This window comes from Streptomyces ovatisporus (genome assembly GCF_042653885.1).
GTDB lineage: Bacteria > Actinomycetota > Actinomycetes > Streptomycetales > Streptomycetaceae > Streptomyces > Streptomyces ovatisporus.
On the sequence record NZ_JBHSFH010000014.1, the window covers coordinates 1 to 55,527 of the forward strand.

At 70.8% G+C, this 55,527-nt stretch carries 53 protein-coding genes and 2 pseudogenes (1 of these 55 only partly in view); 25 read left to right on the top strand and 30 right to left on the bottom strand.

Annotated features, from left to right (window positions below; translation table 11 throughout):
* Positions 1–65 precede the first annotated feature (65 nt).
* Positions 66–515 (top strand): 2-phosphosulfolactate phosphatase, encoded by a 450-nt coding sequence (locus ACFPA8_RS23370; protein WP_386451753.1) that lies wholly within the window; start codon positions 66–68, stop codon positions 513–515.
* Between the two features lie 161 nt (positions 516–676).
* Positions 677–1,099: a hypothetical protein gene (locus ACFPA8_RS23375; RefSeq protein WP_386451535.1), complete on the top strand. Its 423-nt coding sequence runs from the start codon at positions 677–679 to the stop codon at positions 1,097–1,099.
* A gap of 51 nt (positions 1,100–1,150) precedes the next feature.
* Here the strand turns inward: ACFPA8_RS23375 and ACFPA8_RS23380 are convergent, their stop codons facing one another.
* On the bottom strand, positions 1,151–4,915 hold the full coding sequence (locus tag ACFPA8_RS23380) for an nSTAND1 domain-containing NTPase (protein WP_386451537.1): 3,765 nt from the start codon (positions 4,913–4,915) through the stop codon (positions 1,151–1,153).
* Between the two features lie 486 nt (positions 4,916–5,401).
* On the opposite strand from ACFPA8_RS23380, the gene ACFPA8_RS23385 reads away from it, so the two are divergent.
* Entirely contained in the window at positions 5,402–6,139 is a 738-nt protein-coding gene (locus tag ACFPA8_RS23385; protein ID WP_386451538.1) for a hypothetical protein, read from the top strand.
* 319 nt (positions 6,140–6,458) lie between these two features.
* Here the strand turns inward: ACFPA8_RS23385 and ACFPA8_RS23390 are convergent, their stop codons facing one another.
* From ACFPA8_RS23390 to ACFPA8_RS23440, 11 genes and pseudogenes are all read right to left on the bottom strand, one after another.
* The gene (locus ACFPA8_RS23390) at positions 6,459–6,638 is read right to left on the bottom strand and encodes a hypothetical protein (RefSeq protein ID WP_386451540.1); all 180 of its coding nucleotides are present in this window, start codon (positions 6,636–6,638) and stop codon (positions 6,459–6,461) included.
* Between the two features lie 749 nt (positions 6,639–7,387).
* Positions 7,388–8,773, bottom strand: coding sequence for a hypothetical protein (locus tag ACFPA8_RS23395; RefSeq protein ID WP_386451542.1), 1,386 nt, complete (start codon positions 8,771–8,773; stop codon positions 7,388–7,390).
* A 348-nt stretch (positions 8,774–9,121) separates the two neighbouring features.
* On the bottom strand, positions 9,122–9,325 hold the full coding sequence (locus ACFPA8_RS23400; RefSeq protein WP_386451544.1) for a hypothetical protein: 204 nt from the start codon (positions 9,323–9,325) through the stop codon (positions 9,122–9,124).
* The gene (locus tag ACFPA8_RS23405) at positions 9,295–10,356 is read right to left on the bottom strand and encodes an ATP-grasp domain-containing protein (protein ID WP_386451546.1); all 1,062 of its coding nucleotides are present in this window, start codon (positions 10,354–10,356) and stop codon (positions 9,295–9,297) included. Before ACFPA8_RS23405 ends, ACFPA8_RS23400 begins: the two co-directional genes overlap by 31 nt.
* Before the next feature lie 250 nt (positions 10,357–10,606).
* Positions 10,607–11,809 carry a DUF1266 domain-containing protein gene (locus ACFPA8_RS23410; protein ID WP_386451548.1) on the bottom strand — a complete coding sequence of 401 codons (1,203 nt, stop codon included), beginning with the start codon at positions 11,807–11,809 and terminating at the stop codon, positions 10,607–10,609.
* A 104-nt stretch (positions 11,810–11,913) separates the two neighbouring features.
* Complete coding sequence (locus tag ACFPA8_RS23415) at positions 11,914–12,255, bottom strand: YciI family protein (RefSeq protein ID WP_386451549.1); 342 nt, start codon at positions 12,253–12,255, stop codon at positions 11,914–11,916.
* Between the two features lie 381 nt (positions 12,256–12,636).
* On the bottom strand, positions 12,637–13,341 hold the full coding sequence (locus ACFPA8_RS23420; RefSeq protein WP_386451551.1) for a GPP34 family phosphoprotein: 705 nt from the start codon (positions 13,339–13,341) through the stop codon (positions 12,637–12,639).
* A gap of 181 nt (positions 13,342–13,522) precedes the next feature.
* On the bottom strand, positions 13,523–14,518 hold the full coding sequence (locus tag ACFPA8_RS23425) for an aldo/keto reductase (protein WP_386451552.1): 996 nt from the start codon (positions 14,516–14,518) through the stop codon (positions 13,523–13,525).
* 209 nt (positions 14,519–14,727) lie between these two features.
* Positions 14,728–15,771: a hypothetical protein gene (locus ACFPA8_RS23430; RefSeq protein WP_386451554.1), complete on the bottom strand. Its 1,044-nt coding sequence runs from the start codon at positions 15,769–15,771 to the stop codon at positions 14,728–14,730.
* A gap of 371 nt (positions 15,772–16,142) precedes the next feature.
* A pseudogene (locus ACFPA8_RS23435) lies at positions 16,143–16,645 on the bottom strand (ABC transporter permease); the annotation flags it as partial.
* 156 nt (positions 16,646–16,801) lie between these two features.
* Complete coding sequence (locus tag ACFPA8_RS23440; RefSeq protein WP_386451556.1) at positions 16,802–17,338, bottom strand: Dps family protein; 537 nt, start codon at positions 17,336–17,338, stop codon at positions 16,802–16,804.
* 232 nt (positions 17,339–17,570) lie between these two features.
* Between ACFPA8_RS23440 and ACFPA8_RS23445 the strand changes: the two genes are divergently transcribed.
* Positions 17,571–18,311, top strand: a complete 741-nt coding sequence (locus ACFPA8_RS23445; protein ID WP_386451558.1) for a class I SAM-dependent methyltransferase — start codon at positions 17,571–17,573, stop codon at positions 18,309–18,311.
* Positions 18,312–18,349: 38 nt separating this feature from the next.
* On the opposite strand, the gene ACFPA8_RS23450 is transcribed toward ACFPA8_RS23445, so the two are convergent.
* On the bottom strand, positions 18,350–19,507 hold the full coding sequence (locus ACFPA8_RS23450) for a polyprenyl synthetase family protein (protein WP_386451560.1): 1,158 nt from the start codon (positions 19,505–19,507) through the stop codon (positions 18,350–18,352).
* A 435-nt stretch (positions 19,508–19,942) separates the two neighbouring features.
* Here ACFPA8_RS23450 and ACFPA8_RS23455 point away from each other — a divergent pair, with 435 nt between their 5' ends.
* Positions 19,943–20,302, top strand: coding sequence for a DUF3140 domain-containing protein (locus ACFPA8_RS23455; RefSeq protein WP_386451561.1), 360 nt, complete (start codon positions 19,943–19,945; stop codon positions 20,300–20,302).
* Positions 20,303–20,361: 59 nt separating this feature from the next.
* On the top strand, positions 20,362–21,897 hold the full coding sequence (locus ACFPA8_RS23460) for an ATP-dependent DNA ligase (RefSeq protein ID WP_386451563.1): 1,536 nt from the start codon (positions 20,362–20,364) through the stop codon (positions 21,895–21,897).
* A gap of 83 nt (positions 21,898–21,980) precedes the next feature.
* Here ACFPA8_RS23460 and ACFPA8_RS23465 read toward each other — a convergent pair whose 3' ends face one another.
* Both ACFPA8_RS23465 and ACFPA8_RS23470 read right to left on the bottom strand, forming a co-directional pair.
* Positions 21,981–23,030 carry a phosphatidylinositol-specific phospholipase C domain-containing protein gene (locus ACFPA8_RS23465; RefSeq protein WP_386451565.1) on the bottom strand — a complete coding sequence of 350 codons (1,050 nt, stop codon included), beginning with the start codon at positions 23,028–23,030 and terminating at the stop codon, positions 21,981–21,983.
* Between the two features lie 182 nt (positions 23,031–23,212).
* Positions 23,213–23,479 (bottom strand): GlsB/YeaQ/YmgE family stress response membrane protein, encoded by a 267-nt coding sequence (locus ACFPA8_RS23470; RefSeq protein WP_386451567.1) that lies wholly within the window; start codon positions 23,477–23,479, stop codon positions 23,213–23,215.
* A 210-nt stretch (positions 23,480–23,689) separates the two neighbouring features.
* Between ACFPA8_RS23470 and ACFPA8_RS23475 the strand changes: the two genes are divergently transcribed.
* Both ACFPA8_RS23475 and ACFPA8_RS23480 read left to right on the top strand, forming a co-directional pair.
* Complete coding sequence (locus ACFPA8_RS23475; protein WP_386451569.1) at positions 23,690–24,367, top strand: alpha-ketoglutarate-dependent dioxygenase AlkB family protein; 678 nt, start codon at positions 23,690–23,692, stop codon at positions 24,365–24,367.
* A gap of 77 nt (positions 24,368–24,444) precedes the next feature.
* Positions 24,445–24,675: a DUF6480 family protein gene (locus ACFPA8_RS23480; protein ID WP_386451571.1), complete on the top strand. Its 231-nt coding sequence runs from the start codon at positions 24,445–24,447 to the stop codon at positions 24,673–24,675.
* Between the two features lie 667 nt (positions 24,676–25,342).
* Here ACFPA8_RS23480 and gndA read toward each other — a convergent pair.
* The 4 genes from gndA to ACFPA8_RS23500 form a co-directional block, all read right to left on the bottom strand.
* Positions 25,343–26,785: an NADP-dependent phosphogluconate dehydrogenase gene (gndA, locus tag ACFPA8_RS23485; RefSeq protein ID WP_386451573.1), complete on the bottom strand. Its 1,443-nt coding sequence runs from the start codon at positions 26,783–26,785 to the stop codon at positions 25,343–25,345.
* A 67-nt stretch (positions 26,786–26,852) separates the two neighbouring features.
* On the bottom strand, positions 26,853–27,440 hold the full coding sequence (locus ACFPA8_RS23490; protein WP_386451575.1) for a pyridoxamine 5'-phosphate oxidase family protein: 588 nt from the start codon (positions 27,438–27,440) through the stop codon (positions 26,853–26,855).
* Between the two features lie 104 nt (positions 27,441–27,544).
* Entirely contained in the window at positions 27,545–28,345 is an 801-nt protein-coding gene (locus ACFPA8_RS23495; RefSeq protein WP_386451577.1) for a DUF427 domain-containing protein, read from the bottom strand.
* 131 nt (positions 28,346–28,476) lie between these two features.
* Positions 28,477–29,706 (bottom strand): acyl-CoA dehydrogenase family protein, encoded by a 1,230-nt coding sequence (locus ACFPA8_RS23500; RefSeq protein ID WP_386451579.1) that lies wholly within the window; start codon positions 29,704–29,706, stop codon positions 28,477–28,479.
* Between the two features lie 153 nt (positions 29,707–29,859).
* Here ACFPA8_RS23500 and ACFPA8_RS23505 point away from each other — a divergent pair, with 153 nt between their 5' ends.
* The 6 genes from ACFPA8_RS23505 to ACFPA8_RS23530 all read left to right on the top strand — a co-directional run bounded on the left by ACFPA8_RS23505 (position 29,860) and on the right by ACFPA8_RS23530 (position 34,907).
* The gene (locus ACFPA8_RS23505; protein ID WP_386451581.1) at positions 29,860–30,504 is read left to right on the top strand and encodes a TetR/AcrR family transcriptional regulator; all 645 of its coding nucleotides are present in this window, start codon (positions 29,860–29,862) and stop codon (positions 30,502–30,504) included.
* A 162-nt stretch (positions 30,505–30,666) separates the two neighbouring features.
* A complete protein-coding gene (locus ACFPA8_RS23510) occupies positions 30,667–31,905 on the top strand; it encodes a Mur ligase family protein (RefSeq protein WP_386451583.1) in 1,239 nt (412 codons plus the stop codon).
* 26 nt (positions 31,906–31,931) lie between these two features.
* Positions 31,932–32,660 (top strand): type 1 glutamine amidotransferase, encoded by a 729-nt coding sequence (locus tag ACFPA8_RS23515; RefSeq protein ID WP_386451584.1) that lies wholly within the window; start codon positions 31,932–31,934, stop codon positions 32,658–32,660.
* A 140-nt stretch (positions 32,661–32,800) separates the two neighbouring features.
* Positions 32,801–33,754, top strand: a complete 954-nt coding sequence (locus tag ACFPA8_RS23520; protein WP_386451586.1) for a cytochrome c oxidase assembly protein — start codon at positions 32,801–32,803, stop codon at positions 33,752–33,754.
* Positions 33,755–33,865: 111 nt separating this feature from the next.
* Positions 33,866–34,054: a hypothetical protein gene (locus ACFPA8_RS23525; protein ID WP_386451587.1), complete on the top strand. Its 189-nt coding sequence runs from the start codon at positions 33,866–33,868 to the stop codon at positions 34,052–34,054.
* Between the two features lie 112 nt (positions 34,055–34,166).
* On the top strand, positions 34,167–34,907 hold the full coding sequence (locus ACFPA8_RS23530) for a lysophospholipid acyltransferase family protein (RefSeq protein ID WP_386451589.1): 741 nt from the start codon (positions 34,167–34,169) through the stop codon (positions 34,905–34,907).
* A 345-nt stretch (positions 34,908–35,252) separates the two neighbouring features.
* Here ACFPA8_RS23530 and ACFPA8_RS23535 read toward each other — a convergent pair whose 3' ends face one another.
* The 7 genes from ACFPA8_RS23535 to ACFPA8_RS23565 form a co-directional block, all read right to left on the bottom strand.
* On the bottom strand, positions 35,253–36,890 hold the full coding sequence (locus tag ACFPA8_RS23535; protein ID WP_386451590.1) for an alpha/beta hydrolase: 1,638 nt from the start codon (positions 36,888–36,890) through the stop codon (positions 35,253–35,255).
* 119 nt (positions 36,891–37,009) lie between these two features.
* On the bottom strand, positions 37,010–37,921 hold the full coding sequence (locus ACFPA8_RS23540) for an urease accessory protein UreD (RefSeq protein WP_386451592.1): 912 nt from the start codon (positions 37,919–37,921) through the stop codon (positions 37,010–37,012).
* The gene (gene ureG, locus ACFPA8_RS23545; protein WP_386451593.1) at positions 37,879–38,598 is read right to left on the bottom strand and encodes an urease accessory protein UreG; all 720 of its coding nucleotides are present in this window, start codon (positions 38,596–38,598) and stop codon (positions 37,879–37,881) included. The genes ACFPA8_RS23540 and ureG overlap by 43 nt, the downstream gene beginning before the upstream one ends.
* A 27-nt stretch (positions 38,599–38,625) precedes the next feature.
* Positions 38,626–39,294 (bottom strand): urease accessory protein UreF, encoded by a 669-nt coding sequence (locus ACFPA8_RS23550; RefSeq protein WP_386451595.1) that lies wholly within the window; start codon positions 39,292–39,294, stop codon positions 38,626–38,628.
* Positions 39,295–39,366: 72 nt separating this feature from the next.
* Complete coding sequence (locus tag ACFPA8_RS23555) at positions 39,367–41,088, bottom strand: urease subunit alpha (protein ID WP_386451597.1); 1,722 nt, start codon at positions 41,086–41,088, stop codon at positions 39,367–39,369.
* A complete protein-coding gene (locus ACFPA8_RS23560; protein ID WP_386451599.1) occupies positions 41,081–41,392 on the bottom strand; it encodes an urease subunit beta in 312 nt (103 codons plus the stop codon). The genes ACFPA8_RS23555 and ACFPA8_RS23560 overlap by 8 nt, the downstream gene beginning before the upstream one ends.
* A gap of 70 nt (positions 41,393–41,462) precedes the next feature.
* Positions 41,463–41,765 (bottom strand): urease subunit gamma, encoded by a 303-nt coding sequence (locus ACFPA8_RS23565; protein ID WP_386451601.1) that lies wholly within the window; start codon positions 41,763–41,765, stop codon positions 41,463–41,465.
* A gap of 402 nt (positions 41,766–42,167) precedes the next feature.
* On the opposite strand from ACFPA8_RS23565, the gene ACFPA8_RS23570 reads away from it, so the two are divergent.
* Positions 42,168–43,118 carry a M28 family metallopeptidase gene (locus ACFPA8_RS23570; protein ID WP_386451603.1) on the top strand — a complete coding sequence of 317 codons (951 nt, stop codon included), beginning with the start codon at positions 42,168–42,170 and terminating at the stop codon, positions 43,116–43,118.
* A 51-nt stretch (positions 43,119–43,169) separates the two neighbouring features.
* On the opposite strand, the gene ACFPA8_RS23575 is transcribed toward ACFPA8_RS23570, so the two are convergent.
* Positions 43,170–43,475, bottom strand: a complete 306-nt coding sequence (locus tag ACFPA8_RS23575) for a type II toxin-antitoxin system Phd/YefM family antitoxin (RefSeq protein WP_386451605.1) — start codon at positions 43,473–43,475, stop codon at positions 43,170–43,172.
* A gap of 70 nt (positions 43,476–43,545) precedes the next feature.
* Here ACFPA8_RS23575 and ACFPA8_RS23580 point away from each other — a divergent pair, with 70 nt between their 5' ends.
* Positions 43,546–44,184 (top strand): ATP-dependent Clp protease proteolytic subunit, encoded by a 639-nt coding sequence (locus ACFPA8_RS23580; protein ID WP_386451607.1) that lies wholly within the window; start codon positions 43,546–43,548, stop codon positions 44,182–44,184.
* A 5-nt stretch (positions 44,185–44,189) separates the two neighbouring features.
* Positions 44,190–44,516, top strand: coding sequence for a hypothetical protein (locus tag ACFPA8_RS23585; protein ID WP_386451609.1), 327 nt, complete (start codon positions 44,190–44,192; stop codon positions 44,514–44,516).
* An 88-nt stretch (positions 44,517–44,604) separates the two neighbouring features.
* On the opposite strand, the gene ACFPA8_RS23590 is transcribed toward ACFPA8_RS23585, so the two are convergent.
* The gene (locus ACFPA8_RS23590; protein WP_386451610.1) at positions 44,605–45,813 is read right to left on the bottom strand and encodes an 8-amino-7-oxononanoate synthase; all 1,209 of its coding nucleotides are present in this window, start codon (positions 45,811–45,813) and stop codon (positions 44,605–44,607) included.
* 198 nt (positions 45,814–46,011) lie between these two features.
* On the opposite strand from ACFPA8_RS23590, the gene bioB reads away from it, so the two are divergent.
* The 4 genes and pseudogenes from bioB (at position 46,012) to ACFPA8_RS23610 (ending at position 50,001) form a co-directional block, all read left to right on the top strand.
* Positions 46,012–47,076 carry a biotin synthase BioB gene (gene bioB, locus ACFPA8_RS23595; protein ID WP_386451612.1) on the top strand — a complete coding sequence of 355 codons (1,065 nt, stop codon included), beginning with the start codon at positions 46,012–46,014 and terminating at the stop codon, positions 47,074–47,076.
* Positions 47,077–47,112: 36 nt separating this feature from the next.
* Entirely contained in the window at positions 47,113–48,405 is a 1,293-nt protein-coding gene (locus ACFPA8_RS23600) for an adenosylmethionine--8-amino-7-oxononanoate transaminase (RefSeq protein ID WP_386451613.1), read from the top strand.
* Positions 48,406–48,410: 5 nt separating this feature from the next.
* Positions 48,411–49,103 (top strand): annotated as a pseudogene (gene bioD, locus ACFPA8_RS23605) (dethiobiotin synthase); the annotation flags it as partial.
* A gap of 229 nt (positions 49,104–49,332) precedes the next feature.
* Complete coding sequence (locus ACFPA8_RS23610; RefSeq protein ID WP_386451615.1) at positions 49,333–50,001, top strand: class I SAM-dependent methyltransferase; 669 nt, start codon at positions 49,333–49,335, stop codon at positions 49,999–50,001.
* Between the two features lie 81 nt (positions 50,002–50,082).
* Here the strand turns inward: ACFPA8_RS23610 and ACFPA8_RS23615 are convergent, their stop codons facing one another.
* Together ACFPA8_RS23615 and ACFPA8_RS23620 are read right to left on the bottom strand one after the other, a co-directional pair.
* Positions 50,083–50,454, bottom strand: coding sequence for a fic family toxin-antitoxin system, toxin component (locus ACFPA8_RS23615; protein WP_386451616.1), 372 nt, complete (start codon positions 50,452–50,454; stop codon positions 50,083–50,085).
* The gene (locus tag ACFPA8_RS23620) at positions 50,451–50,705 is read right to left on the bottom strand and encodes a toxin-antitoxin system HicB family antitoxin (RefSeq protein WP_386451618.1); all 255 of its coding nucleotides are present in this window, start codon (positions 50,703–50,705) and stop codon (positions 50,451–50,453) included. The genes ACFPA8_RS23615 and ACFPA8_RS23620 overlap by 4 nt, the downstream gene beginning before the upstream one ends.
* Before the next feature lie 453 nt (positions 50,706–51,158).
* Between ACFPA8_RS23620 and ACFPA8_RS23625 the strand changes: the two genes are divergently transcribed.
* From ACFPA8_RS23625 to purB, 4 genes are all read left to right on the top strand, one after another.
* Positions 51,159–52,505 carry a hemolysin family protein gene (locus tag ACFPA8_RS23625; RefSeq protein WP_386451619.1) on the top strand — a complete coding sequence of 449 codons (1,347 nt, stop codon included), beginning with the start codon at positions 51,159–51,161 and terminating at the stop codon, positions 52,503–52,505.
* Entirely contained in the window at positions 52,502–53,530 is a 1,029-nt protein-coding gene (locus ACFPA8_RS23630) for a hemolysin family protein (RefSeq protein ID WP_386451621.1), read from the top strand. The genes ACFPA8_RS23625 and ACFPA8_RS23630 overlap by 4 nt, the downstream gene beginning before the upstream one ends.
* Before the next feature lie 142 nt (positions 53,531–53,672).
* Positions 53,673–54,395 carry an SGNH/GDSL hydrolase family protein gene (locus ACFPA8_RS23635; RefSeq protein WP_386451755.1) on the top strand — a complete coding sequence of 241 codons (723 nt, stop codon included), beginning with the start codon at positions 53,673–53,675 and terminating at the stop codon, positions 54,393–54,395.
* 318 nt (positions 54,396–54,713) lie between these two features.
* A protein-coding gene (gene purB / locus ACFPA8_RS23640) for an adenylosuccinate lyase (protein WP_386451623.1) crosses the window boundary here: on the top strand, positions 54,714–55,527 show its 5' portion. It continues 617 nt past the right edge of the window; 814 of the gene's 1,431 nt are visible here — the first part of the coding sequence; its start codon is at positions 54,714–54,716; its stop codon lies off the right edge, out of view.

Sequence of the window (55,527 nt, forward strand, 5' to 3'; positions counted from 1 at the left end):
GCTGGGCGTAACGATGTATCTCCCACGAACAGCGACCCAGACCACCCTGCACGCCATCGCCACGCCTGGTTCTTCCCTCACCCAACGGCTCCACCATCGCTGCCTCTGCCGGCAACTCGCGGATAGCCGCAGGTTCTCTGCTCAATGCATCGGCTGTTGGTCACTGGCTCGCCTGCCACGGCTATGGGACGGCCGAACGGCCCGTCGCGCTCATCGCGTCAGGCGAGCGCTGGGCCGACGGTGGCCTGCGGCCTGCGCTGGAAGACCTTCTCGGTGCAGGCGCCATCGCCACCGTGCTCCGCGAGCAGGTCGGGGACACGCTCTCTCCCGAAGCCACCGCGGCTGCGATCGCATTCCAGGCAACGCCGGATGTCAAAGCAGCAGTCACCGCCTGTTCCTCCGGGCGAGAACTCATCGCGGGCGGATTCGCTCAGGACGTCGCCATCGCCTCCGAACTGAACCTCTGCACCACGGTTCCGTTACTCGTAGACGGAGCGTTCACCGCCGCAGGCTGACGGCGACGCGTGCCTCAGGCACCGAATGGAAGCTTGACGATAGCCACGAGTGACATCAATTCCCGCCGAGATTGATCATGAGCCCACGCTCTCAGTGACTCCCAGACTCACGTCGAAACGGCATCCACGGAAAATGACACAGCCACCGCCTGACCGCGGCAGTGCCGATGTACGTGCTGGAGGACATCTCCGAACAGATGAAGCTCGCCGAAGAGTCCTTCGCACCGTTCCGGCAGTTACCGGAGGAGGAGCGCGTGTGCGGGCCGGCCTTCGCCAGCAGCTCGGACCTCGGCGGCGCAGACGCGGACGTCATCGCCGGAGGACTACTAATCGACTGCAAGGCCACCACCCGCCCCCCAGTCGCTCCACCGGGCCGCGCGGTACAGCAGCTCGCTGGGTATCTCCTGCTCGACTACGACGACACCTACGGCATCGACCGGGTCGCCCTGTACCTCTCCCGCCAAGGCGCCCTGGTGCAGTGGACCGTGCCGGAATCCCTCACCGTTATGGGGGCTACAGCGCCACTGCCTCGACTGCGTGACCTGCTCCGAGAACACCTGCGAGGCACGCAAAGAGGGCTATGACATCGCGCCCTGAGCCGGCGGCCGCGAGCGCATGGACCGCGCCGTCCGCGTTCAAGAGGCCCCCGCCCCGCAGGTGTGTCTGTATGGCGCGCCAGGTACGAAGCGCTGCCATTCCTCAAAGGTGAGGTCGCGTCCGACCGTGGCGCAGACACGCTCAGAGGCGTGCCCGGGGTCGGTGCTCCAGAGCTGGGCGGTGTGATCGTCGCTCCCGGTGATCAGCGTGCGCCCATCGGGACTGAGGGCGAGTGTGCTCACGAGCTGCTTGTGACCGGTCAGTGTGGCCCACACGCCGCGTCGGTTGACGTCCCATAGCTCGGCCGCGTTTCCGGCGCCCGCGACCGCGAGCATGCTGCCGTCGCGGTTGAACGCCACGTCCAGCGAGGGTCCGGTCTTCCCGGCGAGAACCGTCTGGGCGGTGCGCCCGCGCACATCCCAGAGGAGCACCCGCTGGTCCTGTCCCGCAGTTGCCAGCAGACGACCGTCCGGGCTGAAGTCGAGGTCGGCGACAGGTCCGCGGTGCTGGCGGAGGACAGCGACCTGCTTGTGCTCGGAGACACTCCACAGCAGGGAGGAGTCGGCGTGGGCGGAAGCCAGCAGACGACCGTCCGGGCTGAAGGCCACGGCGTTGCCGCGAGTGCCGCTGTCGTATGTGGCGAGGCGCCTGCCACGCCGTCCGTCCCACAGCATGATCTTGCCGTCCGCGCCGACGGTCGCGACCTGGCGGCCGTCGGGGCTGAAGTCGACGCCCATGACGCGGTCGGTGTGGCCGGTGAGCCTCGTGGGAGCCTCGTCGCTGTCGACGTCCCACAGCGTGAGCGTGTGGTCTTTGGCGCCGGGCCGGTCACCGGTGCCGGTGGCCGCGGCGATCGTCTCACCGTCCGGGCTGAAGTCGATATCGTTCACCGGCCCGTTGCCCTTGGCGAGCCTCGCCTTGGGGACGCGTCGCCTCACGTCCCACACCACGATCTTCCGGTCGGCACCGGCAGTGGCGGCTGACCGTCCGTCCGGGCTGAAGTCCACGTCCATCAGACGGTCTTCGTGGGCGGAGAGGGGGATGCGCGCCGGGTCCCACAGGACGGCTTTTCCGTCCTCGCCGCCCGTGGCGAGGACGGTGCCGCGCAGGTGGAAGGCTATCGTGTAGATGTTGGTGGAGTGGCCGGTGAGAGTGGCTTTGACGGCGCGGCGCTGCGGGTCCCAGAGGATGACCGTGGCGTCGTGTCCGGCCGTGGCCAGAGTGTTTCCGTCGGGACTGAACGCCAGCGTCCGTACTTTCCCCGCGTGCTCGGTGAGGACTGCCGTGCTCTTGCGGTCGCGTACGTCCCACAGGCGTACGGTGTGGTCCTTCGCCGCGGTGGCCAGCGTACGGCCGTCGGGGCTGAATTCGACCGCGTCAGTGCTCCCGGAGTGGCCGCTCATCGCGGCCAGTTGCTTGCCGGTGTCGACCGACCACAGCCGCACCACACCGTCCTGGCCGACCGAGGCGACGGTCTGGCCGTCGGGGCTGAAGGCCACCGCGTTCACTCCGTGCGTGCTGGTACTTGAGCTGCCGCTTGAGGTGTCTCCGGGCACCTTCAGTGTGGTCCCCTCCGCTGGGTGTTCGAGGTTCCACAGCCGCACGGTGCCGTCTGCGGATCCGCTGGCGATCATGCGGTCGTCCGGGCTGAATACCACGCTGCGGACCGGGCCTGTGTGCCCGCCGAACGTGGTTGTCACATGGCGCTTCGCCTTGTCCCAGAGCACTACGCGCGTGTCATCCCCGCCCGTTACCAGCGATCGCCCGTCCTGGCTGAAGGCAACGCCCCGCAGCCAGGTGTCGTGCCCGTGCAGTACGGCGAGCCGTTTGCGCCGGGTCGAGTCCCATAGCCGCAGGGTCCTGTCGCGGCTCACTGTGGCGAGGGTGCCGTCGCGGCTGAAGGCTGCTTCGGACACCGCGTCGGAGTGCGCGTCGAGTTCGGTGCGGTAGTACTGATGCGCCGACATGGTCAACAGGGCGCCGCGTGCTTCGGGGGTCGGCGCGACGCGCCGGGCCTCCACCGCCAGCAGCATCGCGGTGTCCGGCTGAGAATCCGCCAACTCCAATGCTTGGGCGGCGAGTTGACGCGACAGCGTCTGTTCTCGTGCCGCCAGCGCCTCTTGCCGCTGCTGCACTGCGACGATGCCCGCGCCGGCCACCAGTAATAACAGCACGGCGAGAATGACAGTCAGACGGCGCAGTCGGCGTGAGCTGCGCGCGGCAGTGCGCTGTTCCTCGTCACGGGCGGCGAGCCCGGCGTCGAGAAACTCGGCCTCGATCAGCGTGAGTTCGCTACGGCGACCGGCCGCGACGAAGTGCTCTTCCGCCGCGGCGAGCCGGGCGCCCCGGTACAGCGCTCCCGGGTCCCGGTCCAAGGCTGTCCACTCGGCTGCGGCGTCCGTCAGGCGGCGGTGCAGCCGCAAGCGTTCGCGGTCCTCTTCGATCCAGTCCCGCAGCCGGGGCCAGGAGGTGATGAGTGCCTCGTGGGCGACCTCGACCGTCTCGCCGTCCACCGTGACCAGACGTGCACGCACGAGGCGCTCCAGCGCTGCGGCGGCGTCGCTGTTCTCCACCCGCCCAGCGCCCGCCCCTCCCAGGGTTTCTAACTCTGCGCGGTCGACTGAACGGCGTGTGTCCTCGGCGCCCTCCCCTGGTGTGATGAGGCGCAGCAGAATGCGGCGCACGTACGCCGCCTGGCGGGACGGCAGTTCGCCGTACGCCTCCTCCGCCGTGCGGGCGACCGCACCCCGCACGCCGCCGGCACCCTCATATCCGGCGACACTCAGCGTCCTGCCCTCACGGCGGCGCCACGTCTCTAGCAGCGCGTGCGACAGCAGCGGCAACGCGCCCGGCTCACCGGCGACCTCGTCCACGATCCGGGCTGTGAGGGCACGTTCGACGATCAGCCCCCGGGCCGCGGCGGGCTTAACGATCACTTCGCGCAACTCGGCGGACGTCATCGGCCCCACCATGAGGTGCGCCTGGCGCAACACTTCGGCGAGCGAGGGGTGTTCGGCGCAGCGTCCGTAGAAGTCGGCGCGGATCGCGGCGACGACACGCAGTCGGCTGCCCGGCTCGCGGGCGGTGAGCAGCGTGTCGATGAAGGCCGCTCGCTCGTGGGCGTCGTGGCAGAGGGTGAAGACCTCTTCTAACTGGTCCACCAAGACCCAGGTTTCTCCGGGCTCATCCCTCCCTTCCGGCGTCTCTCCGTCCGCTTCCTTTGGTCTCAGCAGCGGGCCGTAACGCATCGGATGCGCGCCCGGGGTGAAGATGCGGATCGCCGCCAGCCGCTCGCGGGGCTCCGTCGCCGCACGCAACTCGGGTATCAGACCGGCCCGTAACAGCGATGACTTGCCGCAACCCGAAGCCCCGACCAGTGTGACGAACCGGCTGGCGCGGGCGAACCGGAGCACATCTCCAACGAGTCCGCCGCGGCCGAAGAACCGTTCCGCGTCGCCGGGTTCGAAGCGGGCCAGCCCTTGATACGGCGAGTCAGCATCCTCGTCCTTCGCTGACTGCTGACGTGCGGCCAGCTCCCGCGCCTCGTCGGCCGCAGCGATCCAGCGGCTCTCCCACTCCTCGCGCTTCCCGCCGCACGCCTCGACGTACGCCAGCGCCATCGCCAGCGACGGCAGCCTCTCCCCGTCCACGGCGCGGGACAGCCCCGTCGCCGAGTACGGCACCCGTTGCGCCATCCACCGGTAGGTGGGATTGCCCGCCTCGCGACGCAGTTCGCGCATCTCCTGCGCGAACTGCTGGATGGGCCCCGCATCCGGGTCAAGCGGCTTCTCAGGTCGCCCCACAGGGATCCCCCATCCCTCGACTGGTCACCCACCACGCTATCGGCCGCCGTCCAGCAGCGTGCAAAGAACCGCTCGGCCGAATGAATTGATGAGGACGGCGGAGACGGGCTGCTCATCAACTACGTGGCGGCTTCACTCCTGAGCTGTGCCCGAACAACAGGCCAAAGCGGGGCACCCATCCGAGAAAGCGAGATACACAGTGAAACCAGGAACGACGCGCACTGCCCGGTCACGGGCGGGGGGGCGTAGCGCTCGCCGCAGCGACGATGGCGCCCACTCCGTCGCTGGCAACAGCCGCCACTCCATGGATCTCCACATCCTCCGACGGGCAACGTGCGGGCCATTTCTGGGTGAGTGGACCGGAGTCAAGCGTTCAGCACAATCAGCAACCTCTCCCACCTGTCCGCTTATGACCCATTTAACAGAGTTTGAAACTTTGGCTGCCCTAGCACCACACTGCCATTTGCATTCGACCCCAGGGGGATCATGAAAGCCCGCAAGACGCTCATTGCTTTGTGCGTCATTTCTTCGTTCGCCGCAGGCGGAACAACAATTGCTGGTGCGGAGCCCAACCCTGGCGCCAGCCCTCGCACAGAACAAACCAGTTCTACTGGTACGACTAATCGCACCCCTGACAGTCAGGCAAGCAACGATCCGGTCATCGCCACATACAAGGGTAGGAAGATCAATCTTTCCCTCACTTGGGGCCACGCAACGGTCTGCTCCGAGTACCCTGACCTGTCAGTGAAGTGCTTCGACAACGACAGTCAAGCACGGGCGGACTTGGCAGCCTACAAGAAGCACCATCCGAGTGCGTTCCCAGCCGTTCCTAAACACCCTGCTGGCATTCGTCCGAAGGCCGCCGGCATCGGCAATCACGCGGGCGCCAAATCGCAGACTGCGACTGCTCCCGACTCCTGCGCGTACGGTTGGGTGTGCATCTATCAGCACGACACCTGGAACGAGAACAACGACGGCCGCAAGCTGCAATGGTCCGCGGAGGGAAAGAAGACTCTCGGCAAATACGGATTCCGCGATGAAACCTCATCAACGTGCAACAACAATGAGATAGGAGGAATGGATCTAATCGACTACAGGAACAACCTGCCCGATCCGCGAGTTCCTACGCAACTAAGAACGTGCATCGAAGACCTAGAGGACGTTGACTACCCTGGTTGGGGTACCGGGTCGTGGGGCGACCGCGCTGACGCGGTCGAGTTCTGATTTCCGCCGCACCATGCAACGTCCACGGAACTCTCCAGCCAGAGAGCAGACACGTGGTCTCCAGCGCTACTGCGGACTTCTCGCACGGGGTGCGGCAGTTCGCCGACTTGCTGGCGGGGCGGGCACATCCACCGCACGGGGGAGGCCTGCCGCTGGCGGCGAGGCGATCGATATCGCACGGACAAGACCTGACCATCGCCACGGGCTGACGGGATGACAGGAGGGGGTCTCCGCAGCCCGAACGGGGGGGGGAGCGAGCGGCCCTCGCTGACCAACAACTGGTCAGCGAGGGCCGTCTCGATGAGAAGCGGGACGAATCTCAGGTGCAGGCGCTGAGCCGGCCGCCCTCCACGGCGAAGACGAACAAGGCCCAGCCGTCAGCCGCGAACGCGAGCAGGCTCTCCGGCGAGGCTGCCTCGCCTGCGGGCGACGGGACGCCGCTGCCGCGTATCACGCGGATAGACGGAGGCGAGCCGGCGTGGGCCCGCGTGTACCCCATGCGCATCCTGGCCTCCCGGACGCGAGGAGTTCGAGGGAGATTGTGACAGTTCCCGCTCCGACGCCTCCAGGGCCGCTTTCCTGCCCGCTCCCGGGCGGGATGCGCGGCTGCAGCGCTACAGGCGCGGGACCCGTACGTCCCGTCGTTCAACCGGGGCGTGAAGCCCCGCCTCCTCCCATCTCGCGCCGAATAGCGCTACCAGGTGTGCGGTCGGTAGCTACCGGGATGGGACCCCGCCAACCTGCTTCACCACAGCGTCGACGGTCACCCGCACGGGATCGGTGGCCACTCGCTGCGATAGCTGCCGCTTCGCGGGCGTTCGTCCTCCGTCGCTGGCCGGGAGAGTCCGAGCTTCTCGCTAAGGCCGTCGAGGTGGGCGGCCTGGGACAGCCTGCCAGTCGCTCTCCCCGGTCGGCGGATCGCGTCTGGGCATGGTCGGCTGCTACGGCGTCCTTCCCCGAACACGCCCGGCAAGCTGCCTTCGCGGGAGCCGCCATGTATCTCTGCCTCAGCGCGTTCGCGACGGGAGTCAGGCGAAAGGCCCACAGCTACCTCGCGGCCCGAGTCCTGGAGAACACCGTCTACACGGCCTTCGTCAACCCGCTCGGCCGAGCCCCCGCACCGCGACGGCGAGCTCCCCGCGACGGCGGCACGGCGGTCTACGGCCCGGACGGCAGACAGCACCGCCCTCGAGCATTCCGCGAAGGGACGCGAGACCTGACCGCCGTGAACCTCGGCTCCCCGCGGGGTCAGGTTCCCGCCGGGAACTCGCCTTCAGTGATGAACCATTCGCGGTTGATCGGCGGGAAGTCGATGTGCTTCGACGGGCGGTTGCCGATGATCACGAACGGCAGCTGCGCGAACAGCGAGCTCTCGAGGGTCAGTCCCCCGTACAGCTTCCACTGGCCGCTGCCTTGGGCGTCCGGTTCGTCGGTGTACTCGCCTGTCGCCCGCAGGTACGGTCCGATGAAGGCGACGACGCCCACAGTGTCGTAGAGGCTGACGTTCGCCTCGGGACCGACCGTCGTGCGCAGTTCGCCCTTGCCGGAGACGTCGACCTTGCCGCCCGGAAGCGTCTCGCCGTCCGCGTGGCTCTCCGGCTCCCAGCCCGACGCCTCCGAGTACCGCGTGCCCACCTTCACCGATCCGGCCGCGTCCTGGTCGACGTCGACCTGTACTTGGCCGTTCGCCTTCACCTTCGCCACCAAGCTCAGCTTCACCGTGACGACGACCGGCACCGGGCCGACCATGATCACGGGATGGGCCGTCGCCTCGGCCAGTGGGAGACGCCGGTCGACGTCGGCTTCGACGGTGCCCTTCACGCGCCAACTGGCCTTGTAGTCCGCGCCGATGCCGACGGACGCGGTGACGTCGGCCGGGTCGTCCGACCCGTTCCCGTCGTAGGAGAAGTCGACCTCGGGTGAGACCTCCAGGGAGCCGTCCAGCACGGAACCGGGGGTCTGCCCCTCATCGGGGGCGGGGAGCTCGGTGCCGAAGTCGAAACGCAGGTCGCTGCTTCTGGTGCCCGCGCCGAGCGATTCCTTGTCCGGCCCGGTCGTTCCCCGTGAGCTCTTCGCCCCGCTCCTTGCCACCTCGAGCCCCTGCACCTGCGGGTCGATCTTCCAGGCCGAGGACGAGACGGGGACCTTGCCGTCGGCCTTCGCCCCGCCGAGAACCTCCCCCAAGTTGGCGCGGGACGTGCGAAGTTCGGCCATGCCGCTCGCCTGGGACCGCACCTGCCTGACCTTGACGAGTGCACCCTCGGGTGCCGCCTTCGTGGGCGGACTGGCGATCACGTCACCCTTGCGGACGTCGATGCCTTCGGTGCTACCGCCCCGGTCCTTCTGGCTGAGAACGGCCCGGCCGGCCTCGGCGTCGTAGGAGGAGAGCGTGACGTCCGCGTCCTTGAGGGTGTTCGGCCCGCGACGGTCCGAGGGACGGCTGATCCTCGCGGAGTCGGACCGGGCTCGCTTGACGGTGAGTTCGGAGCCCGGGTCTCGGCTGCCGTCCGCGGAGGCGCCGCCGGGGCCGGCGGCCTCAGGGGTACCGAACGCGCTCGGAACCGCAATGCCAGCCGCCAGCAGGCCGGATATGCAGATCACGGAGAACCAGGCGCGGCCAGTAACACGCTTCACGTGGAACCTCTTCGCTCGCGCGGGCACACGGCCCGTGGGGGTGGGGGGCGCCACAAGCTACTCCTCGGTTACCCGGGTTCCAAGCGCGCGGCGAATACCTGTCACGATCCGAGCATTTGCGCGCCAACCTGGCCTGCCAACCGGGCCTGTTCCGGTGCCATGTGCACCTGCTGCCGGGATGGGCGCCGTTCGGGAAGGTGAAGGTCTCCCCCGCTGCGACGATCTTGTGGAAGAAGGGCCAGATGGCGGGCCAATCCTCGGTACCGGGAACCCGCCCGGCGTCCGCCGGAAGGCCGGTCCTGGCCTTCCGGCGGGCTCCCGTGACGGCACGACTCGTATGCGGAGACGTCAGACCGTGCCCGGCTCGGGGGATGTGACGCGGAAGAGGAAGGACAGGACGGCGGCGTTCTCCCGGACGCGGGCGAGGGCCTGCTCGGCGTCCGGTGCCGACGCGCGGGCTCGTGCGATACGGGCGAAGGAACCCTGGCCCGAGAGCTCCTCCCCCGGCGCCAGCAGCACGGTCACGCCCGCGTCAAGGTCGTCGGCCTCCACGCCGTCCGCGAGTCAACGTGGGTTCCCGACGCCTCAGGGGCCGTATACCAGATCGCCTCACAGCGCGGTTCGGCGTCCGCCTCCAGGACGGCGCGGATGTCCGGGAGGACCTTCTCGCCGAAGGCCCGCCGGGTCCGGAAGTCGATCATGTCGACGCCCACCGCGTCCTTGACCGGGTTGAAGATCTCGTCGCCGCCCACGCGCAGGTGGGTCTCGATGACCCGCGGCCCGTCGGCGGTCAGTACGACCTCGGTATGCGTGGGGCCGAACTCCACGCCCAGGGCGTCCAGGACGCGCCGTGCGTGGCCCTCGATCGCCTCCTCGACGTCCGCGTCCAGGGGCGTCGGCAGGACGTGGCCCGGCTCCACCATGTTGACGGGGTCCGAGTACTTGCGCGTGACGGCGAGGACGACGTGCCCGGCCGCCTCGGAGAACGCCTCGACGCTGAACTGCGGCCCCTCGTGGTACTGCTCCGCCAGCACCCCGAGCCGGGCGATGCCCGGGAAGTCTCCCGCACCGGTGCGGTAGGCGGCTGCCGCTTCCTTCGGCGAGCGGACGACAGTGACACCGGAACTCGCGGTGCCCGCCGGGGGCTTGACGATGAACGGGTACCCCGCCTCCTCGCCGATCGCCAGCAGGTCCGCCTCGTTGAACGCGCGTCCCGCCTTCGTGTCGTCCACTCCCGCCTCGCGCAGCCGCTCGCGCATGGCGTGCTTGTCCTGCACGAGACGTACGGTCTCCGGGCTGTGGGTGGCGACGCCGAGCGCCTCGCCGACGGCCGCCGCACGGTCCTGGTCGTGCTCCCAGAACGTGGTGATCCGGGTCACCGGCTCCAGCGCGTGAACGGCCCGCGCCAAGGCGACGACCTCCTCGACGGGGGTGTCCTGACGCACCGCCAGCACCCGCTGGTAGTCACCGCACTCGGTGATGCGGGCCAGGTACTCGGGCCGGCAGATCACCGAGATCCGCACCAACTCGTCGAGGGCGCGCAGCCGCGCGGCGTACTCCAGCCGCGGGCCGATCGCGAACATCAGGTAGTGGTCCGGCTGCGCTTCGGGTCCAGGTCTGCCGTGGGAGGGCCTTTCGTCGGGTCGGGAGGACGGGGACGGGTGCGGGCCATGAGGCGGAGAGCCGCTGTCGCGGGCGGGCGGAGCGAAGGACTTGACCGTGGCGGTCCGGAAGTGCGGGACGGCGTCCGGCACTTCCGCGACGTCGCGGAGATCCGGAAGAGAGGCCTTAGGGCACGTCGTTCGGGCCGGCTCACCCTCCCCAGCCGCTCCGCTACCTCCAGGGGAGGGTGAGCCAGGGACTCTCCGGATGCGACTCCAGCACCCGGTACGCGTCCAGCATCTCCGTGTACCAGTTGCCGAAGCGCTCCTCGTCGAAGTGGAGGCAGCGGCCGAGAACGTATCCGGACGCGAAGTCCTTCCAGGAGTGGTAAGTGACCTGGCTGACGCGGGAGGTTCGGATCACCGCCTGCTCCGCCTCCGCGATGTCGCAGAAGCGGGTGCTGACACCCCAGCGGGCCATGCTGGCGGCGCGTCCGTAGTCCCAAGCCAGGACGGAGCGGACCTGGTCGTCGGCCCCGAGGACGCCGTCGGCGCGGAACCGGGCCTCGTAGCGGGTGATACGGCCGATGAGCTGCTTCACGCCTGCGATCTCGGCCTCCGAAGCCCCTTCCCCTGACTCGGCGGCGACGGCCCGCAGTTGACGCTCGGCGGCGTCCCGCCAGAGCGCCACGTCGACCTGGCCTCCGAACTGCCGGGCAAGGGACCTGCGGACGTCCAGCACGAACTCCCAGGCACCGCTGACGCCTCGGCCGTTGAGGAGGTTTTCCTGGGTCTTCTGCCAGCTCTGCCGGTCCGTCACCCCCCACCCGTCCTCCAGGGTCTGCCGCTCCGCGAAGTAGCCTCCTCCGTGGTAGCCCATCGCGTTCCACAGTGAACCGTTGAGGACGCTCATCAGCGCGCCGCAGCCGAGGCCGTGGGCGACCGGCCCCTGAAGCACGCCGCCCACCCTGAGTGTGCGCAGCTTTCCCAGGTTCCCGTTCGGTCCCTTGCCCCGGCCGGCGTGCCATTTCCACAGAGCGGGATTCGGCGGGAAGTACGCCTCCAGCGGAGTGCCGGGATTGACGGCCAGCCATTCGGTGTTGTCCTCCCACAACTTGGCGACCGCGTCCAGGGAGAGGAGGATGAAGACGGGGTCGGGTGACGGGGCGGGCAACACGCCCTCGGTCACGACGACTTCGCACCACTGCCCGACGACGGGGCTCCAGAAGGGCTGAGCAGGAGGGCCGCCGTCCAGCCCGTCGGCCTGGAGCCGGGACATCGACATGAACAGTTCGCTTTCGGCGAGCACATCGAAGTAGGCGGCCCAGTCGCCGCGCATCTTCGCCTCGTACAGCCGCTGCTCCTGCTCTGTCGGTGCCTGCCAAGCCCCTGAGTTGGGCGGGGCGACCGCCGCCTGCCCGTTCCACGTCTCCATGTGCTCAGACCTTACAAACGCCGCCGGGCCGGTCTGCTCGCCGGTCCGGCGGCGGAGGATTCAAGCGGCCACCCGGGCTGCCTCGCAGCCCCGGGCGCCCACCGTCAGGCCGTCGGGTCGGGCATGAACTCGCGGACCTGCTGAGGACAGCGGCAGGCCCGGGCGATCCTGGCGGCCCACTTCACCGCGTCGTCGCGGGAGGCCACGTCGACGACCGCCAATCCGCCGAGGTGCCCCGTGCCGTCCCCCTTCGGGCCGTCGCTCACCGAACCGTCGGTGCCCACCACGCTCGCCTCCCCGTGGTCCTTCAGCCCGCCGCCGAACACCCACACGCCGGCGTCCCTGGCTTCCTGCTCCACCGCGTGCGCGGCCTTCGCCACTTCGAGCAGCTCCCCTTCGGGGAGGGTCATCGCCGCCTCGTCGAACGAGATCAGGTACTGCGTCATCTCTTCACTCCTTGTCCCGGCTGCTCCCCCGTCGGCCACTTCCCGCCTGCGCCCCGGAGACCTGGCTCCGCGTCCGGCAGGGCTGTCCGCAAGCCTCGCGGCCGGGGCCAAAGGGACGCTAAACGACGCCGCTTGCGCCGCCCGGGCTCCGCCGCGCCAGCAAATGCCGTCCGTGTCCGTGAGTGGAGTGTTGCGCGTCCTCTTCGCTCCGGCACGGCCGGTTGCACGCGGGAAGCTCCGGCACGGCCGGTCGCACGCGGGAAGAAGGGCGCCTGGGCAGACTTGCCAATGACGCACGGACAGTTCGTCAACCTCGCGGTCGCGCCGGGGTCATCGACACACCAGCACCCCGGCTCTCACCGACGGGCGCCTTCCCCGCTCTCACAAGTAGCGCTTGCCCGAACGGTCTTCCCGGAGCGGGATCAGGGCGGTGAGAGCCGAACTGGCATGGCGCAGATCTTCGGGGACGGACTCCGCTGATCCCGCGCCGCGGCGGCGATACGGCGTCGTGCGGAGGCCCGTCGGGATACGCAGAGTTCTGTGCAGCCCGACGGCTCTGATCAGATCGCACAGGAACAACCCGTGTGCGTCGACGTCACGGTGACCGGACCCGATCGCCCGGATGTCCGTGATCAGGGCGTCACGGACCGCCTGGTCCGGCAAGCAGCGCTCTCCCGTGAGGCAACGGGAGCGCCGACGGAGCACGCCCCGGTCCGTGAGCACTCTCCTGTGCGCCCGGAAGGCTTCACGGCGCCTCCGGAGCCACTGCTGGACGTTGACGCGCCCCTCTTCGGAGACCGGGGAGCGGGACAGGCCGGCCAGCACCTCGTCGGCCCACGGCAATCCGGTGGCGGTGGTGTCGAGCAGTTCGATCGAGGCACGGTGCGTCAGTTGGGCCCTGAGACCGAGCACGGTGGAGTTCCACGGCCGCACGAGGATCTTGCGCCGCACCGCGAGTTCGCCGAGTTCGGCCGCCGCGCAGCCGACGGCGGCCCGGCGGGGGCCGTGGATCTTCCCCGAGGGGAGGTGCGACAGCAGAACGAACTCCTCGGGAAGGGACAAGAGTTGAGGCTGTGTCGCGGCCATGGCCCTCCTCGGTAGACCCGTCCACTCTAGGTGGACGGTGAACAGGCACCGCCCGTATCAGTCACGGCGAACCGGCGGCTGCTGTCGTGATGCGGTCACCGCTTGTCGAGCTGCGATGTCTCGCCATGGGATCGATGACGTTCCGGTGCTTCCCCTCGACGAGCCGGTACGGGCGGGCGGTTCAGTGGCCGAGGCGGGCCAGCGCCTGAGCGGGGTAGCGTCCGCCGGTCACGGCCTGCGGTGGCACCGCCTCGCGCAGGAGAGCAACCTGAGCCGGAGTGAGCGTCACGTCCGCCGCTTCGCAGTTCTCCTCCAGGTACCGCCGGCGCTTGGTCCCCGGAATGGGAACGATGTCCTCGCCTTGGGCGAGGAGCCAGGACAGGGCTGCCTGGGCGGGCGTGCAGCCGATTTGTTCGGCGACGTCCCGCACGGCTTCCACCAGCGCGAGGTTGGCGTCGATGTTCTCCTCGGCGAAGCGCGGCCACCTTCGGCGGTTGTCCTCTTCGGACAGAGCCTCGCGGGAGTGCAGCATGCCCCCGAGCATGCCTCGGCCGAGCGGTGAGTACGCCACGACGGCGACACCGAGTTCGCGGCAGGTGGCGAGCATCTCGCCCTCCACCACGTCCCTGGTGAAGAGCGAGTACTCGAGCTGGATCGCGGTGATCGGGTGCACGGCATGCGCCCGGCGCAGGGTCTGGGGGCTGACCTCGGAGAGTCCGAGGAAGCGGACCTTTCCGGCGTCGACGAGCGCCGCCATGGCACCCACGGTCTCCTCGACGGGTACGGCCGGGTCACGGCGGTGCATGTAGTACAGGTCGATGTGTTCCGTCCCGAGCCTGGCCAGCGAGGCGTCGCAGGCCTCCGGTACGTACTCGGCAGAGGTGTCGACCTCGTCCACCCTCCCCGTCGTGGCGCCCCGCTTCAGTGCGAACTTGGTGGAGAGGAAGACGGCGTCGCGGTCTCGACGGCTCAGCCAGCGGCCGATGAGCTCCTCGTTCGCGCCGAGGCCGTAGACGTCCGCCGTGTCGAGGAGGTTGACGCCCAGCTCGGCGGCCCGGTCGAGGGTGGCGAGACTCTCCTGCTCGTCAGCAGGACCGTAGGCGATGGACATCCCCATGCAGCCGAGTCCCACAGCGGATACCTGCACGGCGGGATCGCCGAACGGACGGAACTTCATCGCTTGTCCCCCTCTGGTCAGTGCAACCCCCTAACCATGGACGCGGGTTCGGCATTCCCTGCCGTGAAGGCAGAGAGCGGGGCCCGTCTCCCAGGTCCCGCTCTCTGTCGTCGTGGTGGCAGGCGCGCGCGCCCGCACTCAAGGGCTCAACGCGCCTGCGGTGCGGCCGACTTGCTCACGCGCTCACCGCCGCCTTCCTCCCCGCAGGATCAGCGGAGGGCCTTGGTGTCGGTGGCCGGAGGCAGCTTCGCGGCGGGCGGAACGGTACGGCCCGCGGGGTCCGAGCAGCCGGCGATGGTGCCCTGGGGCACGCAGTTGTCCGGCCTGTTGCGGACGACTCGGCTGTCGGTGAGCGTGACCTGGCCGTCGGCCTCGTTGATGATGCCGCCGCCGGTGGTGATGGCCGTGTTGCGGGTGACGAGGCTCCGGACCAGCGTCGCCGTGCTGCCGTTGTTCGACATGCCCCCGCCGGACACGGCGATGTTGTCCCGCACCTCGGTCGACTTCAGGCGCAGGGTGGCGCCGAGCGTCTGGCGGATGCCGCCGCCCTCGAGTGCGGTGTTACCCCTGACCGACACGTGGTGCAGGTACGCGGTCCCTGAGATGTTCTCCAGGCCGCCGCCGTTGTTGAGGGCGCGGTTGTCGCGGAGCGACCCGCCGGTCATCTTCATCGTGCCCTCGCCCGTGTTGAAGACCCCGGCTCCCCAGGCGTCCGTGGTGTTGCGCTCGACGGTGCTGCGGTCGAGGTTGAGCTTGCCGCCGGTGTTGTAGAGGCCCCCGCCCATCTCGGCGTGGTTGCCCCTGACCGTCGTGCGGTTCAGGTTCAGGGTGCCGTCCTCGTTGGCGACGCCTCCGCCGTTGTCGTCGGCGAGCGAACCGCCGCTGATCCTGAGGGAGTTCAGGGTCAGCGTGCCGCCGGAGACCACGTGGAGGACGCGGAAGTCCTGGGTGGCGTTCGGGGCGCGCCGGATCGTGGTGTCGCGGCCGGTCAGCGCCACGTTCCCGGTGATCTCCGGGAGGCCGTCGTCCGCGTTGTCGGGGGCGGTCAGGGTGTAGGTGCAGCGGGAGGCGAGGGTGATCCGGCCGCCGCTGGTGTTCGCCTGATTGATAGCGGCCTTCAGCGCGGGGATGTCGTTGCAGGGGACGCGGGTGGTCGGCGACTGCGCGAACGCCTGTCCGGCGGGCAGGAGGGTCAGGCACAGGCCGAGGCCCGTGACTGCGGTGAGAGTGGTGCGTCTGAGCGTGTCAGTCATGCGGCTTCCCTTGGCTGTGGGGTGTGCACGGGTACGCGGGTCACGCGATGCGGCAGCACCCGGTCCACGGGCAGCCTTCGACCTGAGCGCCGCTGATCACCACTCAGAGATATGCGAAGTGCGCATTGCGCGCATGTCGGGATCGGCCGTTCAGCGCCCGGGCGTTACTCCACGTCCGTCGTGTGCTGTCCCGTCGCGTGCCGTCCCGTCATGTTCCGCAGCGCCGCCGAAACATGCCGGCGCGCCGTCCCGGAGACCGGGACGGCGCGAGGCGGCTCCGCGGCAGACGGGGGCTGCTCCGGGAAGCGTGAGCCGGGCCGGCCGCGGTCCCGTCCGTTCGCCCCGTCCCTTCGCCCGGTCCGCTCGTCCCGTCAGCCGGACGCGGCGAGCCGGGCCTTGCGGCGGCGGCCCAGCCAGGTCTGCACGACCACGACCACCACGAGGAACGCGCCGCTGGCGACCTGCTGGTACGCGGAGTCGAGCGAGCCGATCTGGTTGATGATGTTCTGAATGACCTTCAGCAGCAGCACCCCGACGAGGGAGCCGCTCACGTAGCCCAGCCCGCCCGTCAGCAGCGTGCCGCCGATGACGACGGCGGAGATCGCCTCCAGTTCCATCCCTGGCCCAGGATGGTCACCCCGGAGGCCAGCCATGCGGCGTTGAGCGCCCCGGCCAGTCCGGCGAGCAGACCGGACATCGCGTACTCCGTCACCATGCGGCTCACCGAGGTGCCCATGAGCGAGGCAGCGTCCTCGTTGCCGCCGACCGCGTAGACCTGCTGGCCGAAACGCGTACGGCGCAGGAGGAGACCGCCGAGCAGGAACAGGGCGAGCGTGATCCACACCGGTGCTCCGATGCCGAGCAGTTTGCCGCGCCGTGCGGGAGACGCCCACCTCGTCCGCCACCGTCTGCAGCGTCGCCCGTGATGTACGGGGCTCCATAGCCGGCTCGCCCGCCCTCTGTATCGATCAAGTCTGTATCGATACAGCCCGACAGCTGTTCCCCAGCGGACCGGTACGCCGGCCCGGACTCAGGGCTGCCTGCGCGCCTGCTCGTTGGCGCGCGAGGCGGCGTCCCGCTCGGAGCTCGCGCTGCTCGTGCTCAGCGCGCCGCCCGCACTCTCCAGATGCGCACGCACGAACCACTGGAAGAGCTCCAGACCGCGCAGTTGCTCGATGAGCATGTCCTGGGTGACCGGGTCGCTCTCGTCGGTGGCTCTGGCCGCCGCACGGTGGTCCTCGATGACGCCCGTGTAGACCAGGTCCAGGGCACCGAGATGGTCGATGGCCTCGGCGCGACCGATCGTGTAGTCGCCCCAGTGCCGTTCGGCCACGATGGCGCCGGGAGTGCCGTGAGGAGAGCCACCGAGTGTGGAGATGCGCTCGGCGGTGGTGTCGGTCATGTCGCGCACGGAGTCGACCTGCGGGTCGAGCATCTCGTGCACCGCGATGAAGTGCGGCCCCACCACGTTCCAGTGGATGTGCTTCAAGGTCAGGGCGAGGTCGTTGAGGGCGTGCAGGCGCGACTTCAGCAACTGGATGACGTCGCCGCCGTCCTGCTGGCTCATACCGGGGACGGTGTATTTCGGTTCGGGGGCGCTGCTGGACACGGCTGTCTCCCTCTCCACGTCGACGGCCCGCCCTCGCGGCGGGGGCCACACCCATGCCACCACCGCGGGCCGGGCAGCGCCTGCCGGGACGGCCCGCCCGTACCCCATTCGGGAGGCCCGCGGATCAGGCCGGACGCGCGCTGTGGCGTGGTACGCCCCGGTACGCTCCGGCGGCGGCGAGGGTGTGGCCATGACTGTGCTTCACGGCGGCGGCCTGAAGAACGCGTTCGACAGGGCCTCCGGAGCGTACGACTCACTGACCTCGGTGAACCCCGGTTACCACCGTCACCTGCGGCTCGCGGCGAGGGGCATGCTGAGCGGCGCCCAGCGGGCCGGCGGGGGTGCCGGCATGCGCGTCCTCGACCTGGGGTGCGGTACGGGCGCGTCCACGGCGGCGGTGCTGCGGGCCGCGCCGAAGGCCCGGATCGTCGCGGCCGACGCGTCGGCGGGGATGCTGGAGCGCGCGAGGGCCAAGGAGTGGAACGGCAATGTCACCTTCGTCCAGGCACCGGCCGAGGCGCTGGAGGACGCGGGGGTGCACGGGCCGTTCGACGCGGTCTTCGCCGCCTACCTGGTCCGCAATCTGAGCGAGCCGGACACGGTGCTGCAGCGTGTCCGGGGGTTGCTGCGTCCGGGCGGGCGGCTTGCGGTGCACGAGTACACGCTCAGCGGGGCGGTCGTGCACAGGGCGGTGTGGTCCGCGGTGTGCGGGGGCGTCATCGTGCCGCTCGGCTCGCTCGGCCCGGGGGGCTCGCGGCTGTACCGGCACCTGTGGCGCAGCGTCCTCCTCTTCGACACGGCCGGCGCGTTCAGCCGCCGACTGAGTGCAGCGGGGTACGAGGCGGTGTGCTGCAGAGCGGTGCGCGGGTGGCAGAGGGGCATCGTCCACACGTTCTACGCCCAACGGCCGGGCGGCGAGCGGGAGAGTTGAGGGGCAGCCGTCAACTGACGGCTGGCGGCTGTGGCCTGCTAACTGCCGGGGTGTCTCCTGGCGACGCGGCGTACGAGTGCGGGAAGCCGCTCGTCCGCCGGGGACTGGAGACGGGCCTGCTCGAGAGCCGTGAGGGCGTCGGCGGTGAGTTGTTCGATCCGGGCCTCGACAGCGTCGGCGGCGCCGAGTGCGGTGAGGAGGTCGCGTACCTGCCGGAGATCCTCGGGCGCCAGTTCCGTGTTCCCCATGGCGTCGCGCAGTTGCCGCTCGGCCTCGTGTCTGCTGTGCGCGCGTGCTCGCTGGAGCGCGATGGCCACCAGATAGGTGGAGGCACCGTCCTTGATGTCTTCGCCTGCCGGTTCTCCGGCGCTGCCGCTCCCGCCGAACACGCCGGTGAGGTCGTTGCGCAGCTGGAAGGCGACGCCTGCGCTGCGTCCCGCCCGCCGCAGGGAGGCGATGAGGTCGGGGCCGGCTCCCGCCATGGCCGCGCCCAGATGGAGAGGGCGTTCGACGGTGTAGAGGCCGCTCTTGAGGTAGGCGACGCGCAGGGACTCCTCCGGTGAGTCCACACCGGTGCTCTGCCCGTACAGGTCGAGGTACTGGCCGGCGATGATCTCGGTCCGCATGGCTTGCCAGGGCGATGCCGCGGCCCGGCGGGCCTTGGCGTCCAGACCGGCGCTTTGGAAGAGGTCGTCGGCCCACACCAGGGCCAGATCTCCGGCGAGGACGGCGGCGGACGCACCGAAGGATTCGGCGTCGCCGCGGAGTCCGGCCGCGCGGTGCCGGTCGGCGAAGGCGACGTGGGCGGAGGGAGCGCCGCGTCGCGACGGCGAGCCGTCCATGAGGTCGTCGTGGATCAGTGCGCACGCCTGGAGCAGTTCCAGCGCGGTGGCCACCTTCAGCACGGCTTCGGCGTTCGCACCGCCGGACTCCCCGCCGCAGCCGCGCCAGCTCCACCACAGAAAGGCAGGCCGAGTGCGTTTGCCGCCGCGAAGGACGACGTCGACGAGCAGGTCGATGACGTCCTTCGCGAACTGTTCGCTGCTCCGTGCGGCCTCTTCGCGGCGCTGCGTGAGGTACCGCGCGAGGAGTGTGCCGATGACGGCGGCGGTGTCCTGGTCGGGGTCGGCACCCAGGGCGTGGGCGGGGGCGTCGTGGCTTCCCTCGCGTACGTGGGCGCTCGGTCGGCGCTGCATGGCGGCTCCTTCCTGAGAGGTCGGCCCGGCAGAGCACACCGAGTGCGGTCACGGACGGCGAAGAAGGGGCTGCGGAGAGTTTTTCAGCAGCTGAGCGGTCGTGCACTTCGGCCTGCGCCGCCGGCGGGACGCGCCGCAGGCATTCACCGGCCGAGGGCGGGCACTCGGGGCATGGACGGGCAAAGCATCTGAAAGGCATGGATAAATGTCGAGGGGCAGGAAAACGGACAGGGGCGGTCGGCGCTCCTGGAGAACGCAGGGAAACGTTGCGGTCGGGAGGGTCCGCCGCAAGATCGCGGAGGGTACGCGGGCCGTCGGAGGCACGGACAGCCCCCTCCCCGCACGGCCGGGACATACGGAAGCGCTCCGGGCACCGAGCGCCGGCAGCGCCGCACGCGGTGCAGAGGACCTGCACGAGGGAGGTGGCCGCAGCTCATGAGCGACACCGAACAGCGCACACAGCGCGAGCAGCTCTTCACCGACTTCGAGAAGAGCGTGAACATGCCTGCGGGACAGCTGGAACGCTGGCTCGCCACCGCCGACTCACGGAACGTGGGACGTCACAAAGGCCAGAGCGAGAGCCACGGGCACGCCGCCGGGCGCCGCATCGTGCGGCTGCTGCGGACCCGCAGGGCCGATTTCACCGCCGATGATCTCGTACACATGCGCAAAGCCATCCGTCATATCGAGCGGCAGTTGCGGCACCGGCCGCGTGGTGACGTGAGTGAAACGGCCTGGCGCTTCTCCCTGATGAACTGGGGCCACGATCCGCAGCGCCATGATCCGGCACGCTGAACCGCGCCGCCCGGTGCGGGGGTGCTGCACGCCGGGCGGGGCCGGGCGAGGATGGCACCATGCTGCTGGCTGAGATCGCCCGTACGTCCCGGGACATCACGACGGTCTCCTCCCGCAAGGAGAAGGTGGCGCTCCTCGCGCGGATGTTCCGCCGCGCCTCGCCGGAAGAAGTGCCGCTTGTGGTCACGTACTTGGCGGGGAGGCTGCCGCAGCGCAGGACGGGTGTGGGGTTCAGTGCGCTCTCCGAGCGTCATCCTCCCGCTGTTGAGGCGCAGTTGACCGTGGTGGCGGTGGACGGGGCGCTGGGGCGGATCGCCGCCGTCCGGGGCAAGGGCGCTCAGACGGAGCGGGCGCGGCTGCTGGGAGTGCTGATGTCCGCGGCCACCGAGGAGGAGCAGCACTTCCTCTTCCGGCTGCTGACGGGCGAGTTGAGGCAGGGCGCGCTGGACGCGTTCGCCGTGGAGGGGCTGGCGGAGGCGGTCGGGGCTCCTCCCGCCGAGGTACGGCGCGCGGTGATGTTCGGTGGTTCCCTGGGGGCCGTGGCGCGGGCGCTGCTGGAGGAAGGACCGTCTGCGCTGGGCCGGTTCGAGCTCCAGACGGGCCGTCCGGTGCTGCCGATGCTGGCGCAGAGCGCGAAGAACGTGCTGGAGGCGCTGACGAAGCTCGGTCCGTCCGTGGTGGAGGAGAAGCTGGACGGCATCCGGGTGCAGGTGCACAAGGACGCCGGAAGCATCAAGGTCTACACCCGCACCCTGGACGACATCACCGACCGGCTGCCCGAAGTCGTGGCCGCTGCCGTGGAGTTGGCGGCACGGCAGGCCGTACTCGACGGCGAGGTGATCGCGCTCGACGAGCGGGGGCGTCCGCGTCCGTTCCAGGAGACCTCCCAACGGGTGGGCTCACAGCTGGATGTGGCGACTGCACGCACGACGCTGCCGGTCACCCCGCGGTTCTTCGACGTGCTGTCGGTGGACGGCCATGACGTCGTTGACCTGACGGTGCGGGAGCGGCACGAGGCGCTGGCCCGGGTGGTGCCCGAGGAGCTGCGCGTGCGGCGTCTCGTGGTGGAGGATCCGGGGAGCGCCGAACAGCGCGCCGCAGCCGAGGAGTTCGCGCGCGAGGTGCTGGAGCAGGGCCAGGAGGGCGTCATGGTCAAGGCGCTGGACTCGGCGTACAGCGCGGGGCGGCGTGGCGCGTCGTGGCTGAAGGTGAAGCCGGTGTACACACTGGATCTGGTGGTGCTCGCTGCGGAGTGGGGCCACGGGCGGCGTACGGGCATGCTCTCCAACCTGCATCTGGGAGCCCGGCGCCCCGACGGGAGTTTCGCGATGCTCGGCAAGACCTTCAAGGGTCTCACCGACAAGCTGCTGGTCTGGCAGACCGAGCATCTGCGCGGCATCGCCGTCGCCGAGCACTCGTGGGGCGTGACGGTGCGGCCCGAACTGGTCGCGGAGATCGCCGTCGACGGGCTGCAGCGCTCCACGCGCTATCCGGCCGGTGTGACGCTGCGTTTCGCGAGGGTGGTGCGCTACCGCACGGACAAGACCGCCGCCGAGGCGGACACGGTCGACGACGTCCTCGCGCTGCGCAGGTAGCACGTGCGGACGGCACGCGGCGGTGGAGCGCCGGGGCGCAGCGCGAGGGCGTCGGGGTCGAGCGGGCGCCGGGACGGGCCCGTTCAGCCTCGCGGCACCACCATGGAGAGGACCGAGGGCAGCGAAGCCCAGTCCGACGTGGTGAAACTGGCGTGTGAGGCGGCGAGTTGGGTGACCCGGTCGCGGGCCTCCTGCTCGGTGGGGCTGGTGCCGTCGATCTCCGGCGCGACCTTGTGCGCGTCGGTCATGACCACGAGGTAGCCGTTCTCCCGGTACCAGGCGGTGTCGATCTCGCCGCCGGTGAAGGTGGAGGCATCGCCGTCGAACAGGACGAACCACGGGCGCAGAGCCTCTTCGTAGCGTTCGGTGCGGGGGTCGCCCTTCTCGGCGCCGTGCACCGCGGGGAAGGCGCCGGCTTCGGCGAGGGTGCCCTTGCCGGCGAGGTCCCTGAGGTGGCCGGCGTACTCCTCGTCGGTCCAGAGGTCGTCCACCGGGTTGCCCTCCTCCAGGGTGCCGGGGATGAGTTCGATGACGAACTTGCCTGCGAGGGCGTCCCGGTCGGGCCATCCGGCGGCTCCGACGGCCTCGTCCAGGGTGGCGTGTCCGCCCACCACGTCGGCGGGGCGCAGCAGCGCGTCGCCCAGCTTCTCGCCGAGGAGGGTGTCCAGTTCGTCGGGGCCGCGGTCCGCCTTGTCGTAGAAGCCGTCCTTCATCTCGACCTTGATGAGTACGGGCGGGTGTCCTGGATTCGCGTCGTGCCAGGCGCGCATGTCGGCGAGGCAGCCGTCGAGGGTCTGGTCGCGCTTCTTCGTGCGCAGTTCCTCGGGCGACGCGGCGTTCTCGCAGTTGTTGTCGTTGCCCGTGGGGTTGCTGTGGGAGACGCGCCATCCCTTGCCGACGATGTTGGTCCACACGTCGAGTTCGAGGAGCGAGGCACCGGAGTCGAGTGCGTCGGCGAAGTACTCGTACTTGTCCTTCTCGTAGGCGTTGTGCACGCCTACGGACGTGGTCTCGCCGTAGGTCGCCGCGGCGGCCTCCGGGCCTGCCTGCGCGGAGAGAGGTACGGCCACGGCTGTGGCCGCCGTGACGAGGGCGGCCACCGATACGGCGACGGCAAGGCGGGGTCTGCTCATGAGCTGATACCTCGGTCTGTGGGGGGCCAAGTGAGCATCAGCGTAGAGCTGTTCGGGCAGCGTGGGGCGGGCTTGCGGCAAGACGGGCAGCGTAGGGCCTCGGCTGCCCGTGCAGCGAAGCCTCCTGCTGACGGCGACGGTCAGCAGGAGGCGGCTGCGATTTCTGTGTGTACCGGGCCCGTTCAGCGGCGGCGACGCTTGGAGCGGTCGAGCGCAGCCACCCCGAGGGCCGCGAGCAGCAACTGTATGAGCCACTCTGTCCAGTCGACGCTCTTGGTGTCACCCACTCCGAAGTAGGTGGCGATGGCCGATCCGACCAGGGCGGCCACGATGCCGACTCCGATCGTCAACAGGATTCCGACGCGCTGACGTCCGGGAACGATCAGCCGCCCCAGCACACCGATCACGGTCCCGATCACGATGGCGCTGATGATGCCTGAGATCTCCATGATCTCCCCTTGTCCGTCGTCGTGTTCCCTTCTCTTGCCCGCAACCGGACGCCGCACTCGGCGCTCTTCCGCACGGTCACGAGCGCGCCGGGGCCGTGGGGAACGCCGCCGCCGGTGGTGGTTCCGCGGTGCGACACTGGCCCTGACGCATGCCTTGGCCCTGGCACTGGCGCTGCCGCACGCCACGTCCCGTCATGAGAGGAGGCGGCGATGGACGCGCTGCTCCCCCTTCCTCCGGCGCACCTCGGTCCCGGCGCCGTGCACCTTCCCGGCTGGCTCACCCTGGAGCAGCAGCGACGGCTGGTGGCGGCCTGCCGGGAGTGGGCGAGCGGGCCGGTGCCGCTGCGGCACACCAGGCTGCCGCGCGGCGGAGTGATGTCCGTGCGGACGGTGTGTCTGGGATGGCACTGGCAGCCGTACCGCTACTCCCGGACAGCGGACGACGTGAACGGCCGCCGTGTGGCCGAACTCCCGGACTGGCTTGCCGAGTTGGGACGCCGTGCCGTGGCCGACACCGCGCGGCACGACAGTGCGCAGGGAGACCGCTGGGCGGCAGAGGACTACGACCCGGACACCGCGTTGGTCAACTTCTACGATGGCCGGGCGAAGATGGGCATGCACCAGGACAAGGACGAGAGATCCGGCGCCCCCGTCGTCTCACTGAGCATCGGAGACACCTGCCGTTTCCGCTTCGGCAACACCGCCGGGCGCGGCAGGCCCTGGACCGACATCGAACTGGCCTCGGGCGACCTCTTCGTCTTCGGCGGTCCGGCGCGCTTCGCCTACCACGGCGTGACGAAGGTCTTCGAAGGCACCGGCGACCCCGCCACGGGCCTGGCCTCGGGACGGCTCAACCTCACCCTGCGGGTCACCGGCCTCAGCGGCTGACCCCCGCTGACGCGGCGGCCAGCGCCTCCTCACACCCGGCATGTGTAAGACCGCCCGTACGTGCGTACCCGTAGGCCATGGACGAGAAGTACCCCGACCCGGACGAGCCCGGTCACACCCCGGGCCTGGAGCCGGGCGGACAGGTTCCGCCCGGCGAGACCCCGCCCGGGGAGGACAGCACGGCCGGGGCGGGCCCGGACGAGCGCCACAATCCCGCAACGGGGTGGGCCAAGGCGCCGGTGATCATTCTGGCGGTGCTCGTTCTGCTCTTCCTCGTCTACTTCCTGGCCTGGGCGGTGGAACTGTGAGCCGCCCGGACCGGTACGCCGGCATGTGGACAGGACTCGTGACGGTGGCCTGACCGCCTGCCGGCGGTGAAGAAGGCCGCGGGTACGGAAGCGCATCCCTTCCGGCTTCCGTACCCGCGGCCTCTCCATGTTGAGTTCTGCGCGCCCCTGCCCGCGCGTCCCCCTCGTACCTCGTCTCCGCGTCTCTCCGCGTCTCTCCCCCGTCTCCGCGTCGCGTCAGGTGTCGTCACCCGCGCTGCGCACGGCCGGCGAGCGCCGCCTGCGGCGCGGCGCAGAGCGCCTCACGGCGGCGGCGGCGCCGGCTGCGGCTCGGGCTCCGGGGGGACCGGCTCGGGTCCCGGGGACGGCGGCTGAGGGATCGGATCGGGTGCCGGACCCGGCGGCGGGCTCGGTTTCGGCGCCGGAACAGGGTCGGGGGCGGGCCCCGGAGGCGGTGTGGGCTTCGGTGGAACCGGGTCGGGCCGCCGGCTCGAAGGGAACCCCGTGCCTGACTGCTGTGGCATGGAAACTCCAGCGGTCTCACATAGCGGCATGTACCTGTACACGCGCCGGGTGCCCGTTCGCCGGGGAGCCACTCCCCCGCCCCCTGGCCGCTGCCCGCACGGCCCGGGGAGAGAGGACGGAGGCATCCGACAGGGGGCCCGTGCCAGGACGGGCCCGCCCGCGGTCAGTCCGCGGCCACCTCGCTGCGGTCGCCGCCCCAGAGGGTGTGGAAGGAGCCCTCGCGGTCCGTCCGGCGGTAGGTGTGCGCCCCGAAGAAGTCGCGCTGGGCCTGGGTCAGGGACGCGGGCAGCCGCTCGCTGCGCAGAGCGTCGTAGGAGGCGAGAGCCGCCGAGAACCCGGGCACCGGAACGCCGTGCTCCACAGCGGTGGCCACCACGGCACGCCAGTCGCCCTGGGCATCGCCGATCTCCTTGGCGAAGTGGTCGTCGGCGAGCAGCGTCGGCAGGTCGGGCCGGGCGGCGAACGCGGAGCGGATACGGTCCAGGAAAGCGGCCCGGATGATGCACCCCGCCCGCCAGATGGCGCCGACCGCGCCGGGGTCGATGCCCCACCCGAACTCGTCGCTGCCGCTGCTGATCATGTTCCAGCCCTGGGCGTAGGACGTGATCTTCGAGGCGTACAGGGCCTGTTCGACCTTCTCCGCGAAGCGCTCCGCCTCGTCCGGCGCCAGGGCGGCAGCCGCCGGACCGGGCAGGTGGCCGCTCGCGGAGCGCAGGTCGGCATGGCCGGACAGGGAGCGGGCGAAGACGGCTTCGGCGATACCGGACACCGGCACCCCCAGGTCGAGCGCCGTCTGGACCGTCCAGCGGCCGGTGCCCTTCTGTTCTGCCTGGTCGGCGACGATGTCGACGAAGGGCTTCCCGGTCTCCGCGTCGGTGTGGGAGAGGACCTCCGCGGTGATCTCGATGAGGTAGGAGTCGAGGCGTCCGGTGTTCCACTCACGGAAGGTCTCGGCGACACGGGCGGGGCTGAATCCGGCGACGTCGCGCAGCAGGTGGTAGGCCTCGCCGATGAGCTGCATGTCGGCGTACTCGATGCCGTTGTGCACCATCTTCACGAAGTGCCCGGCACCGTCGGGGCCGACGTGCGTCGTGCACGGAGTGCCGTCCTCGGCCTTGGCGGCGACGCTCTCCAGCATGGGACGCAGGGACTCGTACGCCTCTGCGGAGCCGCCCGGCATGATGCTGGGGCCGTGCAGCGCGCCCTCCTCACCGCCGGAGATGCCCGCGCCGACGAAGTGCAGACCCCGCTCACGCAGGGCCGCTTCACGGCGGCGGGTGTCGGCGTAGTGGGCGTTGCCGCCGTCGATGATGACGTCCCCGGGGTCGAGCAGGGCGGCGAACTCGTCGATGACGGCGTCCGTGGGCGCCCCGGCCTTGACCATGATGATCAGCCGCCGGGGCCGCTCCAGCGCGGCGACGAACTCCTCGGCCGTCTCGGCGGCGACGAAGCTTCCCTCGTCGCCGAAGTCGCGCACCAGGTCGCGGGTCCTGGCCGCCGTGCGGTTGTGCACCGCGACCGTGTACCCGTTGCGGGCGAAGTTCCGGGCGAGGTTGCGGCCCATCACGGCGAGGCCGGTGACGCCGATGTGTGCGGTGGTGCTCATGCGGATGCTCCTGGGTGTGGACGGTCCGGGGTACGGACGCGGTCGGCGGGGGCAATTCTGCCGGTCGTCAGACGGTGCGCGGCGGGAGGGGCAGGGGCAGGCCGGGCAGACCGTCGAGGCTCACCCCCACGTGTTCCTTCCTCTCGCAGTAGTCGGCGAAGGAGTCGGCCGTCTCCCGGGCGAACCGCTGCGTGTGCAGGGGACGCTCTCCGCGGTGCTCCATGAAGGGCACGGCGAAACCGCAGGTGTCGCTGATCCTGACGGCCTCGACCGTGATGACCGCGCGCAGGTCGGTACGGCGGCGCATCTCCTGACTGAAGTGCGGCAGCAGCTGCGGCCAGCGCGGATCGTCGCGGAAGACGGGGGTACCGCGGCCGTGGATGCGCACGATCCGGGGCGGGCCCTCGAAGGCGCACCACATCAGCGTCACGCGTCCGTTCTCCCGCAGATGCGCGATGGTCTCCGCACCGCTGCCGCCGAGGTCGAGGTAGCCGACTCTGCGGTCGTCGAGGACGGCGAAGGAGCCCGCGAGTCCCTTCGGGGAGAGGTTCACATGGCCTTCGGCGTCGAGCGGAGCGGTGGCGACGAAGAGGACGTGCTGCTTCTCGATGAAGGCACGTACCCCGTCGTCGATGCTTTCGAAGATCTTGCCCATGAGGGCATTGTCGGCCGGGCGGCAGCCCGGTGGACGGCGATTGCCCAAAGGACTCAAGGCCGTTGGCTCCAGCCGTCTCGCCGGTCAGCTCAGCGTCCCGCCGGTCAGCTCAGCGGCTCGCCGTCGACGAAGGTCTCCACGCCGTCTGCGAGGAAGCACAGGTGGCGTGCGATGCGCCGGGCCTCGTCCAGTGGCTGCTCGTAGCACCAGGCGGCGTCGTCGATGACGGTGCCGCCGTCGCGCAGGGACAGGTAGGACGCGCGGCCCTTGTAGGGGCAGAGGGTGCGGGTGGCACTCGGTTCGAGCAGTTCGCCGCGGACGTCGCTCTGCGGGACGTAGAAACGGTTGGGAAGGCCGGTCTCCGACAGGAGCATCGTGCGGCGGCTCTCCGCGATCTGCCGTCCGGCGGCCTCGACCACCACGTGCCGGCTGGTGGGGCGTACGTCGACGCGGTGGTACGGGTCGCGGATGTGGCCGACGGCCTCGTCGTCCTCGTCGAACCAGGTGTCCATCGACGCCCAGTACACGGCCATGTGTCCACGGAGCCACTCGGCGCCGGGGAGCGGTTCGGGGTAGCTCCACACGGCGTTCTCGGCGAGCTGCTCCCCCACGCGGACGCTCCAGTAGCGGGCGTCGCCCTTGAAGGGGCAGTGGGTGCTGTGGCCGCTCTCCTCCAGCAGTTCCGGCCGCACGTCGGCGGCGGGGACGTACACCTGGGGCAGCAGATTGCTCTCGTGCAGGAGCTTGGCGTTGTCGCTGTCGAGAACCTTCTCACCGGAGAGCAGTGCGCGTACCCGGCGCGGGAAGGGCTGCCACAGCAGCCGGTGAGCAGGGCCGTCGATGCTGTAGTTGACGGTGGCCGGTGGCCGCGATGCGAGCGGTCCGCCACCGAGTGTGAGTGACATGGCGTGACGACCTCCGGGGCATGGCGGTGATTGCGCTGCTGCTTTCCACTGTCGCACCGGTGCGTCCGGCGGGGCAGTGCGGCGGGTCCCGCCGCACTGCCCGTCGGTTCCGCGCCCGTCCCGCGCCTCGGCTACCGGATCGGCATGCCGGAGAGCGTACGGGCGATGACCAGGCGCTGGATCTCGCTCGTCCCCTCGAAGATCGTGTAGATCGCGGCGTCCCGGTGCATGCGCTCCACGGGGTATTCACGGGTGAAGCCGTTGCCTCCGAGGATCTGCATGGCCTGCGCGGTGACCTTCTTGGCCGTCTCGCCCGCGTAGAGCTTGGACATCGAGCCCTCGGCGGAGTCGAACCTCTTGCCCGCGGCGGCCATCCACGAGGCGCGCCACACCAGGAGCCGGGCGGCGTCGATGCTGGTGCGCATGTCGGCCAGCTGGAAGGCGACGCCCTGGTTGTCGATGATGGGACGCCCGAACTGCTCGCGCTCCTTGGCGTAGTCGAGGGCGACCTCGTAGGCGGCCCGGGCGATGCCGACGGCCTGCGCGCCCACAGCGGGCCGGGATGCCTCGAAGGTCGCCATCGCCGCGTTCTTCACGCGTTCACCGCTCTTCGCCTTCTCACGGGCGCGGGCGAGGCGCTCGTCCAGCTTCTCCTTGCCGCCCAGGAGGCAGTTCCCCGGGACGCGTACGTCCTCCAGCACGACTTCGGCCGTGTGCGAGGCGCGGATGCCGTGCTTCTTGAACTTCTGGCCCTGGCTGAGTCCGGGGGTGGCGGGCGGGACGATGAAGGAGGCGTGCCCCTTGGAGCCCAGCTCGGGGTCGACGACGGCGACGACGACGTGGATGTTGGCGATGCCGCCGTTGGTGGCCCAGGTCTTCGTGCCGTTGAGGACCCATTCGTCCCTGGCCTCGTCGTAGACGGCCCGGGTGCGCATCGCGGAGACGTCCGAGCCGGCGTCGGGCTCGGAGGAGCAGAACGCGGCGACCTGCACGTCGTTCGCGTCGCCGTACATCTGCGGCACCCACGTGCCGATCTGCTCCTCGGTGCCGTTGGCGAGGACGCCCACCGCGGCGAGACCGGTGCCGACGATGGACAGGGCGATGCCCGCGTCGCCCCAGAAGAGCTCCTCCATCGTCATGGCGATGCCGAGACCGGTCGGGTCGAAGAACTGCTGCGCGTAGAAGTCGAGGGAGTAGAGTCCGATCTTGGCGGCCTCCTGGATGATGGGCCACGGGGTCTCTTCGCGTTCGTCCCATTCGGCAGCGGCCGGCCGGATCACATCCGCGGCGAATCCGTGTATCCACTCACGGATTTCCTTCTGGTCCTCGTTCAGATCGAGCGCGAATGCGGGGTCGGCCATTACTCGTCCTTCCGATCGGCTAAGTTACCTCTGGTAATAGCCAGTGTGTTACTGGCCGGTAGCAATGTCAACTCCCGGTCGCCTCCGGCCTTCCGCACCACGCGGTGTTACGTTTCGCTGGGGCAGCCGGAAAGGAACGGGTGGGGAGGCGCCATGGAGACCACACAGCAGACGGACCAGCGCAGCGCTGCGGAGCGCCGGCGCAGAGATCTGCTGGAGGCCGCCGACCGCGTGGTGCTGCGGGACGGGCCCGGCGCATCGATGAACGCCATCGCCGCCGAGGCCGGCATCACCAAACCGATCCTCTACCGGCACTTCGGCGACAAGGAGGGCCTCTACAGGGCACTGGCGGTCCGGCACACGGACGCCCTGCTGAGTGCGCTGCGCAGCGCGCTGGACGCACCCGCGGAGCGGCGCCGGCGGGTCGAGGCCACCCTGGACACCTACCTCGCGGCCATCGAGGCACGGCCCCAGGTCTACCGCTTCCTGATGCACCCCTCCGAAGGAGGCACCGGCGGAGACCAGGGCTTCGAAGCAGGTCAGCACTCGGCCCCGCTGCTGCGACGGCTGGGCGAGGAGCTCGGCAAGGTCATAGAGGAGCGCCTCGACCTCGGCCCCGGCGGTGCAGAGCTCGCACGGGTGTGGGGTCACGGTGTGGTGGGGATGGCATACGCGGCCGGTGACTGGTGGCTGCGTGAACGTCCCTGCAGCCGGGCGCAGTTGGTCAGCCAGCTCGCCGACCTGCTGTGGGGCGGCCTGGCGATGGCCGAGGACCGCCGCGGCGCACCCGGCCTGTGAGCCGCTGAGCAGACCAGGCCCGGAGACGCCCACACGGCGTCCGGGGCACAGACGGAGCGCGGACGCGTGCCCGGGGCGGTGCGCACCGGGTGAGGCGGTTCGGGCGCGGCGCAGGACCTCGGTAGGCTGCTCCAGGACCGAGGGGCAAGGAGGAGCAGGACGATGGCAGGCAACCCAGAGCCGCTGTCCCCGCGCGCGAAGCTCGCCGTGACGGCGGGCAGGGCCGCAGCGGCGGTGTCGCGGGCGGCGGGCCGCGGCAGCGGATCGGTGATCGGCGGCAAGGTGGCGCTCAGGCTCGACCCGGACCTGCTCGCGGAGGTGGCCCATCACCTGGACATCGTCCTGGTGTCGGCGACGAACGGGAAGACGACCACGACGCGCCTGATCGCGGAGGCCCTGCGCGCCAACGGCGGTGTGGTCTCCAACGCGTTGGGCGCGAACATGCCCGCGGGGATCACCTCCGCGCTGGCCGGCGGCAGCGACGCCCAGTACGGCGTGATCGAGGTGGACGAGAAGTACCTCGCCACTGTCGCGCGCGATGTGACACCCAAGGCCATCGCCTTGCTGAACCTCTCCCGCGACCAGCTGGACCGCGCGGCCGAGACCCGGATGCTGGCCGAGCGATGGCGCGAGGGGCTCTCCGGCTCCAAGGCCGTGGTCATCGCCAACGCCGACGACCCCCTCGTCGTCTGGGCGGCCTCCTCCTCGCCGAACGTGGTGTGGGTGGCCGCCGGGCAGGAGTGGAAGGACGACGCCTGGTCCTGCCCGGCGTGCGGCGGCGTGATGCAGCGGCCGGGCGACGACTGGTTCTGCGGGGAGTGCGGGTTCCGCCGTCCCACCCCGAGCTGGGCGCTCTCCGGGGACGAGGTGCTCGACCCGCACGGGTCGGCGTGGCCGATCAAGCTGCAGTTGCCGGGCCGGGCCAACAAGGCGAACGCCACCACGTCGGCGGCGGTCGCCGCCGCGTTCGGCGTACCTCCGCAGACAGCGCTGGAGCGTATGCACGCGGTCACCGCGGTGGCCGGGCGCTACGACGTCGTGACCTTCCAGGAGCGGGAGGTGCGGCTGCTGCTGGCGAAGAACCCCGCGGGCTGGCTGGAGACGTTCTCCCTCATCGACGCGCCCCCGGCTCCGGTGATCCTCTCGGTGAACGCCCGCGGCGCCGACGGTACGGACACCTCCTGGCTGTGGGATGTGGACTACTCGAAGCTCACCGGGCACCCGATCTGCGTGATCGGCGACCGCAAACTCGACCTCGCGGTGCGGCTGGAGGTCGCCGGAGTCGATTTCCAGGTGTGCGAGAACGCGGTGGCGGCGGTACGGGCCTGCCCGCCCGGCCGCATCGAGGCCATCGCCAACTACACCGCGTTCCAGGACCTGCGCCGCGTCGTCGGCAACTGACCCATCGACCCGAGGAGTTGGCGAGCATGAGTGACACGGGCCTGCGGGTGGTGTGGGTCTACCCGGACCTGCTGAGCACCTACGGCGACCAGGGCAACGCGCTCGTGGTGGAGCGCCGGGCGCGGCAGCGCGGGCTTGCGGTGCACCGCACCGACGTCCGCTCCGACGAGCAGGTGCCCACTTCGGCGGACATCTACCTGATCGGCGGCGGTGAGGACCGGCCGCAGCGGCTGGCGGCGGAGCGGCTGGTGCGTGACGGCGGCCTGCAGCGGGCCGTCGACAACGGCGCCATCGTCTTCTCCGTGTGCGCCGGGTACCAGATCCTCGGCCGGGAGTTCGTGAACGACCTGGGCGAGCCGCAGAAGGGCCTCGGGCTGCTGGACGTGGTGAGCACCCGCGGCGAGGCGGAGCGTTGCGTCGGGGACGTACTGGGCGACATCGACGAGACGCTGGGTCTGCCGCAGCTGACCGGCTTCGAGAACCACCAGGGCATCACCCATGTCGGGCCCGGCGCCCGCCCGTTGGCGCGGGTGCGGCTGGGCAAGGGCAACGGCACGGGCGACGGCACCGAGGGAGCGTGGAACGACACGGTCTTCGGTACGTACATGCACGGGCCGGTGCTGGCCCGCAACCCGCAGATCGCGGACCTGCTCATCAAGCTGGCGCTCGACGTCAACGCGCTGCCGCCGGTGAACGACCAGTGGTACGAGGCGCTGCGCAAGGAGCGCATCGCAGCCGCCCTCCAGCCGGCCTGAGGTCCCCGCGTCTCCCTTCTCCTGCCCGTTCCTGCCGGTCGCCTTCCGGGTCCGCAGGGACGGGCAGGGGCGCTCTCAGGACGCCGCGGGGCGCGTTCTACGCTGGTGCGGGCGGATCGGCGCAAGGCGGGAGACTTCGGATGGACCACGACGGGCACGGCATGCCGGCGGATCTTCCGCCGTTCACACTCGCCCGTGGCCTGGAGTTCACGGGCGAGCCCTTCTTCCTGACGGGATGCCTGCTCGCGCTGGTGCTGTACGCGGTCGCGGTGGTGCGGCTGCGCAGGCGGGGCGACGGCTGGCCCGTGGGCCGTACGGTCGCCTGGGCGCTGGGCGTGCTCACCGTGGCGCTGGCGATGTGCACCGGACTGAACGAGTACGGCATGGTGCTGTTCAGCGTCCACATGGTCCAGCACATGATCATCAGCATGCTCTCGCCGATCCTGCTGCTGCTGGGCGCACCGGTGACGCTGGCGCTCAGGGCGCTGCCCGCCGCCGGGCGGGGACGCAAGGGGCCGCGGGAACTGCTGACGGCCCTTCTGCACAGCCGCTGGATGCGGGTGGTCACCCATCCCGCCTTCACCATTCCGCTGTTCATCGCGAGTCTCTACGCGCTGTACTTCACGCCGCTCTTCGACTTCCTCATGGGCTCCCAGCCGGGGCACCTGGCGATGATGGTGCACTTCCTGCTCGTCGGACTGGTCTTCTTCTGGCCGATCATGGGCGTGGACCCGGGGCCGCACCGGCCCGGGTACGTGATGCGGATGCTGGAGCTGTTCTCCGGGATGCCCTTCCACGCCTTCTTCGGGATCGCGCTGATGATGGCGTCCGAGCCGATGATCGCCACGTACGCGGACCCGCCCGCCTCTCTTCAGGTCAGCGCCCTGTCGGACCAGACAGCGGCGGGAGGCATCGCGTGGGCCTTCAGCGAGATCCCCTCGGTGCTGGTGCTGATCGCGCTCGTCTTCCAGTGGCACAAGTCGGAGGAGCGGCAGGCGCGGCGCCAGGACCGGGCAGCGGACCGGGACGGCGACAGGGAGCTGCAGGCCTACAACGCCTATCTCGCCTCGCTGGAGGCCCGGCAGCAGCGGTGACGTCCGGGTGGTAGCGCTACGGGCCGCGGGGGAGCGACCATGGAGCTGTGGCCCGGCCCGTTTTGTGCGGGAATCCCCGTCACCGGCCGGACGACGGGAGGAAGGTACCCAATGCCTGGAACGCCTGGAACGTCTGGAACGCTGCCCCGCTCTTCGAAAGCACTGACGGTCGGCACCGTGGCGGCTCTGGTCCTTGTGACCGCCTACACCGTGACTCTGGGGGGAAGCGGCTGGCTGTGGTTCGCCTGGGTGGTGCTGGGGCTGGTGACCGTCGGCGTCGTGACGACGCAGCGGGACTGAAAGCGGAGCGAAAGCCTCACAACGTCCGGTCCGGGGGTGGCCCCCCTCCCCCGCCGCCCCGCCGGGGGACTACTCTGCGATCTCACCTGAACGCATGGGGGAAGGCCGTAGCGTGTTCTACAACTTGTTCAAGTACGTCCTGCTGGGGCCCCTGCTGCGGCTGTACTTCCGCCCCAGGATCGAGGGCCTGGAGAACATCCCCGACGAGGGGGCGGCCATCGTGGCGGGCAACCACCTCTCGGTCTCGGACCACTTCCTGATGCCGGCCATGCTGCGCCGTCGGATCACGTTCCTCGCGAAGTCCGAGTACTTCACCGGGCCCGGCATCAAGGGGCGCCTCACTGCTGCCTTCTTCCGCAGCGTCGGGCAGATCCCCGTGGACCGGTCCGGCAAGGGCGCCGGGCAGGCCGCCATCGACGAAGGTCTGGGGGTGCTGCGCAAGGACGAACTCCTGGGCATCTACCCGGAAGGCACCCGCTCGCACGACGGGCGGCTCTACAAGGGCCGGGTGGGCGTGGCCTCGATGGCGCTCCAGGCGGGAGTGCCCGTGATCCCCTGCGCCATGGTGGGGACCTTCGAACTGCAGCCGCCGGGGCGGAAGATGCCCCGGCTCGGCCGGGTCACGATCCGGTTCGGCAAGCCCCTGGACTTCTCGCGCTACGCCGGCATGGAGAGCGAGCGTACGATCCTGCGCGCGGTCACCGACGAGATCATCCACGAGATCCTGCAGCTGTCGGGTCAGGAGTACGTGGACATGTACGCCCCGGAGGCGAAGGCCCAGCAGCAGGAGGAGGCCAAGGAGCGCGAGGCGGCACGCAAGCGCGAACGGCGCGAGGACGGCCGCAAGGCCTGAACCCGCGCAGGTCCACCTGCCGGGGCGGTGCGGGGCGGTGACTCCGAGGCGCTCGAACGGTCTGGCGGACCGGCTGCGCGGCCGTGACCGGCGGTCGGCGTTCCCCGAGAACGGCCGAGGCGTACGACCCGCTGGGCGGCTACTTCGACTACTTCGACTACGCCTCCGAGGACCGCGGCCGGCGGAACGGAGTCACAACGGCCCACGCCGACACGGCAGTTGACGGCCGCTCCGGCAGGCAGCCGAAGGCGTCCGGGACGCACGGAGGGGACGGCCGGAGATCCGGCCGTCCCCTGCGCTGTGAAGCGGTGCGGCTGCGCCGCCTCAGCGGCGGTGTCTGTCAGGTCACGGAAGCGCGGGCAGCTGCGCCCTGGCGTCGGCCGTGCCCTCGGCCGGCTCCTTCTCCGGTTCCGGGGTGGCGTGCGGGCCGCAGGTGACGTCCTTCTTCCCGACGGTGCCCTTGAGGAGGTAGGCGTCGACGCGCTTGTTGATGCACTCGTTCTCGACGTTGGTGATGCCGTGCGAACCGGCGTCCTTCTCGGTGATCAGACGCGAGCCCTTCAGCCGCTTCTGCAGCTCCACGGCGCCGCCGTACGGAGTGGCCGCGTCACGCTCGGACTGCGTGATGAGGACCGGCGGCAGACCCTTGCCGCTGCGGACCTCCAGCGCCTCCTGCTGCTCGACGGGCCACGTCGCGCAGGGCAGGTTCAGCCAGGCGTTGGACCAGGTGAGGAACGGGTACTTCTCGTGCAGCTTCGAGTTGTCCTTGTCCCACTTCTCCCAGCTGGTGGGCCACTTGGCGTCCGTGCACTCCACCGCTGTGTAGACGGCGTTGCCGTTCTCGGACTGCTTGTTCCCGGCCTTGTCCGCCATGTCGGGGCCCGCGGCCTCGACCAGTGCCTTCTCGTCACCCTTGAGGTAGGCGGACCACACACCGGCGACCTCTGCCCATGCCTGGTCGTAGTAGGGCGCGCTCTGGAAGAAGCCGAGAAGTTCGGCCGGGCCGACGACTCCGCCGACGGGCTCCTTCTTCGCGGCGGCGCGCAGCTTCTCCCACTGCTTCTCCACCTCGGCGGGGGTGTCGCCGATGCCGTACGTCGCGTCGTGCTCGGCGACCCACTTCTTCCAGTCGTCCCAGCGCACCTGGAAGGCGACGTCCTGGTCCAGGTTGTTCTGGTACCAGATCTGGTCACGAGAGGGGTTCACCACGCTGTCGACGACCATCCGCCGGACGTGGGAGGGGAAGAGCGTGCTGTAGACCGAGCCGAGGTAGGTGCCGTAGGAGACGCCGAGGAAGTTGAGCTTCTTGTCGCCCAGCGCGGCGCGTACGACGTCCAGGTCGCGGGCGGTGTTGGGCGTCGTCATGTGCGGCAGGAGGCCGTCGCTGCGCTCCTTGCAGCCGTCCGCGTACTCCTTGGCCAGCTTCCGCTGGGCCGTCTTGTCCGCCTCGTCGTCCGGAACGGGGTCCAGCTTGGGTGCCTTGACGAACTCCTGGGGGTCCATGCAGGAGATGGGCGCGGAGTGGCCGACGCCGCGCGGGTCGAAGCCCACGAAGTCGTAGGCCTTGGCCGTCTTCGTCCACAGCGGGTTCTTGTCGGTGACGCGCGCGGGGAAGCGCATGCCGGAGCCGCCCGGGCCGCCGGGGTTGTAGACGAGCGACCCCTGGCGGTCCTCCTTGCTCCCGGTGCTCTTGGCACGGTTGACGGCGATCTTGATGGTGCGGCCGTCCGGCTTGGCGTAGTCGACGGGAACGGTGACGAAGCCGCACTGGATGGGCTTCTCGAATCCCCAGTCCTTCGGGCAGGTCTTCCAGTCGATGCCGGCCTTGGCGGCGTGGGCGGCGGCGGCCTTCACGCCGCGTGCCTCGGCGCTGCCGGGCCCGTCCTGGCCGGCCCCGTCCGCGAGGGCGGACGGAACCACGATGAGGCCGGCTATGAGTGCACCGGCGCCCGCTGCACCGATGGTTGCTTTTCTTCTGTTCACGTGGGGGCTCCCCCTGGGGTGGCTGACCGCCTGAGGCGGCGGGTGATCAGAGATCACGGTCCTGTGAGGCGGATCCTTCCGCCCCTCGACGGGCAAGGGACAGGTCACGCTGATGATCTTTACCAAGTCGTGAATCTACCGGCTCCGGCAAGCATGCGCCTCAGCTGAAGGGCATCGGGGGCAACGGCGGTGACCAGCACCGCAGGGCCCGCCAGGGGTGTCACGGCGGCGCTCGCACCGTCCCCGAGGGGGCGCGGCGGAGGCGGTGAGCCGTCGAAGTCCGGGTCGACGACGAGGAGTTGGCCGACGGCGCGGTGCTCTCCCAGTACCGCGCCGCTGTCCCAGCCGGGGACGCCGGGGCCGTAGTCGATCTGCTGCTCCAGCAGGGGCCGGCCGGCCCGGTGCACCGTGATCCGTGACGTCACCCGGCCGGTCTCCTCTCCTGTACGGCCCAGCACCTGCTCGTCGCGGAGGACGAGACGGGCCGAAGGAGCGAGGCTCACGCGGATGCTCTGGCGCAGAACGCTGCCCCGCACGGAGATGAGCGGTTCGGGAAGCCACCGCATCCGGGCACCGTGCTCGACGCTCAGGGCCACGTCGTAGCGGGCGGGTTCGCCGTCGGGGCCCGGGAGGGCGAGCGTCGCCGCTGCCGAGTCCACAGTCAGCTGCGCTCCCGGCGCCGCGTGCGCCGTCAGGGTCAGGTGGTCGCCGCCGAGTGGTGCGCTCATCGCACCGACGATCGTGACCGTCGCCCGGGGGCCTTGCTTCCTCGTGCGGCGCAGCGCGAGCGGGCCGGCGCCGCTGAGCACCGGGAGGGCCGTCCCGCCGCGGCCGTCGGGGGCGGCGCGGATGCGGGCGGTGGCCCGCAGTCCCGACGGGGTGCGCTCGTCCGCCGGGGACGGCGCGGTCACGGCCGGCGGACGGCCCGTCTCCGGGGCCGCCGTCCGGGCTGGGGCTCTGCCGGGCCGCGGGCCGGGGTCTCCGGGGCTCATGCCCGGCTCGCGGCCGGGGAGGACCGCGGCTGCGGCCACGCGGCCAGCTTCTCGCGGACCCAGCTCGCGACAGGTGCCACGCCGTCCTCGGCGGCCAGCGAGGTGAGGACGACGGGCAGCGGGCCACGCTGCGCCTCGGCGTCCGCCGCCATGGCGGCCAGGTCGCACCCGACGTGGACGGCGAGGTCGGTCTTGTTGATGACGAGCAGGTCCGACGTCGTGATGCCGGGGCCGCCCTTGCGGGGGATGTCGTCGCCGCCTGCGACGTCGATGACGAACACCTGGGCGTCGACGAGACCTTGGGAGAACGTCGCGGTGAGATTGTCGCCGCCGGACTCGATGAGAACGAGGTCCAGCGGCCCGGTGGTCTCCTCCAGTTCCTCGACGGCCTCGAGGTTGGCGGAGATGTCGTCCCGTATCGCGGTGTGGGGGCAGGCCCCGGTCTCGACGGCGGTGATCCGTTCGGCCGGCAGGACGGCTTCCCGCAGCAGGTACGCGGCGTCTTCGCGGGTGTAGATGTCGTTGGTGACGACGCCGAGGGAGAACGAGGAGCGCAGGGTGCGGCACAGCGCCGCGACTGTCGCCGTCTTCCCGGAGCCCACCGGCCCGCCCAGGCCGATGCGCAGCGCGCGCCGGGCACCGTCTCCGTCCCGTACTGCGGCCGGGGCACTGTGGGTGTGGCGCTGAGGGAAGGCGGCGGGCTGTTCGAGGTGCATGTCGGCTTCTCCTAAGTGATCGGGCGTCTACGACGCGAAGAGGCGTACGGGCCAGGCGGCGTGGGCCTCGGCCGCCGCCTCCAGCAGGGGTGCGGAGGCGGCGGGCAGGTCGGCGGCCTCTCCGGTCGCCGCCGACTGCGCCGCCTCCTGTGCAACCCGGTCGACGGCGGGGGCCAGCCGGGCGAGCACGGCGGTGGCGTCGTAGGGGTCGAGGCTGAGCAGTCGCACGGCCGCGGTCGCGGGTCCCGAGACGGATTCGTACGCCGCAGCCCGAGCGGCCTCCAGGGGGGTCAGGCCGGCCGAGCGTGCGGCGAGGCCGAGGACGACCGGCTGGTGGGCACCTCGTGGCCGGGCGGCCGCGAGAGCTTCGAGGTCCGCGGAGGGCCACGTTGCACGGGCGGCGCGCATCATCTGGCGGCCGAGCTTGCGGGAGGTGTTCCGGAGCGCGAGCGAGGGCGTACGGGCGTCCGCGGCGTCGTCGAGGATGAGGTGGTCGTGGACCGTGCCGGCGGCCGCCGACGCCAGGGATGCGGCGACGAGGCCCGCGGTGTGGAGCCGTCCCTCGCAGAAGCGCGCGAGGGAGGCGACGCCGGTGATGCGGCCCGCCTTCACGGCCGCTTCCGCTCCTCCGGAATGTGCGTGGCTCCCGGCGGGGAAGCGCCCGTCGGCGAGGACGAGCAGGGCTGCCCTGGTCATCGTCTGCACGTTCCTTCCTTCGCTACGGACGCCTGCGAGGACGGCGGGGGCTGCGGGCCGCGGGCTGCGGGTTCAGAAGAGGAAGTAGCGCTGGGCCATGGGCAGTTCGGCGGCCGGTGCCGGCTCGATGCGTTCCCCGTCGACGGTGACGGTGAAGGTGTCCGCGTCGACAGCGACCCGCGGGCAGGCGTCGTTCTCGCGCATGTCGGCCTTGGTGACGGCCCGGGTGCCGCGGATGGCGGCGAACTGCTTGCCGAGGCCGAGCTGTTCGGGCAGCCCGGCGTCGAGAGCCGTGCCGGTGACGAAGTTGAGCGAGTTGGCCGCCGGGGCGCTTCCGCGGGCGCCGAACATGGGCCTGGGCAGCACGGGCTGGGGCGTGGGGACCGAGGCGTTGGCGTCGCCCGTCTGCGCGTAGGCGATCTGCCCGCCCTTGAGAACCAGTTGCGGCTTCACGCCGAAGAACGCCGGGTCCCACAGGACCAGATCGGCCAGCTTGCCCGGCTCGACGGAGCCGACCTCGGCGTCCAGGCCCTGGGCGACCGCCGGGTTGACGGTGTACTTCGCGACGTAGCGGCGGGCACGCCTGTTGTCGGCCTGCCCGTCACCGGGGAGCGGACCGCGGCGTTCCTTCATCACGTGCGCGGTCTGCCAGGTGCGCAGCACCACTTCCCCTGCGCGGCCCATCGCCTGGGCGTCGGAGGAGATGATCGAGATGGCGCCCAGGTCGTGCAGCACGTCCTCGGCGGCGATGGTGGTGGGCCGGATGCGGGACTCCGCGAAGGCGAGGTCCTCGGGGACGGACGGGTTGAGGTGGTGGCAGACCATCAGCATGTCGAGGTGTTCGTCGACGGTGTTGGAGGTGTGCGGCCGCGTCGGATTGGTGGACGACGGCAGGACGTTGCTCTCCCCGACCACGGTGATGATGTCCGGTGCGTGACCGCCCCCGGCTCCCTCGGTGTGGTACGCGTGGATGCCCCGGCCGCCGATGGCGGCGAGGGTGTCCCCGACGAAGCCGGCCTCGTTCAGCGTGTCGGTGTGGATGGCGAGCTGGGCGCCCGTCGCCTCGCACACGTTCAGGCAGGCGTCGATGACGGCAGGTGTGGCGCCCCAGTCCTCGTGGATCTTGAACCCGACTGCTCCCCCTCGCAGTTGGCTCAGCATCGCGTCGCGGGAGACCGTGTTGCCCTTGCCGAGGAGTCCGACGTTGACGGGCATGCCGTCCATCGCGGCGAGCGTGCGGGCGGTGTGCCAGGGCCCGGGGGTCACGGTTGTCGCCTTCGTGCCCTCGGCCGGGCCGGTGCCTCCGCCGACGAGGGTCGTCACTCCCGACGCGAGGGCAGTGTCGACGAGTTGGGGGCAGACGAAGTGCACGTGGGTGTCCACGGCGCCCGCGGTGAGGATCTTCCCGTTGCCGGAGATGATCTCGGTCTCGGGCCCGATGACGAGGTCAGGGTCGACGCCGTCCATGATGTCGGGGTTGCCCGCCTTGCCCAGCGCGGTGATGCGGCCGTCCCGTATGCCGACGTCGGCCTTGACGACGCCCCAGTGGTCGAGGACGAGCGCACCGGTGACGACGGTGTCCGGGGCGCCTTCGGCGCGCGTCGCGCGGGACTGCCCCATGGATTCGCGCAGCACCTTGCCGCCGCCGAAGACGGCCTCGTCGCCCGCGCGTCCGGGACCGCCGCAGCGGTCCTCCTCGATCTCCACGAACAGGGCGGTGTCGGCGAGGCGTACGCGGTCACCGGCGGTGGGTCCGTAGAGGCCCGCGTAAGCGGCGCGGGTGAGTTCAGTCATCGAGATCCCCCGCCGTCTCCCCACGCAGCCCGGCGACGACACGGGCACCGCGCAGCGGCACCAGTTCCACCTCCAGCGGGAGGCCGGGCTCGAAGCGTACGGACGTGCCGGCGGGGACGGCGAGGCGCTTGCCGTATGCGGCGTCGCGGTCGAAGTGGAGCCCGGGATTGGCCTCGGCGAAGTGATAGTGGGAGCCGACCTGTACGGGCCGGTCCGCGGCGTTGAGCACGGTCAGCCGGCTGACTTCGGCGCCCTCGTTCAGAGGCACCGGGGCGTCGGCGTAACGGATCTCTCCAGGTGTCACGGGCGGCACCCTCCTGTTCGGGCGTGCGGGGCAGTGGGGCGAGGGTCGGGCCCGGCGGGTGCCACGCAGGTCACTCGACGGGTGCGTGGACGGTGACGAGCTTCGTGCCGTCCGGGAACGTGGCTTCGACCTGCACGTCGTGAATCATCTCCGGTACGCCCTCCATGACTTCGTCCCGCGCGAGCACGGTGCGTCCGGACTCCATCAGCTCGGACACGCTCCGCCCGTCGCGGGCACCCTCCAGCACGTGCGAGGTGATGAGCGCGACCGCTTCCGGGTGGTTGAGCAGCAGCCCGCGCTCACGGCGCCTCGCCGCCACGTCCGCCGCCACATGGATGAGCAGACGTTCCTGCTCGTGCGGGGTCAGTTGCACGGTGTCCTCCGCTCCGTCTCACGCCCCGGGCGGGCATCCCCGTTCACAGGGGGTCCGCCGGTCCCGGCAGATCGACGGAGAGTAGACGAGCGTCGTTTCGGTGGCGTTACGCGCCGGAGTCTCCTTCCGGCAGAGCGCTGTGCACGGCGCGGGGAACTTGCTTCGTCCAAGTCGCAGCAATGCCCCTCCGCTTCCCCCGCGAATACACAACTCCTCCGGGCGGCACGGCAGTTCAGACGGTGTGCGGCCGGCGTACGGCAGGGCCCTGGCGCTCCGTGCTCTCCGCATGACGCAACGTGCCGTCCGGGAAACGCTCTTGACGCAACGCAGGGATCACGAGGATTCTCATGTGCTAGCCACACCCGTCAGTAACTTCGAACCCCCCACATCATCGGAGTCCCTGTGAACCGCACAGCGAAGCGCCGTACCCTCATAGCCGCGTCCGCCAGCGCCGCACTGACAGCCTCCCTCCTCGGGGCCACGGGCGCGTACGGCGCCCTCAACGAGCCCGCAGCCGCGGCCGCTCCCGACATCCCCGTCGCCGACGTGCAGCAGGACCTGAAGGAGCTGCAGTCGCTCGCCGAGGCCAACGGCGGCAACCGGGCGCACGGCCAGCCCGGCTACAAGGCGTCCATCGACTTCATCAAGGGCAAGCTGGACAAGGCCGGATTCGAGACGAAGGTCCAGGAGTTCGACGAGGCCGGCGGCACCGGTTACAACCTCATCGCCGACTGGCCGGGCGGCTCCGCGGACGAGACCGTGATGGCCGGCTCCCACCTGGACTCCGTCGAGAGCGGCCCCGGCATCAACGACAACGGCTCCGGGTCAGCCGGCATTCTCGAGGTGGCCCTCGCGGTCGCCGACGCGAAGCTGGAGCCCAAGAAGCACCTGCGCTTCGCCTGGTGGGGCGCCGAGGAGCTGGGCCTGGTCGGCTCGCAGCACTACGTCGACAGCCTCGGGGACGAGACCAAGAAGATCTCCACCTACCTCAACTTCGACATGATCGGCTCCCCCAACGCCGGTCACTTCGTCTACGACGACGACGCGGCCGTCCAAGGCGTCTTCAAGGACTACTTCAAGGAGAAGGGCATCGAGACGGAGACCTCCTCGGAGGTCAACGGCCGCAGCGACCACGCCTCGTTCGCCGCCGCGGGCGTCACGGTCGGCGGTACGTTCACCGGCGCCGGCGACACCATGACCGAGGAGCAGGCGACGAAGTGGGAGGGCAAGGCCGGCGAGGCCTACGACAAGTGCTACCACTCGGAGTGCGACGACATCTCGAACATCAACGAGAAGGCACTCGACCTGCACACCGACGGGATCGCTCACGCCGTGTGGCAGCTGAGCTCCTGACGCCGCACATCCCGACCACCGCCGCCCGGCGGTGAGTTCTCCTTCCGGAGCTCAGCCCTCCCGGCCCGGCCGCCTGTCACCGGCGGCCGGGCCGCTGTGTTCCGCGGCGATGCCGAAGCGCCGGCGTTCGCCCGCAGCGGACGAGGGGCTCTCGCGGACGTTCGAGAGGGTGCTGATGACACCGTCCTCGGCCGCGGCGTTCGCCTCCTGGAGCCTTTCCAGGTCAGCCGCCGAGACGAGTGCGACCAGCGGCTTGCCGTGCCGGGTCACCACCACGCGCTCGCCGCCGTAGACCACACGGTTGATCAGGTCGGCGAGGGCGGCGCGCGCTTGCGTCACCGGAATCTCGTAGGTCATGACTCCAGCATAACGTCACGTACGTCCTGTACATTTTTTACAGAACGGTGGAACTACGAGAGGTGACGCCATGCCGAACAGACCCACAGCCCGCTACGTCCTGCCGGAGCTGAGCGAGCGCACCAGCGACGGGACCCGGACTCTCGATCCGTACTCGAAGCTGCTGGACGAGCGGATCATCTTCCTCGGCACCCAGGTCGACGACGCCGCGGCGAACGACGTGATGGCCCAGCTCATCCACCTGGAGTCGGCGGCACCGGAGCGGGACATCTCGCTCTACATCAACTCCCCCGGCGGCTCGTTCACCGCGATGAGCGCGATCTACGACACGATGCAGTACGTCAGCTGCGACATCGAGACCGTGTGCCTGGGCCAGGCCGCCTCCGTCGCGTCGGCGCTCCTCGCCGCCGGCGCGCCCGGCAAGCGTCTGGCGCTGCCCGGGGCCCGCATCGCCCTCCACCAGCCGTACCTGGCCGGGACGGTGCAGGGTCAGGCGGACGATCTCGCCATCCGTGCACGGGAGTTGGTGCGTACCCGTGAACTGCTGGAGGAGCTGTACGTACGCCACACGGGCCGGCCGCCGAGCACCGTGCGGGCCGACCTGGACAGGGAGAAGATCTTCGACGCCGAGGAGGCGACGGCGTACGGGCTCATCGACCGGCTCACTGTCAGCCGCAAGTCCCCCGGCACCGCGCAGCCCAGGAGGTGAGTGCGGTGTGGCCCCCCGAACTGCCGCCCCTGCCCGCGCTGACACGGGCGGAGGGAAAGGTCGTCGACAGCTATCTGGAGGTGCTCGATCTGCTGGGCCGCATCAATCCCGCGCGGGCCGAGGACACCTACCGCGGGCTGCGCGCGGCGCAGGCGCTGGTGGGGAAGGCGTCGACCCTCCGCGACGCCCTGGCGCTGATGCACGAGCGGGGTGAGAGCGAACTGCACGGCCCGACGCTCTCAACGGCCCTGCGGGTGCTGGACGGTGAGCGGCGCGCGGCGCGCGTGGCGCTGCCGCCCCTCGCCCGGGGGCGCGGGCCCGACCCGAAGTGAGCGCAGGGCAGTCGGGCGACGCCCGGGCCGAAGGATCCGGGCCGGAGGGAGCGGGCCGAGTGGCTGCGGCGCCTCTCGTCCGGGCGTGTCAGACGATCGCCCCGGCGGGTGCCGTACGCACGATCGTGCTTGTCGCGGCGGCCAGTTGGGCGTCGCCGAGGTCGGCGCGCGCGGTCAGGCGCAGACGGGAGATCCCGTCCGGCACCGACGGCGGACGGAAGCAGCCCACCTGCAGCCCGGCCGCGCGGCAGTCGGCTGCCCAGCGGACCGCCGCATCCGGTGACGGGGCGCGCACGGAGACGACCGCGGCGTCGGGGCGTGCGGCGTACAGCCCCGCGGCGGTCAGCCCGTCGTGCAGGAGGGCAGCGGCGCGACGGACCCGGGCGGCGCGGTCGGGCTCGCGGCGCAGCAGCCGCAGCGCCGCGAGGGCGGCTCCGGCGGCGGACGGGGCGAGACCGGTGTCGAAGATGACGGTGCGGGCAGTGTCGACGAGGTGGGCGATGACCCGGGCGGGGCCCAGGATCGCGCCGCCCTGGCTGCCGAGAGCCTTGGAGAGTGTCACCGTCGCGACGGTCGACGCGGTGCCGGAGAGCCCGGCGTCGTGCACGGCGCCGCGGCCGGCGCCGCCGACGACGCCGAGGCCGTGCGCGTCGTCGACGAGCAGCGCGGCGCCCTGGCCACGGCACACCTCGTACAGGGCGCGGAGCGGAGCGGCGTCCCCGTCGACGGAGAAGACCGAGTCGGTCACGGCGAGGGCGCGCCCGTCGTGACCGTCCAGCGCCTTCGCCACGGCCTCGGGCGCCGCGTGGGGGACGACGGCTGTCTCCGCGCGGGAGAGGCGGCAGCCGTCGATGAGGGAGGCGTGGTTGCCGGCGTCGGAGACGACGAGGCTGCCGCGGCCGGTGAGCGCGGTCAGCGCTGCGAGGTTCGCCGCGTACCCGGAGGAGACGACCAGCGCCGCCTCGAACCCGCAGAACAGGGCGAGTTCGTCCTCGAGTTCGGCGTGCAGAGCCGTGGAACCGGTCACCAGCCGTGAGCCTGTGGAACCGGCGCCCCAGAGGCGGGCCGCGTCCGCGGCTGCCGCGGTCACCTCGGGATGGCGGGTGAGTCCGAGGTAGTCGTTTCCTGCCAGGTCCAGCAGGCCGGAGTCCGCGGAGCGGTGACGCAACGTCCGTACGAGACCGGCGCGTTCACGCGAGGCGCGGGCCTCGTCGAGCCAGGCGAAGGGGTCGCGCCGGGAAGCGGGAGGCCCGGAGGGACCGGACGGGTCCGAGGGCGTGCGGGGCTCCTCTGGCATGGCGGGCGTCCTAGGGGTCCGTGACGGGCGTGTGGCGAGGCGGCGCCGGCGCGCTGCTCGGGGCGCGTTTGTAGGCGGTCCATAGACCGTAGCCGCTCGCACCCTGTCGCGCGGTGTGGCGATACACACACCTCCGGCGGCCTTTGTTGTGACCCTTCTCCTTGGCTCTGAGCGGGGAGATCAGCAAGGATCGGCGGCATGGACCTGCTGAAGACGCTCGTGGAGAAGGGGCTCCGGCGCGAACTGCCGACCCGCGAAGAGGCACGCGCCGTTTTGGAGACCTCCGACGACGAGCTGCTCGATGTCGTGGCTGCCGCCGGGAAGGTGCGCCGCCACTGGTTCGGGCGGAGAGTGAAGCTGAACTATCTGGTCAACCTCAAGTCCGGGCTGTGTCCTGAGGACTGCTCGTACTGCTCCCAGCGTCTGGGGTCGAAGGCGGAGATCCTCAAGTACACCTGGCTGAAGCCGGAGGAGGCGGCCTCGGCGGCCGCTGCGGGGCTCAAGGGCGGCGCGAAGCGGGTCTGCCTGGTCGCCAGCGGCCGCGGGCCCACCGACAGGGACGTCGACCGTGTCTCGCAGACCATCTCCGCCATCAAGGAGGAGCACGAGGACGTCGAGGTGTGCGCCTGTCTCGGGCTGCTCTCCGAGGGGCAGGCCGGCCGGCTGCAGGCCGCCGGAGCGGACGCCTACAACCACAACCTCAACACCTCGGAGGAGACGTACAAGGACATCTGCACCACCCACACCTTCGACGACCGGCGGGAGACGGTGCGTCAGGCGCAGACCGCGGGCCTCTCAGCGTGTTCGGGACTGATCGCGGGGATGGGCGAGAGCGACGAGGACCTGGTCGACGTCGTCTTCTCGCTGCGGGAGCTCGACCCCGACTCGGTCCCGGTCAACTTCCTCATCCCCTTCGAGGGGACGCCGCTCGCGGACGAGTGGAATCTGACGCCGCAGCGGGCCATGCGCATCCTCGCGATGGTCCGCTTCGTCTGCCCGGACGCGGAGGTGCGCCTCGCCGGCGGGCGTGAGGTGCATCTGCGCTCGCTGCAGCCGCTCGCGCTGCACGTCGTCAACTCCATCTTCCTCGGCGACTACCTGACCAGTGAGGGCCAGGCCGGCCAGGCGGACCTGGACATGATCGCGGACGCCGGCTTCGAGGTGGAGGGCACCGGCACCACGACGCTCCCCGAGCACCGCTCGGAGGAGCTGGTCGCCGTGCGCAGGCGGGGTGCGGGGACGGCACTGCCGCCCAATGCGTGACGGAGCCGCAGAAGCTACCCGCAAGGTGAACCACCCATGAGACATGAGCAGTTGCTCGACCTCGACCGGCAGCACGTGTGGCATCCCTACGGCCCGATGCCGGGACGCACGGAACCACTGCTGGTGGAGTCGGCGGCGGGCGTGCGGCTGAGACTGGCCGAAGAGTTCTGCGGGCAGCGGGAGTTGGTCGACGGGATGTCGTCGTGGTGGTCGGCCGTGCACGGCTACAACCACCCCGTGCTGAACGAGGCGGCGCACCGGCAGCTGGAGCGCATGAGTCACGTCATGTTCGGCGGGCTCACCCACGAGCCGGCCGTGCGGCTGGCGAAGCGGCTCGTCGACGTCACTCCTCCAGGGCTGGAGCATGTGTTCCTCGCCGACTCCGGGTCCGTCTCGGTCGAGGTCGCCGTCAAGATGTGCCTGCAGTACTGGCGTTCACAGGGGCTCGGCGGAAAGCAGCGTCTGCTGACCTGGCGCGGCGGCTACCACGGCGACACGTGGCAGCCCATGTCGGTGTGCGACCCCGAAGGCGGCATGCACGAGCTGTGGTCGGGGGTGCTGCCCCGCCAGGTCTTCGCCTCGGCACCGCCCTCCGGCTTCGACGCCCCGCCGGACGAGCAGTATCTGCGCCACCTCCGGGAGACGGTCGCCCGTCACGCGGACGAGCTGGCCGCGGTGATCGTGGAGCCGGTGGTGCAGGGGGCCGGCGGCATGCGCTTCCACTCCCCCGCGTACGTACGGGTGTTGCGCGAGGCGTGCGACGAACACGGTGTGCTCCTGGTGCTCGACGAGATCGCCACCGGCTTCGGGCGTACGGGCGCGCTCTTCGCCTCGGAGCACGCCGGGATCGTCCCCGACGTGATGTGCCTGGGCAAGGCCCTGACAGGCGGTTATCTCACGATGGCCGCGACGCTGTGCACCCCGCGGGTCGCCGAGGGGATCTCCCGCGGCGACGTGCCCGTCCTCGCGCACGGCCCCACGTTCATGGGCAACCCGCTCGCGGCCGCTGTCGCGGACGCCTCGGTCGGGCTGCTCCTCGACGGCGACTGGGCGGGTGAAGTGCGGCGCATCGAGGGCGGGTTGCGTGCGGGCCTGGCCGAGGCGGCCGGCCTTCCGGGCGTGCGGGAGACGCGGGTGCTCGGGGCGATCGGGGTGGTGCAGCTCGACCACGAGGTCGACATGGAGCGGGCCACCCGCGCCGCCGCCGGGGCGGGTGTGTGGCTGCGTCCCTTCCGCGACATGGTCTATGCGATGCCTCCGTACGTGACGGGTGACGAGGACGTGGCGCGCATCTGCACGGCCATGTGCGCCGCGGCGGCGGAAGGCTGAGGCGCATGAGGGGGGTCGTCGTCGTCACCGGTACGGGCACCGGCGTCGGCAAGACGGTGACCACCGCGGCGCTCGCGGCGGCGGCGCTGGCGGCGGGCCGTTCGGTGGCGGTGCTGAAACCCGCCCAGACCGGCGTGGCGGAAGGCGAACCGGGGGACGTGGCAGAGGTGCGCCGCCTCGCCGGAGAAGCGGTCACCGGTGCCGAACTCGCCCGGTATCCCGAGCCGCTGGCGCCTGCGACGGCTGCGCGCCGGGCCGGGCTGCCGGGTGTACGGCCGGAGGAAGTCGCGGATGCCGCCCGGGACTTGGCCGCCCGTCACCAGCTGGTGCTCGTCGAAGGCGCGGGCGGGCTGCTGGTCCACCTCGACGAGAACGGCGCCACCCTCGCCGAGGTGGCGGGGATGCTCTCCGCCCCGGTACTCGTGGTGGCGGCGGCCGGCCTCGGCACCCTCAACGCCACGGCGCTGACGGCGGAGGCACTGCGTACGCGGGGGCTGCACACGGCGGGTGTGGTGATCGGCAGCGTTCCGGGCACGCCGGACCTGGCGTCCCGCTGCAATGTGGAGGACCTGCCGCGCGCGGCGGGAGCGGCTCTCGTGGGAGCGGTGCCGGAGGGAGCGGGCGGCATGGATCCCGCTGATTTCCGTGCGGCTGCCGCGAGTTGGCTCTCTCCGGAACTCGGGGGCCACGGAGACGCCCACACGTCCGGCCGCTCCTTAGGACGCGACGCCTCAGGGCGCGGCGCCCCTCTGCACCTCCCGCCCCGGGCCGCAGCCCTCCGCCCTTCGGTTCACGGCCCGGCTCAGGAACGCCGCCGGCAAGCGGCCGCTCCGACGTAGTCGCCGTGTCCCCGGGTCCCAAATGCGATTGCCGGGGGAGAATCAAGCATTGCCGCAGATTCCGGACAGTCCACGGAAGGACGTACCCATGGCCGTAGGAGGCGCAGAGCCCGCGCACCGCTCCGTCAACCGCCCTCTCTTCGCCCGCTTCTACACGCGGCTGAGCGAGGCGGCAGACGTACGGGCCGGCGTGGGCGCGCACCGGGAGGAACTGCTCGCGGGCCTGTCGGGCCAGGTGATCGAGATCGGACCGGGCAACGGACTGAACTTCTCCCGCTACCCCGCCACCGTCTCCAAGGTGCTCGCGGTCGAACCCGAGCCGCATCTGCGGAAGTCGGCCCACGAAGCGGCGCGGCACGCACCGGTTCCGGTGGAGGTGGTGCCGGGCAGCGCGGACGAACTGCCGCTGGCGAGCGAGTCGTGCTCCGCGGCCGTCTGCTCGCTGGTGCTGTGCTCCCTGCCCGACGTGCACAAGGCGCTCGCCGAACTGCGCCGCGTGCTGCAGCCGGGAGGCGAACTGCGCTTCTACGAGCACGGGTTGGCAGAGGACCGGCGCTCGATGATGCGGATTCAGCGCGTACTGGACCGTACCGTGTGGCCGATGCTGTTCGGCGGCTGTCACACCAGCCGGGACCCCGTCGGCGACATCGGGGCGGCCGGGTTCACGGACATCTCCTTCAGGCGTCTGCTCGTACCGAAGGAAGGCCCGGTCTTCCCGTCCTCGTTCCATGTGCTGGGCAGTGCGCGCCGGCCGTGATCCGTCGACGGGCCGGGCACCGTGCGGGGTACGCGGGCCGGGGGACGCGGGCAGGCGGACGCGGCACCGTCCCCCGCGGCGTCAGCCGGTCCAGGTGCGCAGCTCGCCCGCGATGTCGCGGACGCCTGCCTCACCGTCCTTGACCAGCCGGGCCAGGTCGCGGATCTTCTCGGGCGAGGTCGTCACCTTCAGACCGCTCGCGACGAGGTACGCGTAGGCGACCGCGGACGCGAACAGTGCGTTGCCGCGCTCCAACGCGGGGACGTGCAGCAGCAGTTGGAGCAGAGCGGCAGCACGGTCGTGCGGTTCTGCGTAGACGGGACGGTCGAATATGGCGGCTTCATGCCTGCTGACCGCGGCCACGAGAGCGCCGTAGTCGGACACGAGGGGGTCGCCCGGGGCTTTCGCCTCGGCGACCATGAGCAGCCAGGCGAGATCGATGCGGAGAGTCACGTACGCGGACGGCCCTCGCCTCCGCGACGGCCCGTGCGGCCGGGTTCGGGAAACTCCTCGGCGAAGAGCGATTCGTAGCTCTTCATGAAGTCGGAGGCCGCTTCGACGAAGGTGTGCCCCACCTCGCCGGCGTCCCGTTCGACCAGTTCCTCGATGTAGCGGTTCACGCTCACCCCCCGCGCGAGGGCGCGCTCTCGCGCCGTCTCCGCGGTCGACTCGTCCACCCGGACGTTCAGCTGAGTCTTGGCCACACCACCACGCTAGCACTCACCTGCTAGCACCCGCCAGGGTGGGCCGGGCACCGGTTTGCGGGCCGGGGCCCAGATGCCGTACGCGCACGCGCTCCTCCTCATGCCGTGTCCCTGCGGACCCGCGGCTGAGCGCTGCGGACGCACCGCCCGACGCGGCCCGGCTGTCGCCGGAGCAGCTCCCCACCGGTGCGGTATGTCAACGCGGGGGCATACGGCGGCACCGGCCGGGGAACTCGCTGCGGGCCCTGCCCGTCTACCATGAACAGCCGCCGTCACGATCGTGATCAGCATCGATCGATTCCCGTCACAGCGTCCCCGCCCCCGGGCCGGGACAGCCCTGACCGAAAGGTGTGAGAGTCCGCCCATGGGCGACCCTCCCAACAGCACACAGCGCGGCGGCAGACGCCGCTCGGCCCTCGCTCCCGCCCCCCGTCCCCGTGCGGAGGCGGCCCGATGACCGAGGTGCTGTTCCTCCTGGTGGCGCTGCTGCTCTCGCTGGCCTGCGGCGCGTTCGTCGCCGCGGAGTTCTCCCTGACGACCGTCGAGCGCGCCGATCTGGAGCGGGCGGTCCAGAAGGGTGAACGGGGTGCGCAGAGCGCCATGCAGGCGGTGAAGTCCCTGACTTTCCAGCTCTCCGGGGCGCAGCTGGGCATCACCGTGACCAACCTCGTCGTCGGCATGCTCGCCGAGCCGTCGATCGCGCGGCTGATCACGGGACCGCTGAAGGCCCTGGGCGTACCGGCGTCGGCGGCCTCCTCGGTGGCGCTCGTCCTCGGTACGGCCGTCTCCACCGTCGTACTGATGGTCGTCGGAGAGCTGGTCCCCAAGAACTGGGCCATCTCCCGTCCGATGCCCATCGCCAAGGCGGTCGCCACTCCGCAGCGTGTCTTCTCCGCCGCGTTCCGGCCGCTCATCAGGCATCTGAACAACACGGCCAACCGCATGCTGCATCTGATGGGGCTGGAACCCACCGAGGAGCTGGCCTCGGCGCGGTCACCCCGTGAACTGGTCGCCCTGGCCCGCCACTCCGCCAAGGAGGGGGCGCTGGAGCCCGATACGGCGGACCTGTTCGTGCGCACGCTGCACCTGGCGGAGCTGACCACGGAGAACGTGATGACCCCGCGTGTGCAGGTCACCTTCCTCGACGTGCAGGCCAACGCCGAGGACGTCGCCAACGCCACGCGCGCCACCGGCCTGTCCCGGTTCCCGGTCGTACGCGGCAGCCTGGACACCGTCGTCGGCATCGTACGGATCAAGGACGTGCTGGCCGTGCCCGCCGAGGAGCGGATGCGGTACCCGGTGACCGAGCTGATGCGGGAGCCGCTGCTGGTGCCCGAGTCGCTGACGGTCGACAGGCTGCTGGACCGGATGCCGGGCGGCGACCGCAGCATCGCCGTCGTCATCGACGAGTACGGCGGCACCGCGGGCGTGGTGACGCTGGAGGACATCATCGAGGAGGTCGTGGGCGAGGTCCGCGACGAGCACGATCCGCAGGAACCCCCGGACCTCGCCCCGGCCGGCACGGACGTGGACGGCCGGCGCATCTTCGACGCGGACGGCGCCACCCGTACCGACCAGCTCGCGGCCATCGGGATGCGCGCCCCGGAGGGCCCGTACGAGACGCTGGCCGGTCTGGTCGCAACCGAGCTGGGGCGCATCCCCCAGCGGGGCGACACCGCGGACGTGGCCGGCTGGCACATCGAGGTCGTCGACGCCCGGGGCCGCCGGGCCGCCCGTGTCCAGCTGACCGCCCCGCCCGGGACGGACGAGGAAGACGTGGAAGGGGAGGACGGCCGGTGACCGCGGTACAGCTCTTCGTCGGACTGCTGACGCTGGTGGCCAACGCCTTCTTCGTGGGCGCCGAGTTCTCGCTGATCTCGGTGCGCCGTGCGCAGATCGAGCCGCTCGCCGAGGAGGGCGACCGGCGGGCGCGGAGCGTCATGTGGGGGCTCGAGCACGTCTCGGCGCTGCTCGCCGCCGCCCAGCTCGGGATCACGCTGTGCACACTGGTGCTGGGCATCGTCGCCGAACCGGCCATCGAGCACCTGCTGGAGCCGGTGTTCCACTTGATGGGCGTCAGCGAAGGCTACGCGGGGCTCATCTCCTTCATCATCGCGCTGACGCTGGCGACGTACGCGCACATGCTGCTGGGCGAGATGGTGCCGAAGAACATCGCGCTGGCCGCCCCGGAGCGCACGGCGCTGCTGCTGGGGCCGCCGCTGGTCGCGCTGTCGCGGGCGCTGAAGCCGGTGATCTTCACGGTCAACGCCTTCGCCAACACCATCCTGAAACTGCTGAAGGTGGAGCCCAGGGACGAGGTCGAGTCGACCTTCTCGGACGACGAACTCGCCCAGATGGTGGCCGACTCCAGTGAGGCCGGCCTCATCGACGACCGGGCGACCGAGCGGCTGCGCGACGCCCTGGAGCTCGGCCGGCGCCCCGTCGGAGAGGTGGCACGGCCGACGGAGCGGGTGGTGGCCGCGCGGCTCGGCGTCACCCCGGAGGAACTGGAGCAGCTGTCGGCGAGTTCCGGTTTCTCGCGCTTCCCCGTCGTGGACAGCAGGGGCCGTGCCCTCGGCTACTTGCACGTGAAGGACGCCCTGGACGCCATCCCGCGCGATGCCGCCTTCCCCGCCACGGCGCTGCGCCCGATCGCGCGAGTCCGTGCGTCCATGCCGCTCGACGACGTGCTCGGTGCCATGCGCTCCAGCCGTACGCACCTGGCTGCCGTGATGGGCGAGGAGGGCCGCACGGAAGGCGTGGTCACCATGGAGGACGTGCTGCGGGAGCTGGTGCACCAGAGCCCGGCGGAGGAGTCCCGCTGAACGTCCTCCCGTCCGGGCGGCGGGCGGGGACCACACGACAGTCGCCTGGAGCAACCGGATACGATGAGTGGCCGTGACCGAAACCGCCACCGCCCCCGCGATCAGCAGCTTCGTAGCTCTCGGCGACTCCTTCACCGAGGGCATGTCGGACCGTCTGCCGGACGGCACGTACCGGGGTTGGGCCGACATCCTCGCCGCGCGGCTCGCCGCCCGCAACGCGGGCTTCCGCTACGCGAACCTCGCCGTACGCGGCAAGCTCATCGGGCAGATCGCCGCCGAACAGGTCGATGCCGGGGCGGCGATGGGCGCCGACCTGGTCACGCTGGTCGGCGGCCTCAACGACACCCTGCGGCCCAAGTGCGACATGGGCAGGGTCCGCGGGCTGCTGGAGGAGTCCGTCGCGAAGCTCGCCCCCAACTGCGGGCAGCTCGTGCTCATGCGCAGTCCCGGCCGCCGCGGTCCGGTGCTGGAGCGCTACCGGGCGCGCATGGAGCAGCTGTTCGCGTGCATCGACGAACTGGCAGCCGAGCACGGCGCGCTGGTCGTCGACCTCTACTCCGCCGAGACGCTGGGCGACCCCCGGCTGTGGGCCGAGGACCGGCTGCACCTGACCGGCGAGGGGCACCGCCGCGTCGCCGAGGCCGTGTGGCAGCGCCTGGGCCACCCCGCGGAGTCGGACTGGTGCTCGCCGCTGGCACCCGCCCCCGTCCCGTCGTGGCTGACGCGACGCCGCGCCGATGCGGCCTTCGCACGGGAGTACCTGCTGCCGTGGATAGGCCGGCGTCTGACGGGCCGCTCCAGCGGTGACGGACGGGCACCCAAACGGCCCGAACTGGCGGAGCCGGCCTGCGGGAACAGCCCGTAGGGACGGGTCGGGCGGCCCGTTGCTCACCCTGCCGTGGACGACGTCCCGCGCCTCGGCGGCCGATCAGGATCAGGGACGCCCGGGGTGACGTACTCCGCCCGGTGAAGCGGGCAGGTGTGCGGCCCGCCCCCGTACGGGCGGGCCGGGCGCCGGTGCGAAGGCGCCGCCCGGGTCCGGTCGGCGGCTGCCGGACGATTCGCGCAGCGGCTTCCGCGCCGGGCGCTTCGTGACGGAACCGGGGCCGAAGCGCTGACCTGGACTTTCAGTAGCGCCATGGGCTGTCCGGGCTGCCACGGACAGTCGGTAGGCTTGGGCGGCGTGACTGACAAGCCCCGCATCCCGAACGTCCTGGCCTCCCGCTACGCCTCGGCCGAGCTGGCCCGTCTGTGGTCCCCCGAAGAGAAGGTGGTGCTGGAGCGGCGGCTGTGGCTCGCGGTGCTGCGGGCCCAGCGCGACCTGGGGGTGGACGTTCCCGGGGAGGCTCTGGCGGACTACGAGCGCGTGCTGTCCGACGTCGATCTGACCTCCATCGCGGAGCGGGAGAAGGTCACACGGCACGATGTGAAGGCCCGCATCGAGGAGTTCAACGCGCTGGCCGGCCACGAGCACGTACACAAGGGCATGACGTCACGCGACCTGACGGAGAACGTCGAGCAGCTGCAGATCCGCTCGTCGCTGGAGCTGGTCCGGGACCGTACGGTCGCCCTCCTGGCGCGGCTGGGCCGGCTGGCCGGCGAGCACGCCGGGACCGTGATCGCGGGGCGTTCCCACAACGTGGCGGCCCAGGCGACCACGCTGGGCAAGCGGTTCGCGACGGCGGCCGACGAACTGCTCGTCGCCCACGGCCGGTTGACCGAACTCCTCGACCGCTACCCGCTGCGCGGCGTCAAGGGACCCGTCGGAACGTCCCAGGACATGCTCGATCTGCTGGGCGGCGACGAGCACCGGCTCGCCGAGCTGGAGAGCCGGGTGGCCGCGCACCTCGGCTTCACGAACGCCTTCACCTCGGTCGGGCAGGTCTACCCGCGCTCCCTCGACTACGACGCCGTCACCACGCTCGTGCAGCTCGCCGGCGCGCCCTCGTCGCTGGCGAAGACGATCCGGCTGATGGCGGGACAGGAGCTGGTCACCG

Excerpts from the sequence above, each read along its gene's own strand:
- ACFPA8_RS23385 (WP_386451538.1), top strand. The coding sequence starts at position 5,402 with ATGAAAGCCCGCAAGACGCTCATTGCTTTGTGCGTCATTTCTTCGTTC.
- ACFPA8_RS23390 (WP_386451540.1), bottom strand. The coding sequence starts at position 6,638 with ATGGGGTACACGCGGGCCCACGCCGGCTCGCCTCCGTCTATCCGCGTG.
- ACFPA8_RS23405 (WP_386451546.1), bottom strand. The coding sequence starts at position 10,356 with ATGTTCGCGATCGGCCCGCGGCTGGAGTACGCCGCGCGGCTGCGCGCC.
- ACFPA8_RS23410 (WP_386451548.1), bottom strand. The coding sequence starts at position 11,809 with ATGGAGACGTGGAACGGGCAGGCGGCGGTCGCCCCGCCCAACTCAGGG.
- ACFPA8_RS23415 (WP_386451549.1), bottom strand. The coding sequence starts at position 12,255 with ATGACGCAGTACCTGATCTCGTTCGACGAGGCGGCGATGACCCTCCCC.
- ACFPA8_RS23420 (WP_386451551.1), bottom strand. The coding sequence starts at position 13,341 with ATGGCCGCGACACAGCCTCAACTCTTGTCCCTTCCCGAGGAGTTCGTT.
- ACFPA8_RS23425 (WP_386451552.1), bottom strand. The coding sequence starts at position 14,518 with ATGAAGTTCCGTCCGTTCGGCGATCCCGCCGTGCAGGTATCCGCTGTG.
- ACFPA8_RS23430 (WP_386451554.1), bottom strand. The coding sequence starts at position 15,771 with ATGACTGACACGCTCAGACGCACCACTCTCACCGCAGTCACGGGCCTC.
- ACFPA8_RS23440 (WP_386451556.1), bottom strand. The coding sequence starts at position 17,338 with ATGAGCCAGCAGGACGGCGGCGACGTCATCCAGTTGCTGAAGTCGCGC.
- ACFPA8_RS23445 (WP_386451558.1), top strand. The coding sequence starts at position 17,571 with ATGACTGTGCTTCACGGCGGCGGCCTGAAGAACGCGTTCGACAGGGCC.
- ACFPA8_RS23450 (WP_386451560.1), bottom strand. The coding sequence starts at position 19,507 with ATGCAGCGCCGACCGAGCGCCCACGTACGCGAGGGAAGCCACGACGCC.
- ACFPA8_RS23455 (WP_386451561.1), top strand. The coding sequence starts at position 19,943 with ATGAGCGACACCGAACAGCGCACACAGCGCGAGCAGCTCTTCACCGAC.
- ACFPA8_RS23460 (WP_386451563.1), top strand. The coding sequence starts at position 20,362 with ATGCTGCTGGCTGAGATCGCCCGTACGTCCCGGGACATCACGACGGTC.
- ACFPA8_RS23465 (WP_386451565.1), bottom strand. The coding sequence starts at position 23,030 with ATGAGCAGACCCCGCCTTGCCGTCGCCGTATCGGTGGCCGCCCTCGTC.
- ACFPA8_RS23470 (WP_386451567.1), bottom strand. The coding sequence starts at position 23,479 with ATGGAGATCTCAGGCATCATCAGCGCCATCGTGATCGGGACCGTGATC.
- ACFPA8_RS23475 (WP_386451569.1), top strand. The coding sequence starts at position 23,690 with ATGGACGCGCTGCTCCCCCTTCCTCCGGCGCACCTCGGTCCCGGCGCC.
- ACFPA8_RS23480 (WP_386451571.1), top strand. The coding sequence starts at position 24,445 with ATGGACGAGAAGTACCCCGACCCGGACGAGCCCGGTCACACCCCGGGC.
- gndA (WP_386451573.1), bottom strand. The coding sequence starts at position 26,785 with ATGAGCACCACCGCACACATCGGCGTCACCGGCCTCGCCGTGATGGGC.
- ACFPA8_RS23490 (WP_386451575.1), bottom strand. The coding sequence starts at position 27,440 with ATGGGCAAGATCTTCGAAAGCATCGACGACGGGGTACGTGCCTTCATC.
- ACFPA8_RS23495 (WP_386451577.1), bottom strand. The coding sequence starts at position 28,345 with ATGTCACTCACACTCGGTGGCGGACCGCTCGCATCGCGGCCACCGGCC.
- ACFPA8_RS23500 (WP_386451579.1), bottom strand. The coding sequence starts at position 29,706 with ATGGCCGACCCCGCATTCGCGCTCGATCTGAACGAGGACCAGAAGGAA.
- ACFPA8_RS23505 (WP_386451581.1), top strand. The coding sequence starts at position 29,860 with ATGGAGACCACACAGCAGACGGACCAGCGCAGCGCTGCGGAGCGCCGG.
- ACFPA8_RS23510 (WP_386451583.1), top strand. The coding sequence starts at position 30,667 with ATGGCAGGCAACCCAGAGCCGCTGTCCCCGCGCGCGAAGCTCGCCGTG.
- ACFPA8_RS23515 (WP_386451584.1), top strand. The coding sequence starts at position 31,932 with ATGAGTGACACGGGCCTGCGGGTGGTGTGGGTCTACCCGGACCTGCTG.
- ACFPA8_RS23520 (WP_386451586.1), top strand. The coding sequence starts at position 32,801 with ATGGACCACGACGGGCACGGCATGCCGGCGGATCTTCCGCCGTTCACA.
- ACFPA8_RS23525 (WP_386451587.1), top strand. The coding sequence starts at position 33,866 with ATGCCTGGAACGCCTGGAACGTCTGGAACGCTGCCCCGCTCTTCGAAA.
- ureG (WP_386451593.1), bottom strand. The coding sequence starts at position 38,598 with ATGCACCTCGAACAGCCCGCCGCCTTCCCTCAGCGCCACACCCACAGT.
- ACFPA8_RS23550 (WP_386451595.1), bottom strand. The coding sequence starts at position 39,294 with ATGACCAGGGCAGCCCTGCTCGTCCTCGCCGACGGGCGCTTCCCCGCC.
- ACFPA8_RS23555 (WP_386451597.1), bottom strand. The coding sequence starts at position 41,088 with ATGACTGAACTCACCCGCGCCGCTTACGCGGGCCTCTACGGACCCACC.
- ACFPA8_RS23575 (WP_386451605.1), bottom strand. The coding sequence starts at position 43,475 with ATGACCTACGAGATTCCGGTGACGCAAGCGCGCGCCGCCCTCGCCGAC.
- ACFPA8_RS23580 (WP_386451607.1), top strand. The coding sequence starts at position 43,546 with ATGCCGAACAGACCCACAGCCCGCTACGTCCTGCCGGAGCTGAGCGAG.
- ACFPA8_RS23590 (WP_386451610.1), bottom strand. The coding sequence starts at position 45,813 with ATGCCAGAGGAGCCCCGCACGCCCTCGGACCCGTCCGGTCCCTCCGGG.
- bioB (WP_386451612.1), top strand. The coding sequence starts at position 46,012 with ATGGACCTGCTGAAGACGCTCGTGGAGAAGGGGCTCCGGCGCGAACTG.
- ACFPA8_RS23600 (WP_386451613.1), top strand. The coding sequence starts at position 47,113 with ATGAGACATGAGCAGTTGCTCGACCTCGACCGGCAGCACGTGTGGCAT.
- ACFPA8_RS23610 (WP_386451615.1), top strand. The coding sequence starts at position 49,333 with ATGGCCGTAGGAGGCGCAGAGCCCGCGCACCGCTCCGTCAACCGCCCT.
- ACFPA8_RS23625 (WP_386451619.1), top strand. The coding sequence starts at position 51,159 with ATGACCGAGGTGCTGTTCCTCCTGGTGGCGCTGCTGCTCTCGCTGGCC.
- ACFPA8_RS23635 (WP_386451755.1), top strand. The coding sequence starts at position 53,673 with ATGTCGGACCGTCTGCCGGACGGCACGTACCGGGGTTGGGCCGACATC.